The sequence below is a fragment of the Streptococcus sp. Marseille-Q6504 genome (assembly GCF_965111625.1).
Genome location: NZ_CBCOON010000002.1, coordinates 344,379 through 390,624, shown reverse-complemented (window position 1 = coordinate 390,624; position 46,246 = coordinate 344,379). Strand labels below are relative to the sequence as shown.

Here is a 46,246-nt window from a genome sequence, read left to right as displayed (position 1 = left end):
TTTTTCAGATTTTTTCATCTTGAAATGTATTATTCTGTAATTTCAAGCAAATTTTCATCGACCAATTTCGCACCAAGTGTATTCTTAAAATGTCCAAGTGCAAAGGCATGATTTTCAGGCCAAATGGATGCAACTGCTGGTTTGACAACTTCTATCTGATAACCAAGATTATAAGCATCAATGGCCGTATGCAAGACACAGATATCTGTAAGAACTCCTGTCAAAATGACTGTATCTACTCTACGCTCTCTGAGACGGATATCCAAATCTGTTCCAGAAAAGGCCGAGTAATGACGTTTATCCATCCAGAAAACACGACTGTCTCCAGCATGCTCCTTATAGAACTCGGCTAGCTTGCCATACAAGTTTCGTCCACTAGTCCCAATAATATTATGTGGAGGGAATAGTTTACTTTCAGGATGAAAAACATCATTTTCTTCATGAGCATCGATGGTAAAAAAGATATAATCTCCACGTTCAAAAGCCTTTTGGGTCACCCCATATATATCATCAGATATTGCTTGAGCTGGAGCGCCTGCAGTCAGTTTCCCATGATCCGCTACAAAATCTTCTGTATAGTCAATAGATATTAAAGCCTTAGCCATTAATAGTCCCTCTTTTTCACTTCTTCAAAAATATCTGGAATGAGAACTTTGAGATAAGTTCCTTTCATACCAAGAGAACGACTCTCAATAATCCCTGCAGATTCGAGTTTACGAAGGGCATTAACAATTACAGAACGAGTGATACCGATACGGTCTGCAATGACTGAAGCTGTTAATTGACCTTCATTACCATTTAATTCAGCTAGAATAGCCGATACTGCTCTAAGTTCAGAGTAAGAAAGGGTATTGACCGCCATAGTTACAGCCGTACGACGACGAATATTTTTCTCATCTTCCTCACGTTGGAAGTTCAAGAGTTGAATTCCTACTACTGTACTGGCAATCTCAACCAGAATCAAATCATCTTCTTCAAACTTTTTATCATTACGCCAAATAATCAAAGAACCCAAGCGAATCCCTGAGACATGAATTGGAGCAATCGTTGTCAAACCATCTGGAAAATCAGAACGACTCTCAGTTGGGAAAATTGTCAAATCATGCTCTACTGGAAGATTGGCCTCCGTATCGTAGATCATGTTCGCACCTTGCACATAATCTTCTGGGAAAGTCTTTGATTGGAAGAATTGCTCTACTCGGTCATTATTAGTTTTGTAGCGCATAAAGTAGCCCAACAAACGACCCTTGCTATTCACAATACAAGCGTTACAGTCAATAATATCTGCTAATTGACGTGTAATGGCATTATAAGGAAGCTCATCTTGTAATTGCTCCTCCGAACGCTTTAAGATTGATGTGATTTTTCTTGTTTTTTCTAATAAATGTGCCATTTTTTACCTCGCATATAATCGCCTCCATTATAACATAGAAAATTCTTTATTTCAATAATTATCTGAAAATTGCTTATTGAATTGCAATTCAAGTGTATTCGAAAATTTTTCCTATTTTTTTATTATTTTCTTATTGACAGCTTCCTGATTTTTTGATAGAATAATATTACAAGATAACAAATTTATAAATACAAACTTCTCGTATTACTTTTTCATATGACTCTCGGTCTCCTTATATATAAAAGCGATCCACCTCAGTGAACCGCTTTTTTTGTTATTTATCTCCTTTGTTACGAATAACAAAGCCTGTTTTCTTCTCGCTTGAAGTATTGCGTGGTTTTTTAGTATCCTTGCGGTAACGCTTCTCTTTATCAAAGCGATCCTTTGAACGTCCACCTTTACGATAGTCATTACGACGTCCATTTCCACGGCGATCACGGTCTCGACGGTCATCTCCACGACGGCCTCCTCGACCACCCTTGCCTTTGCCACCAAAGCCACCACCAGATGGTTTAAATGGTAAAGGTTTTTCACGTGCAATCTCAACCTCAGGAAGACTATCTGGGTCTTGAACTGTTAAGCTGAGGATATACATGGCCAATTCTTCTGGGCTGAATTCTGAGGCCAATTGACGAGCATCCTTGCCAAACTTCTCAAAGTTACTACGAATCTCCTCATTCGCAAAATCACGTTCAATTTTCTTAAGAGCTACTTGCTTCTTAGCTTGGAAGGCTTCTTCTGCACTTGCAGGTTTAAGACCTTTCATACGTTTCTTAGTCAAGTTCTCAATGATTTGTAGATAACCCATTTCATTAGGTGAAACGAAGGTTATAGACTGACCTGACTTACCTGCACGGCCTGTACGACCAATACGGTGAACATAACTCTCAGGGTCTTGAGGAATATCATAGTTGTATACATGGGTCACACCTGAGATATCCAAACCACGAGCAGCCACGTCTGTTGCAACTAGGACATCAAGGTTGCCATTTTTAAAATCACGAAGGACACGAAGGCGTTTGTTTTGGTCCAAATCTCCATGAATCCCTTCTGCACGGAAACCACGGATTTTAAGCCCACGAGTTAATTCGTCTACACGACGTTTGGTACGACCAAAAACGATTGACAACTCAGGTTGATCAACATCCATAAGACGAGTCATGGTGTCGAATTTTTCTTGTTCTTTTACACGGATATAGTACTGGTCTACCAGTTCTGTTGTTAATTCTTTGGCAGCAATCTTCACATGCTCTGGTTCTTTCATGAACTGAACCCCGATGCGTTTGATAGCTTCTGGCATGGTTGCTGAAAAGAGTAAGGTTTGACGATTTTCTGGTACACGAGAGATGATTGCTTCGATGTCTTCAAGGAATCCCATGTTCAGCATTTCATCTGCTTCGTCAAGGATAAGAGTTTCAATGTCCTGTAGTTTCAAGGCCTTGCGTTTGATCAAGTCTAGGAGACGACCAGGCGTTCCAACTACGATATGAGCTCCTGATTTAAGTGCCTTGATTTGTTTTTCGATACTTGAACCACCATAAACAGAACGGACTTTTACACCCTTGCTTCGACCAAAGCGGAAAAGTTCTTCCTGACTTTGTACAGCTAGTTCACGGGTTGGTGCAATGACCAAAGCTTGAATGGTTCCTTCTTCTGTACGAATTTTTTCAAGGGTTGGCAAGCCAAAGGCTGCAGTTTTCCCTGTACCGGTTTGAGCTTGTCCGATAACATCTTTCCCTTCAAGAGCCAAAGGAATGGTTTGCTCTTGGATAGGACTTGCTTCTACAAATCCTGCTTTTTCGATTTCTGCTAACAAATCCGCAGAAAGATTAAATTCATTAAATTTCACGTTATTCTTCTTTCTAAAGATGGTGCGAAGCCATCCTATAGCGCTTAGTTTATACTTTTCTTGTCATGACGTACTTTCATATCTTTTATGAAAGACCGTGTTGCTTCTTTTCCACTAAAGAAAAAGTACTGCTTTCTTTGCAACCTATCTAGTATAACACAAGAGAGGGCCAAAAGATAGTCTAACCACTTGATTAAATTATGTAAACGATTTTTCTATTTTTTGAACTTGATTCTCAAAAGCTTTCGTAAGACTAATTTAGTCCAATATTTTTTCCCGTAGCAGAATTGTGAAAAAATTTTTTTCTTGTGTTAGAATGAAAACAAACAGGAGGATTTAAAAATGTTAACATACGATTTAATTGTTATTGGATTTGGTAAAGCAGGTAAAACTCTTGCTGCCAAACTAGCTTCAGCTGGTAAAAAAGTTGCCCTTATCGAACGCAACAAGGCTATGTACGGTGGAACTTGTATCAACATCGGTTGTATTCCAACTAAAACCTTGTTAGTTGCTGCAGAAAAGGACTTGTCATTTGACGAGGTCATGGCAACTAAAAACACTGTTACTACACGCCTCAATGGTAAAAACTATGCTACTATCGCTGGTACTGGAGTTGATATCATTGATGCCGAAGCCCACTTTGTTTCTAATAAGGTCATCGAAGTAGTGGCTGGTGATGACCGCCAAGAGCTTACGGCTGAAACTATTGTCATCAATACAGGTGCTGTGTCTAATGTCTTGCCGATTCCTGGGTTGACAACAACTGAGCATGTCTACGATTCAACTGGTATTCAAACCCTTGAAGCCTTGCCAAAACGTTTAGGTGTCTTAGGTGGTGGTAATATCGGTCTTGAATTTGCTGGCCTTTATAACCGTTTGGGTAGCCAAGTGACTGTCTTGGATGCAGCGACTAGCTTCTTGCCACGTGTGGAGCCATCTATTGCTAAGTTGGCTAAGGAATACATGGAAGAGGACGGCATTGTCTTTGAGCAAGGTGTTAAAACATCTGAAGTTAAGAATGACGGCGATGAAGTTGTCGTTGTTACTGATAAAGGAGACTTCCGTTTTGATGCGCTCCTTTATGCAACAGGACGCAAGCCTAATATTGAACCTCTTCACTTGGAAAACACTGATATTGCCTTGACTGAACGTGGCGGTATCCAGGTTAATAAGCATTTGGAAACAAGCGTTCCAGGTGTCTTTGCAGTAGGTGATGTCAATGGTGGTCTTCAATTCACTTATATTTCATTAGATGATTTCCGTATTGTCTTTAATTACTTGACAGGGGATGGTAGCTATAATCTTGAAACACGTGGAGCTGTTCCAACCGCTATGTTCCTCAACCCACCTTTGGCACAAGTTGGTCTTACTGAAGACCAAGCCAGAGCAGCAGGTGGACCAGTTGCTGTCAAGGAACTTCCAGTTGCTGGCATGCCTCGTGGTCATGTTAATGGCGATTTGCGTGGTGCCTTCAAAGCTGTGGTAAACCCTGAAACTAAGGAAATCTTGGGTGTGACCCTCTTTGGTCAAGAATCTCATGAAATTATCAATTTGATTACTCTTGCTATGAACCATCATATCCCATACACAGATTTGGCTAAACAAATCTTTACTCACCCAACTATGGCTGAGAACCTAAACGATTTGTTTGCGATTTAATACTCTTCGAAAATCAAATTCAAACCACGTCAGCTTCACCTTGCCGTACTCAAGTACTACCTACGGCTAGCTTCCTAGTTTGCTCTTTGATTTTCATTGAGTATAATTTTAGAAAGCAGCCCTCGTCGGGCTGTTTTTTCTTCACTGAAATCTCAAATCTATCTTTTCTAGCTTTTATGATATAATAGAAACATGAAATTTAAAACTACTTTGGGCCTTCTTGCTGGGCGTTCTTCTCACTTTATTTTGAGCCGTCTTGGCCGTGGAAGTACGCTGCCTGGAAAACTCGCCCTTCAATTTGATAAAGATATTCTACAAAATTTAGCGAAGAACTACGAGATTGTTGTGATAACTGGTACCAATGGAAAAACCTTGACAACCGCTCTCACTGTCGGTATCCTAAAGGAAATTTATGGTCAAGTGTTAACCAATCCAAGTGGTGCCAACATGATCACAGGGATTACGACTACTTTCTTGACTGCAAAATCTTCAAAAACTGGAAAAAATATAGCAGTACTTGAAATCGACGAAGCTAGTCTCTCACATATCTGTGACTATATCCAGCCTAGTCTTTTCGTTATCACTAATATCTTCCGCGATCAAATGGACCGATACGGTGAGATTTATACAACTTATAACATGATTTTGGATGCTATTCGAAAAGTTCCTACTGCTACTGTTCTGCTGAACGGTGATAGTCCGCTTTTCTATAAACCTGCAATTCCAAATCCTGTTCAGTATTTTGGTTTTGATCTAGAAAAAGGTCCAGCGCAACTTGCTCACTACAATACTGAAGGTATTCTCTGCCCTGAATGTCAAAGTATTTTAAAATATGAGCTAAATACATATGCCAACTTGGGAGCTTATATCTGTGAAAATTGTGGATGTAAACGTCCTGACTTGGACTACCGTCTGACAGAATTGGTTGAGTTGACCAACAATCGTTCTCGTTTTGTTATTGACGGTCAGGAATATGGTATTCAAATCGGTGGTCTCTACAACATCTACAATGCTCTGGCTGCAGTTGCTATCGCCCGTTACCTAGGCGCTGATTCTCAACTGATTAAACAAGGATTTGACAAGAGTCGTGCTGTCTTTGGACGCCAAGAAACCTTCCATATCGGTGACAAGGAATGCACACTGGTTCTTATTAAAAATCCTGTTGGTGCTACCCAGGCCATCGAAATGATCAAGCTAGCTCCTTACCCATTTAGTCTATCTGTTCTTCTCAATGCTAACTATGCGGACGGGATTGATACCAGCTGGATTTGGGATGCTGACTTTGAGCAAATTACGGATATGGACATTCCTGAAATCAATGCGGGTGGAGTTCGTCATTCTGAAATTGCTCGTCGTCTACGTGTTACTGGCTATCCAGCTGACAAGATCACTGAAACAAGTAGCCTGGAACAAGTTCTCAAAACAATCGAAGCTCAAGACTGCAAGCATGCCTATATCCTTGCGACTTATACGGCTATGCTAGAATTCCGAGAATTACTTGCCAATCGTCAGCTTGTTAGAAAGGAGATGAACTAATGGTTTATACTTCACTTTCCTCAAAAGACGGCAATTATCCTTACCAACTAAATATCGCCCACCTCTATGGGAATCTCATGAACACCTACGGAGATAATGGAAACATCCTCATGCTCAAGTACGTCGCTGAAAAGCTGGGTGCACATGTAACAATTGATATCGTTTCGCTTCATGATGATTTCGATGAACATCACTACGATATTGCCTTTTTCGGTGGTGGCCAAGACTTTGAACAAAGTATCATTGCTGGTGATTTGCCTGCTAAAAAAGAAAGTATCGATAACTTTATCCAAAATGACGGTGTCGTCCTTGCTATCTGTGGTGGTTTCCAACTATTGGGTCAATACTATATCGAAGCTTCTGGAAGACGTATCGAAGGTCTAGGTGTCATGGGACACTACACCCTCAACCAAACTAACAACCGCTTTATTGGGGACATTAAAATTCATAACGAAGAATTTGATGAAACCTATTATGGTTTTGAAAACCACCAAGGCCGTACCTTCCTCTCAGATGACCAAAAACCACTCGGGCAGGTCGTATACGGAAATGGAAATAATGAAGAAAAGATCGGTGAAGGTGTTCACTATAAAAATGTTTTCGGCTCTTATTTCCACGGACCTATCTTATCTCGTAATGCAAACTTAGCCTATCGCTTGGTCACTACTGCACTCAAGAAAAAATATGGTCACGACATTGTTCTGCCAGCTTATGAAGATATTCTTAGCCAAGAAGTTGCTGAAGAATACAGCGATGTGAAAAGTAAGGCAGAATTCAACTGATCTTTCTATTCCAACATGCTATTAGCTGTTGGAATTTTTTTAGGCTCTTTTCCCCTTCTCTCTTGCATTTTCTACTAATTTTTGCAAAAATAGAGGGGTAGAAAGAAGGTAACATATGTCTAAATTACAACAAATTGTAACATATCTCGAATCTGAAAAGTTAGACGTCGCAGTCGTATCTGACCCCGTCACTATCAATTACCTCACTGGTTTTTACAGTGATCCACACGAACGCCAAATGTTCCTCTTTGTCCTTGGAGACCAGGAACCACTTCTCTTTGTCCCAGCCCTTGAAGTTGAGCGAGCAACTAGCACTGTTTCATTCCCGGTTGTTGGTTATGTAGACTCTGAAAACCCTTGGAAAAAAATCCAAAACGCCTTGCCACAACTTGATTTCAAACGTGTCGCAGTTGAGTTTGACAACCTTATTTTGACTAAATACCATGGTTTAAAATCTGTCTTTGAAACTGCTGAATTTGAAAACTTGACTCCACTAATCCAGCGTATGCGCTTGATCAAGTCAGCTGACGAAGTTCAAAAGATGATGGTAGCAGGTGTCTATGCAGACAAGTCTGTCAAAGTTGGTTTTGACAATATCTCTCTTGATAATACGGAAACTGATATTATCGCACAGATTGATTTTGCCATGAAACGCGAAGGCTATGAAATGAGTTTTGATACTATGGTTTTGACAGGTGATAACGCTGCAAACCCTCATGGTATTCCTGGAGCCAATAAGGTTGAAAACAATGCCCTTCTCCTCTTTGACCTCGGTGTAATGGTGAATGGTTATGCATCAGATATGACTCGTACAGTCGCTGTCGGTAAACCTGATCAATTCAAGAAAGACATTTACAACTTGACTCTGGAAGCTCAACAAGCTGCCCTTGACTTTATCAAACCTGGTGTGACTGCGCATGAAGTAGACCGCGCAGCTCGTGAAGTGATTGAAAAAGCTGGCTACGGTGAATACTTCAACCACCGTCTCGGCCACGGTATTGGTATGGACGTCCACGAATTCCCATCCATCATGGAAGGAAACGACATGGTAATCGAAGAAGGCATGTGCTTCTCAGTTGAGCCTGGTATCTACATCCCTGGTAAAGTCGGTGTTCGTATCGAGGACTGCGGTGTTGTTACCAAAGATGGTTTCGATCTGTTTACAAGTACTAGCAAAGATTTGCTTTATTTTGATTAACGGTATTGTTTTATGTTAAATGATTTCTTTAAATTTGTAGATAACGTTACTAATGAAACTTCTAAAGTTGTAAATGGTATCGCCAATGAAACTTCTAAAGTTGTAAACGGTATCGCTAATGAATCCTCAAAGGTTGTAAATGATATTGCTACTGAGACTTCAAAAGCCGTAAAAGTAGTTGTTGATGAAACTTCAAAAATAACTAGTAATACTGTCGATGGAGTTGTTAGTGTAGCCAATAATACTATAACAGGAATTTCTAATGTTATTAGTATCCCAGGTAAAGTTGTAAATTTTGTTGCTGAAATACACTCATGGCATAGTCAAGAGCGTCTTGAAGAGAAACAAGACGAGGAGCTTAGACAGTCTTTATCCATTCAATTTCCAGAATTCTTAAATCAAGAAGAGTTCAATAGAATAATTCACGAAGAAATCGATAAAATTAATCGATTTAAAAAAGTAGAAATTAACCAAGCTTTAATTAATTTTGAGGTGTATTCAAATAGTCGAATTTCAACTTGGTGTTTTACTTTAGATTATAATGATTATGGAATTTTAACAGGGAAAGTTATAATCTCCAGTGAGAATAGTGATTCAAGTATTCCTGAAAATGTTAGTTTACGAATTTCGGAGCGACTTACTGATATTTTAAAAAATCAGTATATCCTTCCACCTGATGATTATGACATTTTACTTGCAAAAGAAGCTTCTGAAGTAAAAGAGCTTTTTGAAAATATTGGATTTCATAATGTAACATTACTTGAAAAAAAATATGAAAAATTACCTTATTTTATTAAGAATTACAAAATACATAGTATTACAATAGGAAATTGCAAATATTTTGATAAAGATTCTTATTTTGATAGTAATTCATTAGTTACAATATCATATTTTATGCAAGATGAGTAACCTTTCCACACTTCATATCTCAAACATTTTAATTAATACTTATAAAAAGAAAGAAGGAAAAGCAGCACTTTTCCTTCTTTTTTACTCCCAAAACGTATCAAAGACTGTGATTGGTAGGTGGCGTTTGTGTTGGCCTTTGTACCACCATTTTTCAATGGTTGCTTGGGCTTCTGGGCTTACTTGCTTACCTTCCAGGTAGTCATCAATCTCTGCGTAGGTTACACCGAGTGCAACTTCATCTGCCAATCCTGGTTTCTCTTCTTCTAGATCAGCAATCGGTACTTTTTCATAGAGAGCAGGATCAGCTCCTAGCTCCTTCAATAGTTGTTTTCCTTGGCGTTTGTTAAGACGATAAAGAGGGAGAATATCTGCTCCGCCGTCACCAAACTTAGTAAAGAAACCTGTGATATTTTCGGCAGCATGGTCAGTACCAATAACAGCTCCACTATGAGCTCCTGCGAGTGCATATTGGGCAATCATCCGGCTTCTAGCCTTGATATTCCCTTTATTAAAGTCTGACATTAGACTACCAGTAGCCTCTACTGCCGCTGCCATTGCATCTACAGAATCCTTGATATTGACCACCAAACTCACATCTGGCTGGATAAAAGCTAGGGCTTTTTGGGCATCATCCTCATCAGCTTGAATGCCATAAGGCAGGCGAACTGCTATAAATTTATAAGAATCATCACCGGTTTCAGCTCGCATTTCTTCCATAGCTAGTTGGGCAAGGCGACCAGCTAAAGTCGAGTCTTGACCACCAGAAATTCCTAATACAAAACTTTTAAGGAAAGGATGTTTTTTAAGGTATTTTTTCAAAAAGTCAATGGAACGACGAATTTCTTCTTGAGCATCAATGACTGGTTTAACACCTAGTTGTTGGATAATGGTCTCTTGCAAACTCATTCTTCTTCTCCTTCGCCCAGAGCTGCCTTACGCATCTTATCGATCAAGTCCATCTTGTCTTGCCATACATCACGAGCCAAGTCAACAGGATAATGTTGTGGATTAAGTACGCGTTTGTATTCGTCCCAAAGCTTATCAAATTCCTTACGAGCATAAGCTTGAATTTCAGGAAGACTTGGTAAATCATAGACTAGCTTACCGTCCTTGAAGATGTTTACCAAGAGAGGAACGGCATCAAAATTACGGACAGTTTTCTTGATGTAAGTATAGGTCGGATGGAACATCTTAATCTCTGTCATACTAGTAACATCTACACCATCGTAAGTAATGTAGTCACCTTCAGACTTGCCTTTTTCACGGCTGGTGATACGCCAAACTTGTTTCTTACCTGGTGTTGACACCTTCTCTGCATTGTTTGAAAGTTTGATAGTATTGCGCATCTGACCATTTTCATCTTCAATGGCAACAACCTTATAAACTGCTCCTAGAGCTGGTTGGTCATAAGCTGTAATGAGCTTAGTCCCGACACCCCAGACATCAATCTTAGCTTTTTGCATTTTGAGGTTAAGGATAGTATTTTCATCAAGGTCATTGGATGCATAAATCTTAGCATCCGTAAATCCTGCCTCGTCCAGTTGTTGACGAACTTTTTTAGAAATATAGGCGATATCACCAGAGTCAATACGAACACCCTTAAAGTTAATCTTGTCACCTAATTCTCTTGCAACCTGAATGGCAGCAGGAACACCGATACGAAGAGTATCATAAGTATCAACAAGAAAGACACAATCACGGTGAGTTGAGGCATAAGCCTTGAAAGCTTGGTAATCATTGCCATAGACTTGAACCAAGGCATGAGCGTGAGTCCCTAAAACCGGAATTCCAAAGAGCTTACCAGCACGCACATTACTAGTTCCATTGGCACCACCAATGACGGCGGCACGAGTTCCCCAGATAGCTGCATCCATTTCTTGCGCACGACGTGTACCAAACTCCATCAAAGGTTCATCATCAATGACCGAGCGAATACGAGCTGCCTTGGTCGCAATCAAGGTTTGAAAGTTGACAATATTCAAGAGGGCTGTTTCAACCAATTGACACTGCGCCAAAGGGCCTTCCACTTGAACAATCGGTTCATTAGCAAATACTAAGTCCCCTTCTTGAGCAGAACGCACAGTTAATTCCAACTTGAGATTACGGAGATATTCCAGGAAGGCACCATGATAACCCAGTGATTCTAAATAAGCAATATCGCTATCAGAAAAGCGCAGGTTTTCTAAGTAGTTCACAATTCGTTCCAAACCTGCAAAAACAGCGTAGCCGTTTTTAAAAGGTTGTTGGCGGAAATAAACTTCAAAAACCGCTTTCTTGTTATGAATTCCTTGGTTGAAGTAAACCTGCATCATGTTAATCTGATACAAATCTGTGTGCAATGTTAAACTGTCATCTTGGTACATATACTGTCCTTCTTCCTTATTTGTAAAAAGATGAAAATGCTTCTTCTTTTCTCATAAATTAGTACTATTATAACACATTTTACCAAGATGGATAAAAAGCTAACAAGCTATTCCATACTCTCAAGTTCATCCATATCTTTCTCAAACTTTTTCTGAGCCCATTCACCATAACTCTTTAAACCTAGGTTTACAAGAAAGACCCAAGGAAGATAAAAGAGATAGGTAAAGCACCAAGCAAAAAGGTATTTGAAGTTTAATGGATTGTGCTGATAAATCTCTATATTGAACTGGTAGTTTTGCAACATTATAATAGTTGTGATTAGTAGTGTCATTAATAGACATCCCAAAATCGTAAAATGAAAACGACTATAGTAGGTCGCACCGAGGTTTCTCGCCCGGTTGAAGAAGTAAAAAAGTCCAATAATGTTAATGCTGAGAACCATAGTCGGATTAAAAAGACTTGGTGCTAATATAGCAATCATATAAGATAAAAGCAAGAAAACGATAGTGATATGGAAACTTTCTGCTCCTGCTTTATTCATCAGTTGTTCTTCTCTTTCATCCAATAATTGATAATAAAAAAATTTATTTTTCATCTTCTTCCTCCCAAAATAATTGATCCAGCGTTTTCCCTAAGCATCTGCAAATGGATTGGCAAAGTGAAAGCGTAGGATTGTACTTTCCAGCTTCTATCAAACCGATAGTCTGCCTAGTTACACCCACAGCTTCTGCCAAATCACCTTGTGTCATATCAAGCTCCACTCGAGCTAACTTTAATTTTAAATTCTTAGCCACTTGTTACCTCCTCCTTAATTTTAAAAGTCGCGCTTCTTTTTTCAACTTTATTATATCATATATTTTACATTATGCAATATATATCTTTCATTTTGTGAGATTTTTTTTACAAAAAACTCTCTACCACTTACATGATAGAGAGTTCTCTGTTTACAAATCTTTTTGATAATAGTGCCTTTGTCCAGTGTAGGGATAGTCTTTTAAGGTAAAGACTTCCTTGTAGCCCTGCTTTTGATAAAAGGCTGGCGCTTGAAACTGATAGGTATTCACAAAAGCAAAGCGACAGTTTCTCTTTTTAGCTTCACTTTCTGCTTGGTGCAATAGTTGGGATCCGATTCCTTGTCCTCGCAAGTCCTCCTTCACAAACAAATACTCAATTTCTAACCAATTCCCGAAAGTCTCTGCTACTAAGCCAGCCATGATTTCACCATATTCATCTTCGACATAAAGGTTTAGTGGCTCACTTTCAGCAACTTCTCTTTTGGAACGATTATAGGAGCGAATCAAGTCTCCTATAATTTGCGATTTCAGAGACTCTGTATTTTCCAATCTTACCTGCATCCAAACCTCCTCGAAGATACTTATAGCTTGATTATAGTCTTATTACCAAGAGCTGTCAAACTAGAAAGCTCATCAACCAGAGTTGATGAGCTTATAACTTATTTTCTAAATTTCCATTGGCTATAAATACCAAAAACAACAATCCAGATAGCTGAACCTCTGGCTCCCATTACAGTTGATTCTTGTAAAAAGAGAGTTCCGAATACAAAGATGAAGAAGAGCATAGTTAAAGGATTTAGCAAGCGATATTGGGGCATGAGATAGCCATCTGCCATAAAGTCTTTTGACTTGCGATACTTAAGATGGGCCACCATGATTAAGATGTAGATGGCGATATAAACACCTGATGAAGAAGCCGTAATCAAAGCAAAGGCATCTGATACGCCAGGAAGTACATTGATGAAGGCTGCAAGACCAATCAATACCGCAGAAGCAATGATAGCATTCTGAGGAACGTTGTGGCGTGAAAGTGTATCTGCCTTAATAGCTTTCAAGAAACGATTTGGTGAATCATGGGCAATTTGGTACAAGTGACGGCCTGTTGAGTAAAGAGTTGAATTCAAGGCTGACGCAGCGGAAGTCAAGACAACAAAGTTAATCAAGGCTGCTGCCCACTTAAGACCAACAAGTTCAAATACCGTTACAAATGGTGAATCTGTCGCAGAAAGCTCACGCCAAGGAATAATAGACATGATTGCAAGCAAAGCCCCACCGTAGAAGAAGATAATTCGCAAAGGAATTTCCTTAACCGCCTTGGGCAAGACTTTCCGAGGATCCTTAGTTTCAGATGTTGTAACGCCGATAAATTCAATCATCAAGTAAGCAAAGAAAACCATTTGAAAGGCCATGACAAAGTTCATTCCTCCATTTGGGAAAAGGGAGAATTGCTCACTGATATTGACAAGGCTTGCTGATCCATAAGGAGTTTCAAAGCCGGTCAAGACCATAAAAATACCCGTCGCAATCATGGCAAGAATAGCAACGATTTTAATCATGGCAAACCAAAATTCCACTTCACCAAATATTTTAACTGCAATCAGATTAACCAATCCTAAAATTGTTAAAAAGACAACCTGAATCAACCAAGATGGCCAAGACGGAAACCAAAACTGAACATAGTGAGCGATTGCTGTAATCTCAGCCATACCAATAAAGACTACTGATAACCAATAAGACCAAACCGAGAAATATCCCCAGCCCTTTCCAAGATAGCGAGTAATAAAATTGATAAAGGTGTGTTGCTCCGGGTCTTGGTACAACATTTCTCCAATAGCACGCATCATGAGATACATGAAGCCACCTGTAATCATATAGACCAAAACAATCGAGGGTCCTGTTAAACTAATAGACCGACCAGCCCCAAGAAATAATCCCGTACCAATCGTTCCTGCAATGGCCATAACCTGAACATGGCGATTGGTTAAACCACGCTCCATTTTACTTTTCTTTTTGTGCTTTTTTTCTGAATTCATCTAGTCTCCTTAAATTTTTAAAAAATAAGAAAAGGAGTGATGGAAAACGCTTTCCCTAAATCCACTCCTTCTTTTTATCCTATTAAGCGGTTTTTTCAACCTTTAAAATTTTAACATCATAGCTTCCAGCAGGTGTTTCGATTGTAACAACATCACCTTTTTTCTTACCAATCAATGCTTGACCAATTGGGCTTTCATTTGACACTTTTCCTGCAAAAGCATCTGCTCCAGCTGAACCAACGATAATATATACTTCCTTTTCGTCTTCTCCAACTTCTTGAATTGTTACAGTTTTTCCGATAGCAACTTCATTTTTTGCAACGGCATCGCTGTTAACGATTTCTGCGTAACGAATCTTAGTCTCTAGACTTGAGATTTGTCCCTCTACGAAAGCTTGCTCGTCTTTCGCTGCTTCATACTCACTGTTCTCTGACAAATCACCATATGAACGAGCAATCTTGATACGTTCTACAACTTCTGGACGACGTACTAGTTTCAATTCTTCTAATTCTTTTTCGAGTTTTTCCTTTTCTTCCAAGGTCATTGGATATGTTTTTTCTACCATTTTTCTCAACTTTCTTTTGATTTAATTAATAAATATATGCTTTAAAGCAAAATTATGTGGAAAACCACATAATTTTAGTTTGTGCTATTTGATTGAGGTAATTTACTATTGATATGTTCTTGAACGTTACGATCATGTTCTTCTAGTGTTGTTGCATAGTAAACTTTACCATCTTGAACATTGGCTACAAAATAAAGATATTCACTCTTTGTCTGATTGATACTTGATTCGATAGCATCCAAGCTTGGGCTATCAACTGGACCAGGCATTAGACCTACTTTTGTATAGACATTGTATGGTGAATTAATAGATGTATCAATGGCTGCATCATCAGAGAGACTGATGTTTTGACCAAGTTTGCCTTCTGCGTAAAGGATAGCAATATTACTTTGAAGTGGCATACCGAGGTTTAAGCGGTTATAGAAGATTCCTGCAATCAGCTTACGATCTTCTGTTTTTGCACCTTCTTTCTCAACAAGTGATGCAATTGTTAAGAGCTCATTTACGGTCAAGTTCTTTTCTTTGATAGCAGCATAGTGTGAAGAAAGGTTCTTATCCATAGCTGCAAGCATTGAATCAATTAAACTTTCAACAGTTGTACTTTCTTTGATCGTATAAGTCGCAGGGAAAAGATAACCTTCTAAACGGTAACGAACACCACTATCTTTTGCTGGCAAGCTTTCAAGCAAGTTTGGATATTTGGCAAGCTCTTGAGCAATAAAGGTCTCATCTTGGGCCTTAGCCATGAATGCTTCCGCTGTCAAAGGTTCCTTAAAGTCACCTTGAAGTTGGCCAACAGTTTGAGCAATTTGTTCCAAAGTATAGCCTTCAGGAATAGTCAAGTCTGCAAGAGCAACTTCCTGAGGTTCAGGTGTACCACCCTTTTGCAACTCTTTAATGACATCTTCAACACTCATACTCTTTTGCAAGTTGTAATAACCAGACTTCAATCCAGTGTAGTTTTTATACTTGGCATAAAGTGTAAAGACCAAACCGTTCTTAATAACACCAGATTTTTCCAAAACTGAGCCAATTTCTTGAGTATTAGCACCATCTGGAATCTGAACTGACATATATTGTTTAGAACTTGGATCTACTGGTTGTAGAGCTGATTCAGCATAGCGTAGGCCAAAGAATCCACCAGCACCAATTAGAATCAATAATACCAAAACTGTTACTAAAAAACCTTTTAAGCGGGATTTCTTCTTTTTCTTGGCTGGTTTCACAGTCTCTCTCCGACTTCTTCTAGGAAGGTCTGCTTCTTCAGTAGCTTCTTGACTTGTCAATTCTTCCTTGTGTGACGCAAGGTTTACTGTTTCTTTTTCTGGAACAGTATCAAATGCACGATAAGAAACTGAAACTCTAGTTGGAATTGAATTATTTTCTTCTTTTTCCAGAATTGATTGAGATGACTCAACTACTTCATCTTGTACTGCTTCTGGAATTTCTTCTTGCACTTCCTCTGCAGCTTCTTCTGGAACTTCTTCTACAAGAACAGGACGCTCAGGAACAGTTGGGGCATTATCAATCAATTGATCAACAGCTGCAACTGATTTTGCAATCAACTCCTCTTCCGAAATACTTGGTTCCTTTTTTTCTGAAGTTGCTTCAGAAGATTTTGCTAAAGTTGAAAAAAGGTCATCCGTTTGTTCAACTTCATTTGCCTCTTTTTTTAGTCGTTCTAAATCTCGCAAAATTTGCTCTTTAAAACTCAACTTTTCTTCATTTGAATTTTCGCTCAAAGGTATTTACCTCCTTGTTGATAATCCTTAATATTATATCTTAAAAACTAAAGAAAAGCAACCTTAGAAGCCTTTCTACTCACTAATTCTTGTTTTCCCAGACCATATCATACCATTCTTCTCCCGCAAATTGGGACTTAGACTTTCCTTCATTGACAAAACCATGCTTCTCATAGTATTCAATAAGGTAGTCATGACAGGTCAGATTGATCCCCTCTCGTTCATGCTTAAGAGCCACTTCTTTCAATGCGGTCAGGAGTTTTTTCCCTAGTCCTAGAGATTGAGCTTTTTTTGCTATAGAAAGACAAGTCACAGAAATATAACCACCTTCCTTATGACTGTGGTCTTTTATTTCTTCAGTGAAAGACTGGTCTTGTAAATAACGATGAGGGATTACCGGACCTTCGATATAACCAAGTATCTCTCCCTCTTTTTCAGCCACTAGAAAGCTCGTTTTTATTTCCTTTAAATGTGCTTCAAAGACAGATCGAGGTATAGCTTCTTCAATTGAGAAATTCTCAAATTCAATCTCTAAAATACGGTCTAAATCACTCAGTCTAGCTTGTCGAATAATCATAGTTCCTCCTGATAAAAGGGATTCTTCCAGCACATGAGAAAATTAACTTCATTTCCGACTCCCAGGTCTACTATTCCTTGCTCTATAAATTCATTCATCTCAAAATAAGACAGGAATTCATCTTTACAGACCAGATAAATACCTGGACTATTTTTCTGAAGAGCAACTTGTTTCATGGTTGCGAGCAACAAGGTTCCAAATCCTTGCCCTTGATAATTCGGATGAACAGATAAAGCATCAATCACAAGATTTCCATTACTAATAGCTTCTCCATCTGCCATCTCTACTATCCATCTACTTACTGAGGACGTAGCAAAATCTATCGCTGAAATATAAGCAATCACCTGATCATCCAAACTAGCTAAGAGAAACGTATCCGCAAAATTACGGATACGTTCTTCTATTATTTCTCTATTAAATGTTTCTTGGAAGTTTTGACTACTCTCCTGTATCAAGCAAACCTGCTCGATATCAGATTGCTGAACTTCCCTTATTTTAATTGGAAATTCCATGGTTTTCCTTACTGAACATTACTTGTCAAATTTGACAAGAGACGTTCGAATGAGTATTCATATGATTGAATGTCACCTGCTCCCATAAAGACGTATACAGCATTGTCATGGTCTAAGAGTGGAGACACATTTTCAACAGTGATAACTTGATGTTTTTTATCAATCTTAGCTGCTAAATCCTCAACCTTAACATCACCATGGTCAACTTCGCGAGCTGATCCATAGATTTGTGCTAAGTAAACTGCATCAGCCTGATTCAAGGCTTGTGCAAAATCATCCAACAAAGCAATTGTACGAGTAAAGGTATGCGGTTGGAAAATAGCAACGATTTCCTTGCTTGGGTATTTTTGACGTGCAGCATCTAGAGTTGCAATGATTTCAGTTGGGTGATGCGCAAAATCATCGATAATGACTGTATCGTTAACAATCTTTTCGGTAAAGCGACGTTTAACACCTCCAAAAGTATTCAAGTGTTCACGTACCAAATCCAAGTCAAAGCCAGCAGTATAAAGCAAACCAATTACTGCTGTTGCATTCATGATGTTGTGGCGACCAAAAGTTGGAATGTGGAATTGACCCAACTCTTGTCCACGGAAGTGAACTGTAAAGGTTGAACCTGTAGTAGAACGAAGTAAATCACTAGCTACAAAGTCATTGTTGTCTGCTTCAAAACCGTAATAATAGATTGGGGCATTTGCCGTAATCTTACGCAACTCAGCATCTTCACCATAGACAAACAAACCTTTGGTGATTTGTTTAGCATAATCATTAAAGGCGTTGAAGACATCCTCTAAGCTTGTGAAATAGTCTGGATGGTCAAAGTCGATATTAGTAATAATAGAGTATTCTGGGTGATATGGCATGAAATGACGTTCGTACTCGTCTGATTCGAAGACAAAATACTTGGCATTTTCAGAACCACGACCTGTACCATCTCCAATTAGATAGCTAGTATCAGTGATGTGTGACAAAACGTGAGAAAGCATACCTGTTGTTGAAGTCTTACCGTGTGCTCCGGCAACACCCATGCTGATAAAGTCACGCATAAAGCTACCAAGAAATTCATGATAACGTTTATAGCTTAGCCCATTCTTGTCTGCATAGGCAATTTCAACATTGTTGTCTGGACGAAAGGCATTCCCAGCGATGATTTCTAAATCCCCTTGAAGATTGTTTTCATCAAAAGGCAAAATTTTGATACCTGCTTGCTCCAATCCACGTTGTGTAAAGTAATACTTCTCAACGTCAGATCCTTGGACCTTATGCCCCATTTGGTGCAACATCAATGCCAAGGCACTCATCCCTGATCCTTTAATTCCGATAAAATGATAGGTTTTTGCCATCTTTTTCCCCTTTACTCTGTCATATTTGTCAAGTTCAACTCTTGAGCAATTTTACGTTCTTTTTCTGATTGATTTTCTTTTTTGTTATAAATTTGGCTTTTCTTTAAAAAATCATAATTATTTTTCTTTGGTCCAAGATGCTCTTCTTTAGTTGTCTGTTGCATCTGAGGAGCCATTTCAGCCAAAATATAATGGTTCTGAGTTAGTTTGTCACTAAATTTTGCTAGTTCCCCAGGATTTTCCTTTTGGAATGGAGCTGTTGGCTGATTTGCCTGTCTTACTACATTATTTGAAGGTTTATAACGTTTCGTAAAACTAACATCTTGAGTCAAATATTTTGCTGAACGTTTCCGTTTTAGATCAGCTCTTGCTTCTTCACGAGCAAGTTCAGCATAGGATTTTTTCTTCTTTTCAGGTAGCTTATCTGATGCTTGAACCAGTGGCTTTTTTTCGGTAGTAATTGGTGACCATTCCAAGTAGTTTTTATCCTGGTAATCTCCCTTGATATTACTAATGAGATCCGACTCATCATATAAATCCATAAATGGCATCTCTGTCAGCATGATCTCATCATCTGACACTATTGGAAATCGTACTTGTTTCATTTTTATTCCCTTTCAATACTCCATTATAACGTAAAGTCTTGATTTTTCAAGTCTTGGCTTCAGAAATTCCTAATATTTCTTGAATTTCAGTAAGTGTGAGACTTCCACGAGACTCTGTTCCATCCAATACTTCTGAGACCAGATTCTTTTTCTCTTCCTGCAACTCTTGAATCTTCTCCTCGATTGTACCTCTAGTTACCAGACGATACACCTCAACGGCTTGCTCTTGTCCCATACGGTGGGCCCGGCCAATAGCCTGCGATTCAACTGCCGGATTCCACCATAAGTCTACCAGAATAACTGTATCCGCACCAGTAAGATTGAGACCAACTCCACCAGCTTTTAGAGAAATCAAAAACACATCGCGCTCACCTTGGTTAAAAGCCTTGGTCATTTCTTGACGCTCCTGTGATGGTGTGGAGCCAGTAATCTTAAAGGAAGTTAAGCCAAGCTGAGGCAACTCCTTTTCGATGCGATCAAGCATTCCCCTAAATTGAGAGAAGATGAGTACACGATGATTTCCCTCAGCAATTTGACTTAGTAGATCTCGTAAACTATCAAGCTTCCCGCTATCTCCCTTATAATCTTCCATAAATAGAGCTGGAGTATCACAAATCTGGCGAAGACGCATGAGTCCTGTTAAAATTTCAACTCGATTTCGTTGAAATTCTGCATCGGTCACTTGTCCCAAACGCTCTTGCATCTGTTGAAGTTGAGCTAGATAGATAGCTTTTTGCTGGTCCTCCAGTTCATTTTTATAAACGACTTCTATCAGATCAGGTAACTCTGTAAGAACATCCTCTTTTTTTCGACGCATGACAAATGGTTTGATAAACTGTGCCACTCTTTCAGCAGGCAATTTCATAAAGTCTTTTTTTGCTGGCAAAAGTCCTGGCAATACAATCTGAAAGATAGACCATAATTCCCCTAGATTATTTTCAATTGGCGTTCCGGAAAGAGCAAAAACTGATGGAACCACAAACTTTCTCAAAATCTTAGCAATTTTGGTTTGGGCATTTTTCATCACCTGGGCTTCATCTAGAAATAGAAAATCAAAAGATAAATTTCGATAGATTTCACTATCCTGACGGAAAGTGGCATAACTGGTCACATAGACCTGATGTTTTTCTGCTAAAATAGTCTCGCGATAAGGTTTCAATCCATGTACGATAGCCACATCCAAATTCGGTGCAAATTTTTTAAATTCATCAGCCCAATTATAGATGAGACCAGATGGAGCAAGAATCAAGACACTGCTATTTTCCTGAAGTTGGCTACTTAAAAAGGCGATGGCTTGTAAGGTTTTTCCAAGTCCCATATCATCAGCTAAAATTCCACCAAATCCATAATGGTCTAACATCTGAAGCCATTGAATCCCCTTTTTCTGATAGTCTCTGAGATCTGCTTTGATATTCAGAGGTTTCATTGGAAAATCCTCTGGATGCGTTAAATGATGCGCCAAATGACGAAATTCATCAGTAAACGTAACTTGATCCTGGTCCTTAAACAGATGAGATAAGGTATAAGCCAAAGACTTGCGAGCCTGAAAAGCAGCACTCTCTATCTCATCAATTCCTAAGTCTTCTAAATCTTGTCGAATACGTTTTGTCTGTTCATCAAAATAATAGACCTGGTTAGAGGAAGAAATATAATAATCTTGCTTGGCAACTAAGGCTTTCATTGCTCGATTGATTTCTTCTTGATCAATATCCTGAAAATCAAATTGAATCTCTAAAAGGCTTCCCTTGGATGATACCTGAACTTGAGGTTTTTGAATCTGATAAAGATCTTGCATGCTCTCTGAAATCTTTAATTCTCCAAGTGCTGCAAAGGCTGGTAATACTTCCTGAAAGAATGTATGGACTGCTTCAGCTTTCAAACTTTGACGCCATGAACGAAAATCCGCTTCAAAACCTGCTGATAGAGCCAACTGAAAAATCTGTTTTTCCAATTGAATATCACTAGCAAAAGGGAGGTTCTCTAGTTCATTACGATTGGTTACTAGGCAAGTTTCATATTGAAATTGCATATCTAATCGAATAGAACCATCCTCTTCACGATCCATGTAAAAAGACGGACGGAAGGATTGGATTTGTAGCGAATCAGGAGCCTCTACTTTTCCTAAGCATTTAAACTGTGACAAGGTCGAAGCTAAAAGGTCTCGATCACGAGTATCAAACTGTAAGATCTTTCTGCCACCATTGTCTAAAGGAACTTTTCTAAGCGCATCTAATAAACTAGCCTGTTTTTTCGTCATCAGGAAAAAATTCCCCTTGTAGAATAATACTTGTCCCCTGTAAAAGAAATTAAGCCCTGCCTGTTCGAAAATTTCCATTTCAAAATAGTTGGATTTTTCTTCAATTCTAAATGAAAACAAACTTGCTTGGCCATCAAAGTCTTGGAAGAGAAGACGATGATAACTCGAAAGTTGGTGGTCAAACTGAAAGGCTTCTAATCCCATCAGTAGACTAGCCCCCTGCTCAAAAAAGGTTTTAGGGAAATAGAGATGTCGCCCTTGATTTTGGAAAAAAATAGAATTGTCTGTTTTCTCCTCAACTAATCCAAGTAAAAAATTCAAAACTTCTTGACTGGCTTTATCAAATTGTTCAAGTCTTAATGAAGTCTCATAATGCTTTCCTATCATGTAAGGTTTGGAAAACTCTATGACTTTTAAGAAAAGAGGGATATCCCTAATCACATAAAATTTGTCTTGTTGAGAAAGACCAATTCTTAAAGTCCAGATAATGCGATTGGTTCCTGCTTCCACCTGCCCTTGAGCAGAAAGCCGATAGATGTTGGATTGACGCGGAACTTGGATAGACTTCAAGAATTCTCCTCCGAAAGTCACCTGTGTCTCAACAGTTTCCTTCTCTTCCTGATTAGCCTCCAGATTGAGTACAATTTCTTGTCCTAGTTGATCATTTTTCAAGTAATATTCTAGAGCTGCTAAATGAACACAGTAACCTCTTTTTTTGAAAAAATCACATGCACAAAAAATCAAGTCATCGTCTAAACTATAACGAATTTCTTCTTCCGCTACACGCGCATAGATGCGATGGTCTTGTTCTTTAATGATTTCAATCTGACCAGTTTCGTAGAGTTCCACTCCCTCCATTCGAAGCTTTCCTGGAATCAATTTAGCCATAATTTCCCCTTTACTTTATCTCTTAATTATACCATATTTTCGCCTATGAAAATAGCCTTCTAGGAAGACTTTTCTCCTAAAAGGCTAGTTTTTAAAGATTTGAAAAAGTGGCAATGATTCGTTGGCAGACTTCTTCCAAAATAGATGTTGGCATGGCTACATTGAGACGAGCGTGGAGGGCTCCTTCTTCACCAAAGTCCAAGCCCCTGTTCAGGATAACTTTGGCTTCGTCTCTTAAAAGCTTTCTTAGCTCTTCATCGCTAATATCATAGGCTGAAAAATCAAGCCAAATGAGATAGGTCCCTTGAGGTTTCATGACCTTGATTTTAGTTTCTTTGCCAAATACATCCACTACATAATTGATGTGTTTCTCAATCAGTTCTTTGAGTTCTGTCAACCAATCTTCACCATATCGATAGGCAGTTTCTGTTGCCAAATAACCCAAACCTGAGATTTCATGTTGATTATTAGCCAGCTGGCGCTTTTGGAAAGCAAGTCTCAACTTAGGATTTTCGATAATAGCGTAGGAATTCTTCGTCCCAGCAATGTTAAAGGTCTTGGTAGCACTGCTTAAAATCAGTGAAAATTCTTTAAAATCTTCATTTACCGTGTTGAATGACTGGTGCTTGTTTCCAAATAGAGCTAAATCTTGGTGAATCTCATCAGATACTAGCAAAACTCCATGTTTTTGACACAGTTGTCCAATCTTCTCTAAGACTTCCTTTTCCCAAACGCGTCCACCAGGATTATGAGGATTACAGAGAACGTAGAGTTTCACATCTTCTTCGACAAAGTCTTTCTCCAATTGATCAAAGTCAATCTCAAAAAGTCCGTCATTTTCTACTAGAGAGTTGGTGATTAGTCTACGATTATTGAGCTTAATACTTCGAGCAAAAGGAGGATAAACCGGTGTGTTAATCAGAACCGCTTCACCTTCTTTGGTAAAGGCTTGAATGGCTGTTGAAATAGCTGGCACTACCCCTTCGATAAAGACTAGAGCATCCTTTTCAAAGCGATAACCGTGCTGTTTTTCCTCCCAATTTTGAACAGCTTCAATCAAGCCATCACTAGCATAGGTATAGCCATAGACTAATTGCTCAGCATAGTCATGGACAGTCTGACGAATCTCAGGTAAGACTTCAAAGTCCATATCAGCAATCCAAGCTGGCAATACTTGACGGTCAGTCTCTGCTTCTTTCCATTTGTAGGTATGATGTCCAAAACGATTGGGCAAAGTCGTAAAATCATATTTCCCCATAGTCTTATCCTTCCAAAGCTTGACGCAAATCTTCAATCAAGTCCCTTGCATCCTCAATACCAATAGACAAGCGTAAAAGGTCATCTGTTAATCCATAAGAATGACGAACCTCTGCAGGAATGTCTGCATGAGTTTGAGTGGTTGGATATGTAATTAGACTTTCTACACCACCCAGGCTTTCAGCAAAAGAGAATACTTTCAAAGTATTTAAGATATGAGGGATACGTTTCTCATCTGCTACTTTAAAGGAAATCATCCCTCCACGACCTGTATACAAAACTTCTTTGACTGCAGATGATTGTTCCAAAAAGGCTACGATTTCTTGAGCATTAGCTGTTGAGCGCTCCATACGAAGTGACAATGTTTTAAGACCACGAATCAATTGATAACTATCAAATGGTGACAAAACAGCCCCTGTCGTGTTGAGATTGTAAAAGAGTTTTTCGTACAAATCAGCATTATCTGTCACAACTACACCAGCTAAAACATCATTATGGCCTGCAAGGTATTTTGTCGCTGAATGAAGGACAATATCTGCTCCATCTTCAATTGGACGTTGGTAAATCGGGCTATAGAAGGTATTGTCGACGACAACTTTAGCGCCCTTAGCATGAGCTAATTTTGACAATTTTTCAATATCAAATTCCAACATCAAAGGGTTGGTTGGTGTTTCGATATAAAGTACATCCACATCCTTTTCTAGCTCGGCAATTAGCTCTTCTTCTGTGTTGGCATAGGTAAAGTGGAAACGTCCTTCCTGCTCCACTTGATTGAACCAGCGGAAAGAGCCACCGTAAAGGTCACGAACAGCCAAAACCTTACTTCCTACTGGAAAAACGCTAAAGGCTAACACAATAGCAGACATACCTGAACTAGTCGCCAAAGCATACTTGGCTGATTCAATAGCTGCCAAAACTTCCTCTGCCTTGCAACGAGTTGGGTTTTTGGTGCGTGTATAGTCAAATCCAGTTGATTGACCAAATTCTGGATGTTGATAGGTCGTTGAAAAGTGAATAGGTGTAACCAAAGCACCTGTTGCCTTATCAGACTTAATACCTGCTTGTGCTAAAATTGTGTTGATGTGAAATGATTTACTCATACAATACCTCCAAATCTATAGTAACTATTGTACCACTTATTTTGGATCCTTCGTTTTCTTGTTTTCAAGAGCTAGTTATAGTTTCAAACTATATAAAAACGATAGCTTCCTGAGAAACTATCGTTTTTCCTGTTGAATAGACTGATTACTTAACGTGTTTAGCAAAATCTTCTTGGGCTTTTTTATTAGATTCTTCTTTTTCTTTCAGCCATTTTTGTCTAGCTTCTTCATACTCAGCTGTTGTGACAATCTTATCTTGCAATTTCACGTATTTGTAGGATTCAACACCCTTATTACCAGCTTGAGAGAAGGCGGCAGAGAATGGAACTGTTTTTCTCAATGTAGGTGTTCCACCTTTAGAAACGTTTGGAATTGCTAGAGAGCTATCCACCAACCAAGCTTGTGCTTCAGCGTATTTATCATAACGTTTGTTCAAATCTTGTTCAGCATTGGCTTCTTCCAACATCTTAGTATAGACATCCAAACCAACAGCTGTTGCTTTAGCATTGGTTGCTCCTGGTTCCAAACCGAGGTTTTGTAGTGAGCCACCACTTGTTAAGCTAAGAGTATCGAGGTAAGTTGATGGGTCTTGGTAGTCTGGTCCCCAACCACCGTTATAAAGGTCATAGTCTTTTTGTGCAGCTGTATTCGCTAGATAACCAATACTATCCATTTCCTCAGTAGTCAGCATTTGAATATCGATAACGACATTATCTGCACCTAGAACAGATTCAATAGACTGTTTGAAAGAACTTGCCTCTAACACCCCCTTCTTAAAGGTTTGGTCAACCGGTAAATCCAGGTGAATTGGGAATTGAACACCTTTGGCTTCCAATTCTTTCTTGGCTTGAGCAAAGACTTCTTTGGCCTTATCGGCATTGTAGTAAGCATCTTGGGCATCAGCGAAGTTCATATTTTGCCATACTTGACCGTAATTGACCACCTTAGAAGCTACGACATCACCAAAATCTTTACCATCAAGTGTTACAAATGATGGTGGAACGAGCAAGTTTCTGATAATCTTAGTTGCTCCATCTTCCCCTTGAGATTGGGCACCATAAGCAGTACGGTCATAGGCAAAGTTGATAGCCTGACGGAATGATTTATTCAAAACTGCTTCTTGTTGGGCTGTCTTTTCAGCATCAGTTGTTTTTGAAGTATGGTTATAAGATTGTCTATCTAGGTTAAAGTTATAATAGTAGGATGTCGCATCTTGCATGCTGTAAATAATATTATCTTTATTCTTTTCCTTAATTCCTTCAAAGCTCGAACTATTTGGATAGAGACGTGCGTAGCTGTATACTCCTTCCATGAAGTTACGTGCCAAGGCATCTTGGTCGCTTCCATCGTAGTAAGTCAACTTCACTTCATCTACGAATACATTTTTTGCATCCCAGTAATTTGGATTTTTCTTGTATTCCATGACAGATTTAGATGTGAATGATTTGAGAATAAATGGACCATTATACAAGATATTTGCTGGATCCACTTTACCGAAATCATCCCCTTTTGAGTTCAAGAAGTCTGCATTTACTGGAAACAGAATAGTCGCAGTTGTTTTTGAGTTCCAGTAAGTTTCTGGGTGAGTCAAGGTATATTGGACAGTTTGGTCGTCAATAGCCTTTACACCAACTGTTGAAAAGTCTGTTGTTTTTCCGTTGATATAGTCATCCAAGCCAGCAACAGAATCTTGAACTAGATAGAGAGCTTCAGATTTTTTATCCGCAGCATATTTCAAACCAGTTACAAAATCTTGTGCTGTCACTGGTGCATACTCTTCACCATCTGCTGTATACCATTTGGCGTCCTTACGAAGTTTGTAAGTATAAGTCAAACCATCTTGGGATACAGTCCAATCTTCTGCCAATGAAGGAATATAATTTCCATACTGGTCATTTTCCATCAAACCATCTACCAAGTTTGTCACAACATCACCTGTTGTTGCACGATTCTCTAAGAGATAGTTTAGACTAGATGGATCGCTACTATATACATAGTTGTATGTTTTAGTAGAACTAGCTGAGTTGCTACAAGCCGCCAATAGCAGACCTGCACTTAGGACAACGCCTGCTAACGTCAGATATTTTGCCTTAGACTTTTTCATAAACAGAACCTCCAAATTTAAATATTTGTATCATTATACAGCTATTGTTTTTTTTAGTCAAGTGATTTTATCTAATTTTTACCAAATTATAGATTTTTTTCTACTAATTTTATATTTTATCCTATTTTTTAAATAAAAAAATGAACAATTTAAACTTTTTCGGATAGAAAAGTTCAAATTATTCATTTTATTTATAAATTTTTATGATAATTTTAATCGTGCTCGTAACTGATTGGCTTTTTCCTGTCCAATAACCTTATCCAAGAGACGAGTATAGAGACACATAACTCCGTAAAGCCCGCCACCGATTGTACCAATTAAGGCGACATATAGGAAACTCCAGAAACGTCCAGTTGGTTGGAAGACAAATCCAATAATCCATTGCAAGAGTCCTACTAGAATAAACATAACTAGAGTCAAAATAGTAACTAAGATTGTTCTCTTCAGAATAATCTTTCGACGCGCACCTGTCACCTCACATATATCACGGTACATCAAAACATTTGGAATAATGAGTCCGATTGTTGTTGAAATTAAAGGGCCATAACTATGGAATATCGCTATTGATGGTATTTGAAGAATAATTTTGGCGATAGAACCATATACAAAATACAAGACTGCTTTGCGGTTACGAAACATCGCCTGAAGCATCGGCGACAAAACCATGTACAAACCTAGAATTGTTGACTGCAAGACTGCAAAGACAAACAAACCCATAGCCAAGCCATCTGGCTTACCGTAAAAGACTGTATAGAGGGGTTCACCTACCATAACTACACCAACCGTTGCTGGTAAGAGGAATAGGAAGAGCATGGTGATACTATCTTGAACTAGACGAGAAGCCGCTGGCAAATCCCCTTTGACATAGTTCTCAGTCAAGAGAGGCAGACCAACACTACCAATCGAAACTCCAACCGAAATCAAAATCATAGTGATTTTATTAGGATTGGCAGAGAAATAAGAAAACATGACAACTAAGTCTTCATTACTATAGTTGGTAAACCACTTCATGCTATTGATAAAGGTCATTTGGTCCAAGATTTGGAAAAGCTGAATAGCCGAACCAGTCAAGATAAAAGGAATTGCTTCCTTAATCGTATCAACCAAAAGACTCTTACTGTCAATCTTATCTCGTGTTTCAAAAACTTTTTGGAGCAATCCTTCCTTATAAAGGAAATAAAGTAAGACTGCAAAACTAGCTACCATTCCCACAAAAGCTGCAAAGGTAGATTGGGTAACAGCTGATAGATAATCCTTTGAACCGAGCTTCATGATGATAAAGGTTGCTAAGAGCATCCAAATGACACGGATAACCTGCTCAGCAATTTGACTCATGGCATAAGGTTTAAGATTATTCATCCCTTGGAAAAATCCACGGATAACACTCATAGATGGGAATATCAAGACAGCCCACGCTAAACTTTGCATAATTGGAATTAAGTCCTTACCGACTCCGGAAAGGTCCGCCAACCAAGGTGCAAAGAGGTATAAGATCAAGGCAAAGGCAAGTCCTAGCACAGTCATAAAGCCCAAGAAACTTCGAATCAGGGCAAAACTATGCTCTTCCTCATGCATGGTATTGTATTTAGCGACCTGCTTTGCGACCGCCACTGGGATACCTGCTGTCGAAATCAACAAGAACCAAGCATAGATATTGTAACCCATGGTAAAGAGACCATTAGCCTTAGCAGCATATGTTCCCATCCAAATATACCAAGGGATAATGTAAATAGCCCCGAGCAGGCGACTGATAAAGTTACTAGCTGTAAGCCAAGCAGTCCCGCGTAACATCTGGGCCTGCTGATGATTATTTTCGTTAGACATAACTTCCTCATTCAATTTTAATCACTAGGAAAAGTTCCTTATCTTCCATTATAAACTTTTCCTTGTTACTTGTAAAATTCAGACTTTCAGTTTACAATAGAAAGTATGATAAAGATTGAAACCGTATTAGATATTTTAAAGAAAGACGATCTCTTCCGTGAGATTATCGACCAAGGACATTACCACTATAATTTTAATGATGTAACTTTTGATAGCATCTGCTACGATAGCCGAAAAGCAAAAGATAATAGCCTATTTTTTGTTAAGGGAGCTGCTTTCAAGAAGGAATTTCTTCTTTCAGCAATCTCACAAGGACTCGGTTGGTATGTAGCGGAGCAGGATTATGAAGTAGGCATTCCTGTCATCGTTGTTAGCGACATTAAGAAGGCTATGAGTTTGATTGCCATGGAATTTTATGGCAATCCGCAGGAAAAACTAAAACTTCTCGCTTTCACTGGTACCAAAGGAAAAACAACAGCGGCATACTTCGCCTACAATATCTTAAATCAGCAACATCGTCCTGCTATGTTATCAACTATGAATACGACTTTGGACGGAAAAACTTTCTTCAAGTCTGCTCTGACAACACCTGAAAGCATCGACCTCTTTGATATGATGGCGCAGGCAGTTGATAATGGAAGAAGCCACCTTATTATGGAAGTTTCCAGTCAAGCCTACTTGGTGAAACGAGTTTACGGTCTTACTTTTGATGTAGGTGTGTTCCTAAATATCAGTCCTGACCATATTGGTCCTATTGAGCATCCAACCTTTGAAGACTACTTCTACCACAAGCGTCTCTTGATGAAAAATAGCCGAGCAGTTGTCATTAATAGCGATATGGACCACTTCTCTGTCTTAAAAGAACAAGTTGAGAACCAAGATCATGACTTCTACGGTAGCCAGTCAAGTAACCAAATCGAGAACTCCAAAGCCTTTAGCTTCTCAGCTACTGGTAAATTAGCTGGCGATTATGATATCCAGTTGATTGGATATTTCAACCAAGAAAATGCAGTCGCTGCAGGACTTGCCTGCCTTCGTTTAGGTGCTAGTCTTGAAGACATCAAAAAAGGGATTGCTGCAACACGCGTTCCTGGCCGTATGGAAGTTCTCACTCAGAAAAATGGCGCAAAAGTTTTCATCGACTACGCCCATAATGGTGATAGCTTGAAGAAATTGATCTCAGTCGTTGAAACACATCAGACTGGAAAGATTGCTTTAGTACTCGGATCAACAGGAAACAAGGGAGAAAGCCGTCGTAAGGACTTTGGACTTCTGCTCGATCAACATCCTGAAATTCAAGTATTTCTAACGGCTGACGATCCAAACTATGAAGATCCAATGGCCATTGCTGATGAAATTAGTAGCTACATCCATGGTCCTGTTGAAAAGATTGCTGACCGTGAGCAAGCCATCAAGACAGCTATGGCTATTACGAGCCAAGCTGAAGATGCGGTCATTATCGCTGGTAAAGGAGCTGACTGCTACCAAATCATCCAAGGTAAGAAAGAAGACTATCCAGGTGATGCAGCAATCGCAGAACGTTATCTATAATAAATCAAAATAAGGCTAGGAAATTTCCTAGCCTTATTTTTTTATAAAATTGAATCGTTCTTTATCAAATTCTACAGCCAACTCATATTTCCCATCTTCATTTTGAACGATGTAACCTAATAAGACTAAACTGTCCACAAAGATATCACGTCGTTTCTGCATGAGTTGATCTTTTTTAAGAAACTTTAGCAAGAATGTTGTCATATACTTGAGAGCATACTCAGGGTTGACATCCCCCAAAACAGCATAGAGTTTCTGCTGATCTTCTGTCAGCGGATACTGGTGCTTAACTTTATAAAAGTAATTAGACAAGGTCATCTTTTCCCGAGCAAAATCCGTATACTCTTCTAGGATAGCTGCATTGGTTTGATTGCGCAATTCAGTCTGAAAATCTTTCTCCAATATTTCTTGATAGATGGGACTATCATCTCTTACAAAGACTTCTTGATCCAATTCAAGAGATTCCGTAGACTCTAGAAAGGGAAGATTGAGATAATAGCGTTTGTTCTCTCGTAAAATCAAGCCAGCCTTAATATATTCTTCCATCAACTTATCCACTGGTTGATCTGGAAATTGAGCCTTGATTTGCCGCAGAATCACATCGTCGTGCTGATCAAGATAGTCAACCAAATCTCTAAAGAATGGTTGTCGTGTCAAACGAGATGGATTAAAAATCTGAATCATGAAGATTCCTTTCTTTACAAACTAAAAATGGAGAGGCCGCTAATTGACTCGGGTTAGTGCCAGGCTGATTCAGAGGCACAGGAAGCCCCAACTCTCGATAATATTCTCTCCAGAAATCACTGATTTCCTGTGTATCATCACCAAACTTCATGGGAATGGTCTCAAAAATAGGGAGGATTTCTGCTACAAACTGGGAACAATAGAAACCATCTCCATCTGGGTAAAAGGAAGCATTGTAGGGAGCCCCTAAAAGACTCTCTGCTCGCCTTTTGACCTCTGTACAATCAATCTGCTCATAATGATAAAGGTCATATACTTTCCCGTGTTCAAAGAATTCCTCAGGAGTCTGGGCAAGGACGCCACCTTCCACCGTAGCATGATAGACCTGTCCGTCCAAAAAGATGGCCACATGGCTATAGTGACCAGTAGATTCCTGGATAGCCTGCCCCATTTCTGTATCTTCTCTCACAAAAATCAAATCGCCATTTTCTAACATCTTTCTCTCCTAGAAAAAAAGGAGTCGAAACTCCTTTTTAACAATGGGCTTCCCCATCTATGATTATGCATTAAAGCTTTCAGTCAATTGTGGTACCACTTGTTTCTTACGTGAAACAGCACCTGGAAGGAAAGCGTGGTTGTTTTCAAGTTTGAAGTTGAAAGCTGCTTCTACCTTGTCCATATTAGCACCAAGAGCCAAAATTTCTGAGTTTGAGTTGACGATGTCTGTAATCATCAAGACAAAGTCAGAGTAGCCGTTAGCTGCATTTGCGGCTTGGATGGCTGCTTCGATTTCAGCTTGGCGGTCCAAGACTTCAGCAATATCAACTGTATTCACTTGAGCCACACGAACATTGTTTCCGTTGAGTTCAAATGTCTTGGCATCGATATCAATCAATTCTTCAGCAGATTTGCTTGCCAAGTTTGTACCAGCCTTGAGCATGGCAAGACCGTATTCTTCCAAGTTCACACCAGCCAATTCAGCCAATTCAGGAGCAATGACTTTATCTGATGGGTGAGTGGTTGGTGATTTCAAAAGAAGGGTATCTGAAATCAAACCTGAAAGCATCAAACCTGCGATTTCTTTTGGTACAGCTACACCATGTTCTTTGAACATGCGGTATACGATAGAAGATGTGGATCCAACTGGTTCCAAACGCATGTAAAGTGGGCTGGCAGTTTCAAAGTTAGACACACGATGGTGGTCCACCACACCGTAAACTTCTACTTCAGCGATATCTGAAACAGATTGTTGGAATTCATTGTGGTCTGTTAAGATGACTTGCTCTGCATCTTCTGCTTTAGCAGATGTGATCACGCGCGGTGCTTCTACACCAAAATAGTTCAAGACGAAAGCTGTTTCTTCATTTGGAGTTCCAAGAGCAACCGCTTCTGTATCCAAACCGTAAGCTTCTTTTGCAAGGTAAGCAAAAGCTACAGATGAACCAATAGCATCTGAGTCTGGATTTTGGTGACCAAATACTAGAATCTTAGACATGATAATACCTCGTTTCTTTATTCTCTTTATTGTAGCATTTTTTTCAATTTTTGACAAAAATAAGAGGAGCCAAAGGACTCCTCATTACATATCAAAAGCATCGACTAAATTTTTATTTTGACACTCTTTAATATAATGTTCTTTTTGCATGCGTGTCTTGCGCTTGAAAAGAGCTTCAGCAGACATGGCATCTTCCTTGCTGTCAAAACCTTCCGCAAAGATGAGTTTTACTGGCAAGCGAGCTCGTGTATACTTGGCTCCTTTACCGCTATTGTGCACGGTAATTCTTTTCTTCACATCTGTTGTATAGCCTGTATAGTAGGAACCATCACGGCACTCTACCACATACATATAAGCCTTATGATCCATAGTAAATCTCTTGAATTTCTGGTGTATAAGTACCATCACTATTATGAACAATGAGTGGTGGTAAAACCTTAAAACCACTAGTGGAGCCGTCCTTAATAGCCTCAATCAAAAGCATATTGGCTTCCTTCTCCCGTTTAGGGTAAACAAATTGCAGACGTTTTGGAGCCAGATTATGCTGTTGGAGCGTAGCTAAGATATCTAATAATCGATCAGGACGATGAACCATAGCTAACCGCCCATTTGATTTGAGAATACTCTGAGCACTACGACAGATTTCCTTAAGATTGGTTGTAATTTCATGCCGAGCTAAAAGATAATGCTCACTTTCGTTCAGATTAGAATTTGGATCCACTTTAAAATAAGGCGGATTGCATAAAATTAAATCAACCTTGCTCCCCTGAATGTGACTAGGCATATTCTTCAAATCATCACAGATGACCTGCATCTGTCCGTCCAGCCCATTTAAACGTACTGAGCGTTCGGCCATATCAGCAAGACGTTCCTGAATTTCTACAGATAGAATTTTAGCCTTGGTCCGGCTACTGGCAAACAATCCAACAGCTCCATTGCCCGCACAGAAATCTACTATCAAACCATTTTTCGGAAAACGAGGAAAGCGTGACAAAAGTACACTATCCACTGAATAGCTGAAAACCTCTCTATTTTGAATAATCTTGATATCTGTAGAGAAGAGTTGATTAATGCGCTCTCCTGATTTTAATAATTGTTCTTCGTTCATACTTCTATTATAGCAAAATATAATAACATCACAATGATTTGAGGGATATCAATTACTGTTTTTCTTTAAATGCTCCAAGGCTTCTCGAGTCCAAACAGGCATCATGCGGCCAAGCGGCGAAAAACCATGTTTGATGCGATCATTCGAAAAACGTCTCCGTCTAGGAAGTTGATGCTTTTCTTCTTCCAAGGTACGAATGGAAAGGCTAGCTTTCCCAGTATATTCATCAAAATCTACTACCTGTACCTGGACTTCATCACCGATTTTTAAAACCTCGTAAATATTTTCGATAAATCCTGTCCGAATCTCCGAGATATGAATCAGGCCTGTCACTCCTGTTTCTAACTCAACAAAAGCTCCATAGGGCTGAATCCCAGTAATACGGCCATTTAGCTTATCACCGATTTTCATTTTAGTCCTCAATTTCAATAGTTTCAATTACGACATCTTCACCTGGCTTGTCCATTGCACCTGTTTCGACACCTGCAATTGCGTCCAGAACTTTATAAGAAGCTTCATCCGCAAGTTGACCGAATACTGTGTGACGGCGGTCTAGATGAGGAGTCCCACCTTGTTCAGCATAAATTTCCGCAATTGGTTCTGGCCAGCCACCGCGAGCAATTTCTTTCTTAGAATATGGCAAGTGTTGATTCTGCACGATAAAGAACTGGCTGCCATTTGTATTTGGCCCAGCATTAGCCATAGAAAGGGCTCCGCGGACATTGTAAAGTTCTTCTGAAAACTCATCCTCAAATGACTCACCATAGATAGATTCACCACCCATACCAGTTCCAGTTGGGTCTCCACCTTGAATCATAAAATCTTTAATAATACGGTGGAAAATCACACCGTCATAGTAACCATCTTTTGACAGAGCAATAAAGTTGGCTACTGTTTTTGGTGCGTGATCAGGGAAAAGTTTGACACGCATATCCCCATGATTTGTCTTAATAGTCGCAATTGGACCTTCTACTGTTTCAATGTCTACTTGTGGAAAATGTAATTCTTTTTCTACCATACCAAATCCTTCTAAGGCATCAAAGATGCCATCTTCTTCTAATGTTTTTGTAATATAATCTGCTTTTTCTTTGATTTTTTCATGAGAAACACCCATAGCGACACTAATGCCTGCATAATCAAAGAGCTCTAAATCGTTAAGTCCGTCCCCAAAAACCATCACATTTTCAGGTTTTAAACCTAATTGGTCAACTACCTTAACAACTCCAGCTGCTTTTGAACCGGAAATCGGCACAACATCTGATGAATGTTCATGCCAGCGTACCAAACGCAAAGTCGATGCTAAACTTTCAGGCAACACAAGGTCATCACCCTGATCCTCAAAGGTCCACATCTGATAAATATCTTCTTTTTGGTAAAAATCAGGGTCCACCTCTAAATCAGGATAAATCGGGTCTATCGCCTGGCTAATCATCTCTGTTCGCCTTGATAGTTTAGCAGCTTGGCTTCCCACCAAACCATAATCAATCCCAACTTCTTTGGTCCAAGTAATATATTCTTCAAGCTTATCTTTAGCAATTTTGTTACTATAAATGACATTGCCCTTTTTGTCCTCAATATAAGCACCATTCAAAGTTACAAAAAAGTCAGGCTTGAGATCACGAATCTCTGGAACAACACCAAAAATGCCTCGTCCAGACGCGATTCCTGTTAAAATTCCTTTTTCACGTAATTGTTTAAAAATCGTTGGAATAGTACTAGGAATAAAACCTGTCTTTGAATTTCGTAAAGTATCATCTATATCAAAAAAGATAATTTTAATCTTCTTAGCCTTGTATCTTAACTTGGCATCCATTATAATACCTCCTTCAATTCACTCTTTCCATTATACCATAAAGTAGAGAAATCCCACATCCCCAATAAAATCCTTGTCTCTTATCCAAATTCCTTTACTAGATACAAAACTAAATCATCATTATTTTGGCTAGTTGCATTCATTTCCAAGGGTTGATTTCGATACCAGACACCTGTCCCATCTGGAATGTAGCCCCGTCTGATATACAATCTCTGGGCAGGGCCATAGCCTAAGTTCAAACCTACACCAAGAGTGACCTTACTCGAAACAAACTTGACTCGTTTTTCTGCTTCTTCTAGCAGTTGATTCCCAATCCCTTGATTTCGAAAAGACTCAAACACATTAAAATCTGATAATTCTGGATAGACTTCTGCAAAAGGACCATGTTTAGCAGAGGGCAAAATGGTAACGTAGCCCGCTACAACACCATCAATCTCTGCAACTAAGACTTCTCTCTCCCCACTTTCCTGTTCCAGAAAATATCTAGCCAAAATTTCCTCTCTACTAGGCCAACCTTGATTCATAAATCCATGAGATAAGGATTCAATATCAGACTTAATCATATTTCTAATCGTACAATTCATCTTTGACTTACCCACCTTTACTCTTTCTATTGCCATTATAGCACACCAAGGTCAGAAAAAAACTATCTCGTGAAAAAAAGACCCGTAAGGGTCTTTTCTTTAATCTTCGTTTACGAAAGGCATCAAAGCCATTACGCGAGCGCGTTTGATAGCTGTTGTTACTTTACGTTGGTTTTTAGCTGAAGTTCCAGTTACACGACGTGGAAGGATTTTCCCACGTTCTGAAACGAAACGGCTAAGAAGCTCAGTATCTTTGTAATCAACATATTCAATTTTGTTTGCTGCGATGTAATCAACTTTTTTACGGCGTTTGAATCCGCCACGACGTTGTTGAGCCATGTTTTTTCTCCTTTATAGTATTAATTGTCCATTAGAATGGTAAATCATCATCTGAAATATCCAAAGGATTTGTTGATCCAAATGGATTTTCATCACGTGAAAAGTCAGGTACTGAATTTGTAGCTGCTGCATGACTAGCAGTTGGTGCAGAATAAGCTCCACCACTTTGTCCTTCACGAGCACTACGGCTTTCCAACATTTGGAAATTCTCAGCTACGACTTCTGTCACGTAGACACGTTGTCCTTGCTGGTTATCGTAACTACGAGTCTGAATACGACCTGTAATCCCGACAAGAGAGCCTTTTTTAGCCCAGTTAGCAAGATTTTCAGCCTGTTGGCGCCACATAACGACATTGATAAAATCAGCCTCACGTTCGCCATTTTGACTCTTGAATGTACGGTTTACTGCAAGAGTAAAAGTCGCAACTGCTACATTTGATGGGGTATAACGTAACTCAGCGTCACGTGTCATACGCCCTACAAGTACAACATTGTTAATCATAATCTACCTTCTTACGCGTCAAGTTTGACGATCATGTGACGAAGAATGTCAGCGTTGATTTTTGAAAGACGGTCAAACTCTTTAAGAGCTGCGTCATCGTTTGCTTCAACGTTAACGATGTGGTAAAGTCCTTCACGGAAATCTTGGATTTCGTATGCAAGACGACGTTTTTCCCAATCTTTTGATTCAACAACAGTTGCACCGTTGTCAGTCAAGATAGAGTCAAAACGTGCTACCAAAGCGTTTTTCGCTTCTTCTTCAATGTTTGGACGAATGATATAAAGAATTTCGTATTTAGCCATTGATATGTTCCTCCTTTTGGTCTAATGACCCCAAGCCTTTGCAAGGGGTAAGTGAGGTTTGCTCACAATAAACTATTATACTAGAAAAAAGTTTTTTTCGCAAGCTTAAAGTAAGTTATATTTTTCTTTTTAGAGTTTTTTTGCAGAAGTTTTTGTAATTTCATCTACGAGAATGTTTTCATCCTCGAATTTCTTTTTCAACGATGAAAGATCAATGCTTCCCTCAATTTGTACTTCAATAACGATCTTACCATCCTTACGTGGAATATTAACGGTATGAGAGATATTAAGATTTTCCTCAACGATTAAAGAAACAATCTTACCTAAAACTCCAACTTCATTTTCTGTGATAAAACGAACACGGATTCCCTCTTCACCATATCCAGCGATTTCAAGAAAGGCACTGAATACATCACGATCTGTAATGACTCCATACAATTGTCCATTGTCAACAACTGGCAAAATACCAATCTTATTTTTAAGCATGAGATAAGTTGCATCTTCTAAACTTGCATAGCCTGAGACAGTTACAACATCTCGAATCATGACGTCTTTTACTTTTGTCTTATTAAGCAAATAATTCATCTCGAAGATTGAAAGACTAGTCGCTTTTGAAGGACTAGCTTCAGCGATTGTCCCTTCTGTTACCAAGCCTACTAATTTATCATTCTCAATAACAGGGAGACGGTGCAAGCCTTGCTCGCGCATCAAATCTGCTGCGTGTGCAACAGTTGTATCAGGACTGATATAAACGACCTTGCGTGTCATAAAATCTTTAACTGCCATAGGAAATCTCCTTTATGTTTATAGTTTTATTATACACTTTTTACGGAAAGCTATCAAACGCTTTCATTTCTTTTTCAAGATTCAGAAAAATCTGAAGGACTTTACGAAAAAGAGCTCAACTTAGAGCCCTTAATCTTATACTCATGTAGATTGTATGATTGCTTTGCAATCTTTATCCGCCGACTAAAACAATCTCTAAGACTAGATGTGGATTGCTTGGCAATCTTTATCTGCCGACTAAAAAGGTCCCCCAGACTATAGTGGGATTGCGTGCGCAATCTCCATCCACAACCTAAACTAGTCTCCCAGACTAGTTTAGCCACCTAGATATGCTTTTCTGACTTCATCTGATGCTGCGAGTTCTTTTCCTGTTCCTGATAGGACAATCTTTCCTGTCTCAAGAACATATCCTCGGTCAGCGATAGCTAGTGCTTTATTAGCATTTTGCTCAATCAAGAGAACTGTTGTTCCTTGTTTTTGAATATCTTGGATGATATCAAAAATTTCTTGGATAAAGATTGGCGCAAGCCCCATTGATGGTTCATCTAATAAAAGTAGTTTAGGCGTTGACATGAGTGCACGTCCCATGGCAAGCATCTGCTGTTCACCACCAGATAGAGTAGCCGCATCTTGATTTTTACGTTCTTCCAAACGAGGGAAACGAGAGAAGACTTTCTTCAAATTTGCTTGATTCTCTTCACGATTTTTCTTAAGAAAGGCTCCCATCTCCAAGTTTTCCAAAACAGTCAAACCAGGGAAGACATGACGTCCTTCTGGTACTTGAGAAAGTCCTGATGCCACAATCTTCTGTGCAGGCATTTTTTGGATTTCTTGTCCCAAAAATTCAATTCGACCAGAACTTGGGCGCACAAGTCCTGATAGGGTACGAAGGATGGTTGTTTTACCTGCACCATTAGCACCGATAAGTGAAACAACTTCCCCTTCATTAACTTCAAAGCTCACATCACGTACAGCTTGAATCATACCGTAGTGAACTGAGAGGTTTTCAACTTTTAACATAGACATTAGGCTTCACCTCCAAGATAAGCTTCGATAACACGTTTATTGTTCTTGATTTCATCTGGTGTCCCATGAGCAATCAAACGACCGTACTCTAGAACATAGATACGTTCAGTGACTTCCATGACCAAGTTCATATCATGTTCAATCAGCATGATGGTAATCTTGAATTCATCCTTGATGCGACGAATTAATTCAGTTAATTCTGCAGTTTCTTGGGGGTTCATACCTGCTGCAGGCTCATCTAAGAAGAGGATTTTAGGTTCTGTAGCAAGGGCACGAACAATTTCCAAACGACGTTGTTGGCCATAGGCTAAGTTTTTAGCTAAGGTTTCAGCATCACCATCTAAATCAAAGATTTTTAGTAATTCTAAGGCTTTGGCTTTTAATTCTTTTTCATTCTTATAAAAAGCTGGCAAGCGCAAGAAACTTGCAAAAACATGTTGTTTATGATGGTTACTAAATGCAATAAGAACGTTATCCAAAACTGTCAAGTCTTTAAAGAGGCGGATGTTTTGGAAGGTACGCCCTAAACCAAGAGCAGCAATTTTATAAGGTTGCTTGCCATTTAACAAGTGACCATCTAAGGTTACTGTTCCTTCACTTGGTTCATAAACTCCTGTCAGCAAGTTGAAAAGAGTTGTTTTCCCAGCTCCGTTCGGTCCAATCAAGCCAACAAGTTCACCTTCGTTCAATTCTAGAGTTACATCTCCAACAGCAGTCAGACCACCAAAATGCTTGGTTAACTGTTTTACTTCAAGTAATGCCATTAGTTTTGCCCCTCCTTCTTACCTTTTTTAAAGAGTTTTGATAGGCTCAATTCCCATGTTCCTAGAAGGCCTCCTGGTCTGAAGATCATAACAAGTACCAAGGCCAAAGCATAGATAATCATACGAACGCTAGCCACATCTTGAAGGAACATATTCAAAATACCAAGAACAATCGCAGCGACAATTGCTCCTGTAATTGATCCCAAGCCACCAAATACAACGATAATTAAAACGTTGATAGAATTGATAAAGCTATAATCCTTTGGCACAACAGAACCAATAAATCCTGCTTGAAGGGAACCTGCAATACTTGCAGTCATAGCTCCAAATACAAATGCGATAATTTTGATTTTTGTTGTATTGACCCCGACAGACTCTGCTGCAATTTCATCTTCACGAACAGACAAGGTTAAACGACCGATTGGACTACGAAGGAAATTCAGCGTTGCAATTGTCGTAATCACGGCAAAAATGTATACCATTTGCCAATTAGTAAAGTTTGGAATACCAAGGATACCAGCAGCTCCGTTTGTTAAATCACCACCATTGACGATTAGGATACGGATAATTTCAGCAACCCCAAGTGTCGCAACTGCAAGGTAATCCCCCTTCAAACGAAGGGTAGGAATTCCAACGACCAAAGCAACCAAACCAGCAATGATAGCACCAAGCAACATAGCTCCAAAAAAGGCACCATAAGTTGGAGATTTAGAACCAATAATGGCTGCTGCATAGGCACCGATAGCCATGAACCCAGCATGTCCAAGAGAAAATTGACCAGAGAAACCAACGATAAGGTTAAGTCCTACTGCAAGAATAATATTGATACCGATTTGTTCTAGAATCTGAATATGGAAAAGGTTTAAAATACCAAACGAAACTAATAAGCTAATCACACCATATCCAAGCAACAAAAGGAGCAACCAGAGAATATTAACTTTTAAATTTTCTTTCATTGTTTACACCTTCTCTTTCACATTCTTACCAAGGATACCAGCTGGACGAACAATCAAGATCAATAGCAAGATTCCGTACACGATAGCATCACGGAAATCTGACATTCCGAAGGCTGTTGCAAAAGTTTCCAATAGTCCAATTACAAAACCTCCAAGAGCTGCACCAGGAATAATACCGATACCACCTAAAACGGCAGCCACGAATGATTTAATACCCGGAGTCATTCCCATCAATGGTTCAAGAGAGTTGTAGTAAAGGGCAATCAAGACACCTGCTGCACCAGCCAGAGCTGAACCTAAGGCAAAGGTGAAACTGATTGTACGGTTTACGTTGATCCCCATCAATTGAGCTGCATCACTATCTACAGATACGGCACGCATAGCTTTCCCCATTTTTGTTTTTTGCACGATGAGTTGCAAAAGAATCATCAAGACAATCGAAACTGTCAAAATCAACAATTGAATATTTGTTAGACTGATTGGACCCAAGTCATAACGAACTGTTTGGATTGCTTGAGGGAAGGCACGTGTATTGGCACCTACTAGATAGACCATTCCATACTCAAGCAAGAAGGATACCCCGATAGCAGTAATCAATACAGAGATACGAGTTGAATGTCGGAGTGGACGGTAGGCTAGAAACTCGATGATAACACCGAGAATAGCTGAACCAATCATGGACAAAATTAAGGCTAAAAAGAAATTTAAATGGAGGGCATTAATCAAGAAATAACCCATGAAAGCACCCATCATATAGATATCACCATGGGCAAAGTTAATAAGCTTGATAATTCCATAAACCATAGTATAACCCAGGGCTAGCAAGGCATAGACACTACCCAAGATTAAACCATTGACAAGTTGTTGAAGCATACGGTTCACTCTTTCTAAGTTTTATTTTTAGGATTTTATAAAAAAATAATCCCTTTATAAATACCGAAACAGGGAGTGAGTAAAAGCTCATTCCCCATTTACGATATCTATAAAATTAAGGTTTTACGACTTCTGCCGCATCTACTTTACCATTATTCATGGTCATCATGAAGGCTGTTTTCACAGTGTTATGATCTGCATCAAAGCTTGTTTGACCTGTAACACCTTCGAAGTTTTGTGTTTTAGCAAGATTGTTCTTGATATCAACTGAAGTTTTTGCACCTTTTGCTGCATTAGCTACAAGGTAAACTGAGTCATAAGCAAGAGCTGCAAATGTTGAAGGATCTTCGTTATATTTTGCACGATAAGCTTCAAGGAAGGCTTTTGCTTTATCTGAAACATCAACAGTAGTTGAGAATCCAGAGATGAAGTAGATATTTGATGCGCGTTCAGCAGTTGCTTGTTGAACAAATTCTGCACCGTTAAATCCGTCACCACCGATGATTGGCTTATCAATTCCCATACCACGAGCTTGGTTTACAATCTTACCAGCTTCTGTATAGTAACCTGGCAATACGATTGCATCAAAGTCTTTATCTTTGATTTTTGTCAAAGCTGCTTGGAAGTCTGTATCACCTGATACAAATGTTTCGTCTGCTACGATTTCACCTGTGAATGAATCACGGAAAGATTTTGCAATACCTTTAGCGTAGTCACTTGAGTTATCTGTATACAAGACCACTTTCTTAGCGTTCAATTTGTTTGAAACGTAGTTTGAGATGATTTTTCCTTGGAAACTATCTTGGAATGTTCCGATAAAGAGGAAATCTTGACCTTTTGTCAAACCATCTTGAGTAGCACTTGGAGAAATCAATGGAACTCCAGCTTGTGTAGCATTTGCTACTGCCGCTGCAGTTGCACCTGAAGTCGCAGGTCCTACAATAGCTGCTACCTTAGATTGAGTCACAAGGTTTGTTGAAACAGAAGCAGCTTCAGCAGTTTCAGATTTGTTATCTTTGTCGACTACTTCGATTTGTTTTCCATCGATACCACCTGCTGCGTTGATTTCATCAACTGCAAGTTGAGCACCCTTTTGCTCAGAAGTACCGTAAGATGCTACAGCACCAGTTTCTTCGAAGTTGAAACCAATTTTTACAACTTTTTCATCGATTGGGTTACCAGTTGTGTTTGAAGCTCCTGACTTCACTTCCCCACAAGCTGCTAAAAGAGCTGTACTTGCAAGAGCTACAAGTGACAATGCAAATTTTTTCTTCATGTTTATCTCCTTTTAATGTTCAATTTAAATTACATGTTAAGAATATACCGAATTATCAGAAAACTGTCAACAGGTTTCTCTCACTTTTTAAATGATAACGTTTTCGCTAGTTTTATATAGGTTCCCAACGAAAGGAGTTTCCAATTCTTGGATATGACAAACTCTCACTTTCTTGATAAATTTCTCTTTTCCTAAACGATTTACCAGCTCTTCTACTTCCTCTGTTGGGACATAAAGTTGTAGGTAACGATGTTTTTTTGAGTGGTAACAAATATCACCATAATTTGCGAGTTTTTTAGCATCGCGATTATAGTATAAATAGATAATCAGACCAGACCGATTCTCTTTTTGAAACATAATTCAACTTCCTTCTTACAATCTTCCTTCTATTATATCAAAAAAAACAAGCTCAGTCGAGCTTGCTTTAGTAGTTTAATTCAAAGAATTATTAGCCATAATTTCGTCAATAAAACCGTAGTCAAGAGTTTCTTGAGCGCTCATCCAGTAATCACGTTCAGCATCTTTATGGATTTGCTCAACAGATTTGCCAGAATTATCTGCTAGGATTTGCTCCAAAGTCTTACGAGTTTTAAGTAAGTGTTCAGCAGCGATGGCCATATCAGTCTGCTGAGTACCACCACCTGTACCACCCATTGGTTGGTGAATCATGTATTCTGCATTTGGAAGCATGAAACGTTTACCCTTTGCTCCACTTGATGCAATGACAGTCCCCATTGAGGCTGCCATTCCCATAACGATAGTTTGGACATCTGCCTTGATAAAGTTCATAGTATCAACGATTGCCAAACCAGCTGATACAGAACCTCCAGGAGTGTTTACATAAAGGTAAATATCTTTTGTACTATCTTGGGCATCCAAGAAAAGCAATTGGGCGATAACTGAGTTTGCCATATTGTCTTCGACTGGTCCAGTCAACATGATAATGCGGTCCTTAAGAAGACGTGAGTAAATGTCATACGAGCGTTCTCCACGACTTGTTTGTTCAATAACTACAGGAATCATTCATTTCTCCTTTTGATTTCTAATTTCTTTGTTAATAGGATTATTATATATCCTTGGTCAAAAAAGGTCAAATCTTTGCTCTATCCTAATAACAGATACAAAAATTTAACCTCCTTTCAAAACTAAGACTAAGCTATAGTCTCAATATCACTTTAGAATCTTATTTTGTTCCGAACAAGCGGTCTCCAGCATCTCCAAGACCTGGAACGATGTAACCATGTTCGTTCAAGCGTTCATCCAAAGCTGCTGTAAAGATTTCTACATCAGGGTGTGCTGCTTGAAGTGCCTTCACACCTTCTGGAGCTGATACAAGACAGACAAACTTGATGTTTGAAGCTCCACGTTTTTTGAGGGAGTCAACAGCCAAAATCGCTGATCCACCTGTTGCAAGCATAGGATCAACTACAAAAATTTGACGTTGGTCAATATCTTCAGGTAATTTTACCAAGTATTCTACTGGTTGAAGGGTTTCTTCGTCACGGTACATACCAATGTGACCAACTTTTGCTGCTGGAACCAAACTCAATAGTCCATCAACCATACCAATACCTGCACGCAAGATTGGGACAATCGCCAATTTTTTACCAGCCAACTGTTTTTGAACTGTTTTTGTGATCGGTGTTTCGATTTCTACATCTTCAAGTGGAAGATCACGAAGCACTTCATATCCCATCAACATTGCAATCTCGTCTACTAGTTCACGAAAAGCTTTTGTAGAAGTGTCAGTGCGACGCAAGATTGATAATTTGTGTTGAATCAGTGGATGATTAATAACTTCAAGTTTTCCCATTTTCAGAATTCCTTCTTTCAATTTATTCTTCTTATTATATCAAAAAATGGTTTAAAAAGCTTTCTAAACCATTTATTTTTTTATAATTTCTAGATTAGGTGAGCCTCTTGGAGAGCTGCCTGCACTGTTTCAAGTGGTAGGTGAGTTAATTCTGTTCCCTTTTCTTGATAAAGGTGTTGGGCATAGTCATCCATACGGTATTGGTTGATATAAACAACACGCTCACAACCTACCTGAAGCAGTTGTTTTGTACAGTTGAGGCATGGAAAATGAGTAACGTAAGCTGTAAAGCCTTTAGGAACTCCACGTTCGGCTCCTTGCAGTATAGCATTTACCTCTGCATGAAGAGTGCGGACACAGTGGCCTTCAATCACCAGACAGTCATGATCTATACAATGCTCTGTTCCTGATACAGAACCATTATAGCCTGTTGAAATAACTTTGTTATCCTTGACTAAAACAGCTCCTACCTTGGCACGTTTACAGGTTGAGCGATTGGCAATCAATAAGGCTTGAGCAGCAAAATACTCATCCCAAGCTAGTCTTTTTTCTGTCATAGCATTTCTCCTCATGTTTTATTTTTTAAAAAATGGCAGGCGTAGATCTGCGATTTTTTCAGCAGGAACCTTCATCCCATCCTTGATCCATTTAAGCAAGACCGATACGATGGCCGAACTCCAAAAAGAATGCAGGTAAGAACTGACACCTTTTGATTTCCCATAGTATTTTTCTAGAAATTCTTGCATGGCTTGCACAAAGATTTTTTCTAAGTGATAGTCTAGGGCAAGCTGAATAACTTTGGCTTCTTTCTTGGCTTCTCTAAAGAGGTGAACCCATACGAGATAAAGGTCTGTTTTAACATCGTAATGACTCAATTGCTCCATGATGTTATGGACGCTACGTTTAAAGACACTTTCTAAAATCTCTTCTTTTGAATCATAGTTTCGATAAAAAGCTGCACGAGAAACGCCAGCACGCTTGACTAACTCAGAAATGCTAATCTTAGCCAACTCCTTTTTCTCCAAGAGTTGCAAAAGAGCTGTTTCAATCGCTTCTCTGGTTAGCAAATTAGATTCTTGATTT

48 protein-coding genes (1 of these 48 running past the window's edge) are annotated in these 46,246 nt (G+C 39.1%); 6 read left to right on the top strand and 42 right to left on the bottom strand.

Annotation, left to right across the window (positions count from 1 at the left end):
* Positions 1–29: 29 nt before the first annotated feature.
* From ACWPUA_RS03995 to ACWPUA_RS03985, 3 genes are all read right to left on the bottom strand, one after another.
* Positions 30–605 (bottom strand): cysteine hydrolase family protein, encoded by a 576-nt coding sequence (locus ACWPUA_RS03995; RefSeq protein ID WP_454379309.1) that lies wholly within the window; start codon positions 603–605, stop codon positions 30–32.
* On the bottom strand, positions 605–1,393 hold the full coding sequence (gene codY / locus ACWPUA_RS03990) for a GTP-sensing pleiotropic transcriptional regulator CodY (protein ID WP_016466100.1): 789 nt from the start codon (positions 1,391–1,393) through the stop codon (positions 605–607). The genes ACWPUA_RS03995 and codY overlap by 1 nt, the downstream gene beginning before the upstream one ends.
* 274 nt (positions 1,394–1,667) lie before the next feature.
* Complete coding sequence (locus ACWPUA_RS03985; RefSeq protein WP_454379307.1) at positions 1,668–3,242, bottom strand: DEAD/DEAH box helicase; 1,575 nt, start codon at positions 3,240–3,242, stop codon at positions 1,668–1,670.
* A gap of 342 nt (positions 3,243–3,584) precedes the next feature.
* Between ACWPUA_RS03985 and ACWPUA_RS03980 the strand changes: the two genes are divergently transcribed.
* The 5 genes from ACWPUA_RS03980 to ACWPUA_RS03960 all read left to right on the top strand — a co-directional run bounded on the left by ACWPUA_RS03980 (position 3,585) and on the right by ACWPUA_RS03960 (position 9,326).
* The gene (locus tag ACWPUA_RS03980; RefSeq protein ID WP_454379305.1) at positions 3,585–4,901 is read left to right on the top strand and encodes an FAD-containing oxidoreductase; all 1,317 of its coding nucleotides are present in this window, start codon (positions 3,585–3,587) and stop codon (positions 4,899–4,901) included.
* A 192-nt stretch (positions 4,902–5,093) separates the two neighbouring features.
* Positions 5,094–6,437 (top strand): lipid II isoglutaminyl synthase subunit MurT, encoded by a 1,344-nt coding sequence (gene murT / locus ACWPUA_RS03975; RefSeq protein ID WP_454379303.1) that lies wholly within the window; start codon positions 5,094–5,096, stop codon positions 6,435–6,437.
* Positions 6,437–7,219: a lipid II isoglutaminyl synthase subunit GatD gene (gene gatD, locus ACWPUA_RS03970; protein WP_320693849.1), complete on the top strand. Its 783-nt coding sequence runs from the start codon at positions 6,437–6,439 to the stop codon at positions 7,217–7,219. Before murT ends, gatD begins: the two co-directional genes overlap by 1 nt.
* 115 nt (positions 7,220–7,334) lie before the next feature.
* On the top strand, positions 7,335–8,417 hold the full coding sequence (locus ACWPUA_RS03965) for a M24 family metallopeptidase (protein ID WP_303942374.1): 1,083 nt from the start codon (positions 7,335–7,337) through the stop codon (positions 8,415–8,417).
* 12 nt (positions 8,418–8,429) lie between these two features.
* The gene (locus tag ACWPUA_RS03960) at positions 8,430–9,326 is read left to right on the top strand and encodes a hypothetical protein (RefSeq protein ID WP_254724371.1); all 897 of its coding nucleotides are present in this window, start codon (positions 8,430–8,432) and stop codon (positions 9,324–9,326) included.
* An 81-nt stretch (positions 9,327–9,407) separates the two neighbouring features.
* Here the strand turns inward: ACWPUA_RS03960 and nadE are convergent, their stop codons facing one another.
* The 17 genes from nadE to ACWPUA_RS03875 form a co-directional block, all read right to left on the bottom strand.
* A complete protein-coding gene (gene nadE, locus ACWPUA_RS03955; RefSeq protein WP_254724372.1) occupies positions 9,408–10,232 on the bottom strand; it encodes an ammonia-dependent NAD(+) synthetase in 825 nt (274 codons plus the stop codon).
* Entirely contained in the window at positions 10,229–11,689 is a 1,461-nt protein-coding gene (locus tag ACWPUA_RS03950; RefSeq protein ID WP_006148152.1) for a nicotinate phosphoribosyltransferase, read from the bottom strand. Before ACWPUA_RS03950 ends, nadE begins: the two co-directional genes overlap by 4 nt.
* A gap of 107 nt (positions 11,690–11,796) precedes the next feature.
* Positions 11,797–12,285 (bottom strand): DUF6773 family protein, encoded by a 489-nt coding sequence (locus tag ACWPUA_RS03945; RefSeq protein WP_454379299.1) that lies wholly within the window; start codon positions 12,283–12,285, stop codon positions 11,797–11,799.
* Positions 12,275–12,484 (bottom strand): helix-turn-helix transcriptional regulator, encoded by a 210-nt coding sequence (locus ACWPUA_RS03940; RefSeq protein WP_320693851.1) that lies wholly within the window; start codon positions 12,482–12,484, stop codon positions 12,275–12,277. Before ACWPUA_RS03940 ends, ACWPUA_RS03945 begins: the two co-directional genes overlap by 11 nt.
* Before the next feature lie 150 nt (positions 12,485–12,634).
* Positions 12,635–13,045, bottom strand: a complete 411-nt coding sequence (locus ACWPUA_RS03935; RefSeq protein ID WP_454379296.1) for a GNAT family N-acetyltransferase — start codon at positions 13,043–13,045, stop codon at positions 12,635–12,637.
* 98 nt (positions 13,046–13,143) lie between these two features.
* On the bottom strand, positions 13,144–14,517 hold the full coding sequence (locus ACWPUA_RS03930; RefSeq protein ID WP_454379294.1) for an amino acid permease: 1,374 nt from the start codon (positions 14,515–14,517) through the stop codon (positions 13,144–13,146).
* Between the two features lie 82 nt (positions 14,518–14,599).
* Positions 14,600–15,082, bottom strand: a complete 483-nt coding sequence (gene greA, locus ACWPUA_RS03925) for a transcription elongation factor GreA (RefSeq protein ID WP_006148148.1) — start codon at positions 15,080–15,082, stop codon at positions 14,600–14,602.
* Positions 15,083–15,156: 74 nt separating this feature from the next.
* Entirely contained in the window at positions 15,157–16,824 is a 1,668-nt protein-coding gene (gene mltG, locus ACWPUA_RS03920; RefSeq protein WP_454379292.1) for an endolytic transglycosylase MltG, read from the bottom strand.
* 82 nt (positions 16,825–16,906) lie between these two features.
* Positions 16,907–17,401, bottom strand: coding sequence for an N-acetyltransferase family protein (locus tag ACWPUA_RS03915; RefSeq protein ID WP_454379290.1), 495 nt, complete (start codon positions 17,399–17,401; stop codon positions 16,907–16,909).
* The gene (locus ACWPUA_RS03910) at positions 17,398–17,913 is read right to left on the bottom strand and encodes a GNAT family N-acetyltransferase (protein ID WP_454379288.1); all 516 of its coding nucleotides are present in this window, start codon (positions 17,911–17,913) and stop codon (positions 17,398–17,400) included. Before ACWPUA_RS03910 ends, ACWPUA_RS03915 begins: the two co-directional genes overlap by 4 nt.
* Before the next feature lie 8 nt (positions 17,914–17,921).
* Positions 17,922–19,256 (bottom strand): UDP-N-acetylmuramate--L-alanine ligase, encoded by a 1,335-nt coding sequence (gene murC, locus ACWPUA_RS03905; protein WP_454379286.1) that lies wholly within the window; start codon positions 19,254–19,256, stop codon positions 17,922–17,924.
* 11 nt (positions 19,257–19,267) lie between these two features.
* Positions 19,268–19,861 carry a cystathionine gamma-synthase gene (locus tag ACWPUA_RS03900; protein WP_414276821.1) on the bottom strand — a complete coding sequence of 198 codons (594 nt, stop codon included), beginning with the start codon at positions 19,859–19,861 and terminating at the stop codon, positions 19,268–19,270.
* Positions 19,862–19,907: 46 nt separating this feature from the next.
* Positions 19,908–23,006 (bottom strand): DEAD/DEAH box helicase, encoded by a 3,099-nt coding sequence (locus ACWPUA_RS03895; RefSeq protein WP_454379284.1) that lies wholly within the window; start codon positions 23,004–23,006, stop codon positions 19,908–19,910.
* 91 nt (positions 23,007–23,097) lie between these two features.
* Entirely contained in the window at positions 23,098–24,264 is a 1,167-nt protein-coding gene (locus tag ACWPUA_RS03890; protein WP_414262234.1) for a MalY/PatB family protein, read from the bottom strand.
* A gap of 4 nt (positions 24,265–24,268) precedes the next feature.
* Positions 24,269–25,363 carry a cystathionine gamma-synthase gene (locus ACWPUA_RS03885; protein WP_454379281.1) on the bottom strand — a complete coding sequence of 365 codons (1,095 nt, stop codon included), beginning with the start codon at positions 25,361–25,363 and terminating at the stop codon, positions 24,269–24,271.
* 145 nt (positions 25,364–25,508) lie between these two features.
* Positions 25,509–27,467, bottom strand: coding sequence for a peptide ABC transporter substrate-binding protein (locus ACWPUA_RS03880; protein ID WP_036753553.1), 1,959 nt, complete (start codon positions 27,465–27,467; stop codon positions 25,509–25,511).
* Positions 27,468–27,668: 201 nt separating this feature from the next.
* Positions 27,669–29,291 carry a putative polysaccharide biosynthesis protein gene (locus ACWPUA_RS03875; protein ID WP_025170332.1) on the bottom strand — a complete coding sequence of 541 codons (1,623 nt, stop codon included), beginning with the start codon at positions 29,289–29,291 and terminating at the stop codon, positions 27,669–27,671.
* A 105-nt stretch (positions 29,292–29,396) separates the two neighbouring features.
* Between ACWPUA_RS03875 and ACWPUA_RS03870 the strand changes: the two genes are divergently transcribed.
* The gene (locus ACWPUA_RS03870; protein WP_454379278.1) at positions 29,397–30,842 is read left to right on the top strand and encodes a UDP-N-acetylmuramoyl-L-alanyl-D-glutamate--L-lysine ligase; all 1,446 of its coding nucleotides are present in this window, start codon (positions 29,397–29,399) and stop codon (positions 30,840–30,842) included.
* A gap of 33 nt (positions 30,843–30,875) precedes the next feature.
* Here ACWPUA_RS03870 and ACWPUA_RS03865 read toward each other — a convergent pair whose 3' ends face one another.
* From ACWPUA_RS03865 to ACWPUA_RS03760, 22 genes are all read right to left on the bottom strand, one after another.
* Positions 30,876–31,526: a DUF1803 domain-containing protein gene (locus tag ACWPUA_RS03865; protein ID WP_454379276.1), complete on the bottom strand. Its 651-nt coding sequence runs from the start codon at positions 31,524–31,526 to the stop codon at positions 30,876–30,878.
* Positions 31,510–32,022, bottom strand: coding sequence for a YiiX/YebB-like N1pC/P60 family cysteine hydrolase (locus ACWPUA_RS03860; protein ID WP_006151738.1), 513 nt, complete (start codon positions 32,020–32,022; stop codon positions 31,510–31,512). The genes ACWPUA_RS03865 and ACWPUA_RS03860 overlap by 17 nt, the downstream gene beginning before the upstream one ends.
* A gap of 63 nt (positions 32,023–32,085) precedes the next feature.
* Positions 32,086–33,021 carry a manganese-dependent inorganic pyrophosphatase gene (locus tag ACWPUA_RS03855; RefSeq protein ID WP_036755260.1) on the bottom strand — a complete coding sequence of 312 codons (936 nt, stop codon included), beginning with the start codon at positions 33,019–33,021 and terminating at the stop codon, positions 32,086–32,088.
* A gap of 84 nt (positions 33,022–33,105) precedes the next feature.
* Positions 33,106–33,390, bottom strand: a complete 285-nt coding sequence (locus ACWPUA_RS03850; RefSeq protein ID WP_454379274.1) for a GIY-YIG nuclease family protein — start codon at positions 33,388–33,390, stop codon at positions 33,106–33,108.
* Positions 33,380–34,129, bottom strand: coding sequence for a tRNA1(Val) (adenine(37)-N6)-methyltransferase (locus ACWPUA_RS03845; protein ID WP_223333300.1), 750 nt, complete (start codon positions 34,127–34,129; stop codon positions 33,380–33,382). Before ACWPUA_RS03845 ends, ACWPUA_RS03850 begins: the two co-directional genes overlap by 11 nt.
* 48 nt (positions 34,130–34,177) lie before the next feature.
* Positions 34,178–34,540 (bottom strand): S1 RNA-binding domain-containing protein, encoded by a 363-nt coding sequence (locus ACWPUA_RS03840; RefSeq protein WP_368910278.1) that lies wholly within the window; start codon positions 34,538–34,540, stop codon positions 34,178–34,180.
* A gap of 1 nt (position 34,541) precedes the next feature.
* Positions 34,542–35,942, bottom strand: a complete 1,401-nt coding sequence (locus tag ACWPUA_RS03835) for a bifunctional Cof-type HAD-IIB family hydrolase/peptidylprolyl isomerase (RefSeq protein ID WP_454379271.1) — start codon at positions 35,940–35,942, stop codon at positions 34,542–34,544.
* An 80-nt stretch (positions 35,943–36,022) separates the two neighbouring features.
* Positions 36,023–36,526 (bottom strand): GNAT family N-acetyltransferase, encoded by a 504-nt coding sequence (locus ACWPUA_RS03830; RefSeq protein ID WP_414276819.1) that lies wholly within the window; start codon positions 36,524–36,526, stop codon positions 36,023–36,025.
* Positions 36,527–36,625: 99 nt separating this feature from the next.
* On the bottom strand, positions 36,626–36,865 hold the full coding sequence (gene rpsR, locus ACWPUA_RS03825) for a 30S ribosomal protein S18 (protein WP_000068664.1): 240 nt from the start codon (positions 36,863–36,865) through the stop codon (positions 36,626–36,628).
* 31 nt (positions 36,866–36,896) lie between these two features.
* On the bottom strand, positions 36,897–37,367 hold the full coding sequence (locus ACWPUA_RS03820; protein WP_414286807.1) for a single-stranded DNA-binding protein: 471 nt from the start codon (positions 37,365–37,367) through the stop codon (positions 36,897–36,899).
* A gap of 11 nt (positions 37,368–37,378) precedes the next feature.
* Positions 37,379–37,669, bottom strand: coding sequence for a 30S ribosomal protein S6 (gene rpsF, locus ACWPUA_RS03815; RefSeq protein WP_002896497.1), 291 nt, complete (start codon positions 37,667–37,669; stop codon positions 37,379–37,381).
* A 129-nt stretch (positions 37,670–37,798) separates the two neighbouring features.
* Complete coding sequence (locus tag ACWPUA_RS03810) at positions 37,799–38,455, bottom strand: CBS domain-containing protein (protein WP_006148127.1); 657 nt, start codon at positions 38,453–38,455, stop codon at positions 37,799–37,801.
* 315 nt (positions 38,456–38,770) lie between these two features.
* Positions 38,771–39,481 carry an ABC transporter ATP-binding protein gene (locus ACWPUA_RS03805; protein WP_006151996.1) on the bottom strand — a complete coding sequence of 237 codons (711 nt, stop codon included), beginning with the start codon at positions 39,479–39,481 and terminating at the stop codon, positions 38,771–38,773.
* Positions 39,481–40,245, bottom strand: a complete 765-nt coding sequence (locus tag ACWPUA_RS03800; RefSeq protein WP_006151788.1) for an ABC transporter ATP-binding protein — start codon at positions 40,243–40,245, stop codon at positions 39,481–39,483. Before ACWPUA_RS03800 ends, ACWPUA_RS03805 begins: the two co-directional genes overlap by 1 nt.
* Entirely contained in the window at positions 40,245–41,201 is a 957-nt protein-coding gene (locus ACWPUA_RS03795) for a branched-chain amino acid ABC transporter permease (RefSeq protein WP_006151638.1), read from the bottom strand. Before ACWPUA_RS03795 ends, ACWPUA_RS03800 begins: the two co-directional genes overlap by 1 nt.
* Positions 41,202–41,204: 3 nt before the next feature.
* Positions 41,205–42,074 (bottom strand): branched-chain amino acid ABC transporter permease, encoded by an 870-nt coding sequence (locus ACWPUA_RS03790; protein ID WP_004252371.1) that lies wholly within the window; start codon positions 42,072–42,074, stop codon positions 41,205–41,207.
* Positions 42,075–42,189: 115 nt separating this feature from the next.
* Complete coding sequence (locus tag ACWPUA_RS03785) at positions 42,190–43,350, bottom strand: ABC transporter substrate-binding protein (RefSeq protein ID WP_195184153.1); 1,161 nt, start codon at positions 43,348–43,350, stop codon at positions 42,190–42,192.
* A gap of 87 nt (positions 43,351–43,437) precedes the next feature.
* Positions 43,438–43,707 carry a YlbG family protein gene (locus tag ACWPUA_RS03780; RefSeq protein ID WP_004252368.1) on the bottom strand — a complete coding sequence of 90 codons (270 nt, stop codon included), beginning with the start codon at positions 43,705–43,707 and terminating at the stop codon, positions 43,438–43,440.
* A 75-nt stretch (positions 43,708–43,782) separates the two neighbouring features.
* On the bottom strand, positions 43,783–44,373 hold the full coding sequence (gene clpP / locus ACWPUA_RS03775) for an ATP-dependent Clp protease proteolytic subunit ClpP (protein WP_004252366.1): 591 nt from the start codon (positions 44,371–44,373) through the stop codon (positions 43,783–43,785).
* Positions 44,374–44,533: 160 nt separating this feature from the next.
* A complete protein-coding gene (gene upp / locus ACWPUA_RS03770) occupies positions 44,534–45,163 on the bottom strand; it encodes a uracil phosphoribosyltransferase (RefSeq protein ID WP_004252365.1) in 630 nt (209 codons plus the stop codon).
* An 89-nt stretch (positions 45,164–45,252) separates the two neighbouring features.
* Positions 45,253–45,720 (bottom strand): deoxycytidylate deaminase, encoded by a 468-nt coding sequence (locus ACWPUA_RS03765; protein ID WP_004252363.1) that lies wholly within the window; start codon positions 45,718–45,720, stop codon positions 45,253–45,255.
* 18 nt (positions 45,721–45,738) lie between these two features.
* On the bottom strand, positions 45,739–46,246 hold the 3' portion of the coding sequence (locus tag ACWPUA_RS03760) for a TetR/AcrR family transcriptional regulator (RefSeq protein WP_004252362.1). It continues 50 nt past the right edge of the window; only the last 508 of its 558 coding nucleotides appear in the window; its start codon lies beyond the right edge, outside the window — the gene reads right to left on this strand; the stop codon is at positions 45,739–45,741.

Coding starts and splice junctions, on each gene's coding strand:
- ACWPUA_RS03860 (WP_006151738.1), bottom strand. CDS start 32,022: ATGTTAGAAAATGGCGATTTGATTTTTGTGAGAGAAGATACAGAAATG.
- ACWPUA_RS03840 (WP_368910278.1), bottom strand. CDS start 34,540: ATGAAAATCGGTGATAAGCTAAATGGCCGTATTACTGGGATTCAGCCC.
- ACWPUA_RS03875 (WP_025170332.1), bottom strand. CDS start 29,291: ATGTCTAACGAAAATAATCATCAGCAGGCCCAGATGTTACGCGGGACT.
- ACWPUA_RS03895 (WP_454379284.1), bottom strand. CDS start 23,006: ATGGCTAAATTGATTCCAGGAAAGCTTCGAATGGAGGGAGTGGAACTC.
- ACWPUA_RS03870 (WP_454379278.1), top strand. CDS start 29,397: ATGATAAAGATTGAAACCGTATTAGATATTTTAAAGAAAGACGATCTC.
- upp (WP_004252365.1), bottom strand. CDS start 45,163: ATGGGAAAACTTGAAGTTATTAATCATCCACTGATTCAACACAAATTA.
- ACWPUA_RS03865 (WP_454379276.1), bottom strand. CDS start 31,526: ATGATTCAGATTTTTAATCCATCTCGTTTGACACGACAACCATTCTTT.
- ACWPUA_RS03935 (WP_454379296.1), bottom strand. CDS start 13,045: ATGCAGGTAAGATTGGAAAATACAGAGTCTCTGAAATCGCAAATTATA.
- ACWPUA_RS03835 (WP_454379271.1), bottom strand. CDS start 35,942: ATGGATGCCAAGTTAAGATACAAGGCTAAGAAGATTAAAATTATCTTT.
- ACWPUA_RS03995 (WP_454379309.1), bottom strand. CDS start 605: ATGGCTAAGGCTTTAATATCTATTGACTATACAGAAGATTTTGTAGCG.
- rpsR (WP_000068664.1), bottom strand. CDS start 36,865: ATGGCTCAACAACGTCGTGGCGGATTCAAACGCCGTAAAAAAGTTGAT.
- murC (WP_454379286.1), bottom strand. CDS start 19,256: ATGGCAAAAACCTATCATTTTATCGGAATTAAAGGATCAGGGATGAGT.
- ACWPUA_RS03910 (WP_454379288.1), bottom strand. CDS start 17,913: ATGGAATTTCCAATTAAAATAAGGGAAGTTCAGCAATCTGATATCGAG.
- ACWPUA_RS03790 (WP_004252371.1), bottom strand. CDS start 42,074: ATGCTTCAACAACTTGTCAATGGTTTAATCTTGGGTAGTGTCTATGCC.
- ACWPUA_RS03780 (WP_004252368.1), bottom strand. CDS start 43,707: ATGTTTCAAAAAGAGAATCGGTCTGGTCTGATTATCTATTTATACTAT.
- murT (WP_454379303.1), top strand. CDS start 5,094: ATGAAATTTAAAACTACTTTGGGCCTTCTTGCTGGGCGTTCTTCTCAC.
- ACWPUA_RS03965 (WP_303942374.1), top strand. CDS start 7,335: ATGTCTAAATTACAACAAATTGTAACATATCTCGAATCTGAAAAGTTA.
- ACWPUA_RS03830 (WP_414276819.1), bottom strand. CDS start 36,526: ATGAATTGTACGATTAGAAATATGATTAAGTCTGATATTGAATCCTTA.
- nadE (WP_254724372.1), bottom strand. CDS start 10,232: ATGAGTTTGCAAGAGACCATTATCCAACAACTAGGTGTTAAACCAGTC.
- ACWPUA_RS03820 (WP_414286807.1), bottom strand. CDS start 37,367: ATGATTAACAATGTTGTACTTGTAGGGCGTATGACACGTGACGCTGAG.
- ACWPUA_RS03805 (WP_006151996.1), bottom strand. CDS start 39,481: ATGTCTATGTTAAAAGTTGAAAACCTCTCAGTTCACTACGGTATGATT.
- ACWPUA_RS03800 (WP_006151788.1), bottom strand. CDS start 40,245: ATGGCATTACTTGAAGTAAAACAGTTAACCAAGCATTTTGGTGGTCTG.
- ACWPUA_RS03890 (WP_414262234.1), bottom strand. CDS start 24,264: ATGGGGAAATATGATTTTACGACTTTGCCCAATCGTTTTGGACATCAT.
- ACWPUA_RS03765 (WP_004252363.1), bottom strand. CDS start 45,720: ATGACAGAAAAAAGACTAGCTTGGGATGAGTATTTTGCTGCTCAAGCC.
- ACWPUA_RS03855 (WP_036755260.1), bottom strand. CDS start 33,021: ATGTCTAAGATTCTAGTATTTGGTCACCAAAATCCAGACTCAGATGCT.
- clpP (WP_004252366.1), bottom strand. CDS start 44,373: ATGATTCCTGTAGTTATTGAACAAACAAGTCGTGGAGAACGCTCGTAT.
- ACWPUA_RS03845 (WP_223333300.1), bottom strand. CDS start 34,129: ATGAACGAAGAACAATTATTAAAATCAGGAGAGCGCATTAATCAACTC.
- ACWPUA_RS03980 (WP_454379305.1), top strand. CDS start 3,585: ATGTTAACATACGATTTAATTGTTATTGGATTTGGTAAAGCAGGTAAA.
- ACWPUA_RS03795 (WP_006151638.1), bottom strand. CDS start 41,201: ATGAAAGAAAATTTAAAAGTTAATATTCTCTGGTTGCTCCTTTTGTTG.
- ACWPUA_RS03880 (WP_036753553.1), bottom strand. CDS start 27,467: ATGAAAAAGTCTAAGGCAAAATATCTGACGTTAGCAGGCGTTGTCCTA.
- ACWPUA_RS03850 (WP_454379274.1), bottom strand. CDS start 33,390: ATGGATCATAAGGCTTATATGTATGTGGTAGAGTGCCGTGATGGTTCC.
- ACWPUA_RS03915 (WP_454379290.1), bottom strand. CDS start 17,401: ATGATTATTCGACAAGCTAGACTGAGTGATTTAGACCGTATTTTAGAG.
- ACWPUA_RS03945 (WP_454379299.1), bottom strand. CDS start 12,285: ATGAAAAATAAATTTTTTTATTATCAATTATTGGATGAAAGAGAAGAA.
- ACWPUA_RS03785 (WP_195184153.1), bottom strand. CDS start 43,350: ATGAAGAAAAAATTTGCATTGTCACTTGTAGCTCTTGCAAGTACAGCT.
- greA (WP_006148148.1), bottom strand. CDS start 15,082: ATGGTAGAAAAAACATATCCAATGACCTTGGAAGAAAAGGAAAAACTC.
- ACWPUA_RS03960 (WP_254724371.1), top strand. CDS start 8,430: ATGTTAAATGATTTCTTTAAATTTGTAGATAACGTTACTAATGAAACT.
- ACWPUA_RS03900 (WP_414276821.1), bottom strand. CDS start 19,861: ATGAAACAAGTACGATTTCCAATAGTGTCAGATGATGAGATCATGCTG.
- ACWPUA_RS03950 (WP_006148152.1), bottom strand. CDS start 11,689: ATGTACCAAGATGACAGTTTAACATTGCACACAGATTTGTATCAGATT.
- ACWPUA_RS03810 (WP_006148127.1), bottom strand. CDS start 38,455: ATGGCAGTTAAAGATTTTATGACACGCAAGGTCGTTTATATCAGTCCT.
- gatD (WP_320693849.1), top strand. CDS start 6,437: ATGGTTTATACTTCACTTTCCTCAAAAGACGGCAATTATCCTTACCAA.
- rpsF (WP_002896497.1), bottom strand. CDS start 37,669: ATGGCTAAATACGAAATTCTTTATATCATTCGTCCAAACATTGAAGAA.
- ACWPUA_RS03930 (WP_454379294.1), bottom strand. CDS start 14,517: ATGAATTCAGAAAAAAAGCACAAAAAGAAAAGTAAAATGGAGCGTGGT.
- codY (WP_016466100.1), bottom strand. CDS start 1,393: ATGGCACATTTATTAGAAAAAACAAGAAAAATCACATCAATCTTAAAG.
- ACWPUA_RS03885 (WP_454379281.1), bottom strand. CDS start 25,363: ATGAGTAAATCATTTCACATCAACACAATTTTAGCACAAGCAGGTATT.